Annotated in this window: 56 protein-coding genes, 3 tRNA genes, 1 rRNA gene, 1 CRISPR repeat array, 1 riboswitch and 1 other annotated feature (1 of these 63 running past the window's edge); of the genes, 24 read left to right on the top strand and 36 right to left on the bottom strand. The window is 35.2% G+C overall.

The annotated features are described in order from the left end of the window. Positions 1 to 300, bottom strand: partial view of a hypothetical protein gene (locus F5ESL0237_RS00590; RefSeq protein ID WP_090093957.1) — the 5' portion only. The gene continues 177 nt to the left of window position 1, outside the view; only the first 300 of its 477 coding nucleotides appear in the window; the start codon lies at positions 298 to 300; the stop codon falls past the left edge of the window. A gap of 128 nt (positions 301 to 428) precedes the next feature. Then, positions 429 to 667: a binding site (T-box leader), on the top strand. Between the two features lie 57 nt (positions 668 to 724). Between F5ESL0237_RS00590 and asnA the strand changes: the two genes are divergently transcribed. The 6 genes from asnA (at position 725) to F5ESL0237_RS00560 (ending at position 6967) form a co-directional block, all read left to right on the top strand. After that, a complete protein-coding gene (gene asnA / locus F5ESL0237_RS00585) occupies positions 725 to 1738 on the top strand; it encodes an aspartate--ammonia ligase (RefSeq protein ID WP_122024348.1) in 1014 nt (337 codons plus the stop codon). 114 nt (positions 1739 to 1852) lie between these two features. Next, complete coding sequence (locus tag F5ESL0237_RS00580) at positions 1853 to 2557, top strand: NAD-dependent protein deacylase (RefSeq protein WP_122021166.1); 705 nt, start codon at positions 1853 to 1855, stop codon at positions 2555 to 2557. A gap of 124 nt (positions 2558 to 2681) precedes the next feature. Then, the gene (locus F5ESL0237_RS00575) at positions 2682 to 3446 is read left to right on the top strand and encodes a TerC family protein (RefSeq protein ID WP_122024347.1); all 765 of its coding nucleotides are present in this window, start codon (positions 2682 to 2684) and stop codon (positions 3444 to 3446) included. A 133-nt stretch (positions 3447 to 3579) separates the two neighbouring features. Continuing rightward, positions 3580 to 4221: a DNA-3-methyladenine glycosylase gene (locus F5ESL0237_RS00570; RefSeq protein WP_122024346.1), complete on the top strand. Its 642-nt coding sequence runs from the start codon at positions 3580 to 3582 to the stop codon at positions 4219 to 4221. 377 nt (positions 4222 to 4598) lie between these two features. Then, positions 4599 to 6218 carry an ABC transporter substrate-binding protein/permease gene (locus F5ESL0237_RS00565; RefSeq protein ID WP_122024345.1) on the top strand — a complete coding sequence of 540 codons (1620 nt, stop codon included), beginning with the start codon at positions 4599 to 4601 and terminating at the stop codon, positions 6216 to 6218. After that, the gene (locus F5ESL0237_RS00560) at positions 6218 to 6967 is read left to right on the top strand and encodes an amino acid ABC transporter ATP-binding protein (RefSeq protein WP_090093966.1); all 750 of its coding nucleotides are present in this window, start codon (positions 6218 to 6220) and stop codon (positions 6965 to 6967) included. Before F5ESL0237_RS00565 ends, F5ESL0237_RS00560 begins: the two co-directional genes overlap by 1 nt. Before the next feature lie 105 nt (positions 6968 to 7072). On the opposite strand, the gene F5ESL0237_RS00555 is transcribed toward F5ESL0237_RS00560, so the two are convergent. Beyond that, positions 7073 to 7447 carry a hypothetical protein gene (locus F5ESL0237_RS00555; protein WP_122024344.1) on the bottom strand — a complete coding sequence of 125 codons (375 nt, stop codon included), beginning with the start codon at positions 7445 to 7447 and terminating at the stop codon, positions 7073 to 7075. A gap of 217 nt (positions 7448 to 7664) precedes the next feature. On the opposite strand from F5ESL0237_RS00555, the gene F5ESL0237_RS08375 reads away from it, so the two are divergent. Then, a complete protein-coding gene (locus F5ESL0237_RS08375) occupies positions 7665 to 7865 on the top strand; it encodes a hypothetical protein (protein WP_199688753.1) in 201 nt (66 codons plus the stop codon). Positions 7866 to 8143: 278 nt separating this feature from the next. On the opposite strand, the gene F5ESL0237_RS00545 is transcribed toward F5ESL0237_RS08375, so the two are convergent. The 5 genes from F5ESL0237_RS00545 to F5ESL0237_RS00525 all read right to left on the bottom strand — a co-directional run bounded on the left by F5ESL0237_RS00545 (position 8144) and on the right by F5ESL0237_RS00525 (position 11083). Then, on the bottom strand, positions 8144 to 8650 hold the full coding sequence (locus tag F5ESL0237_RS00545) for a hypothetical protein (RefSeq protein WP_122024343.1): 507 nt from the start codon (positions 8648 to 8650) through the stop codon (positions 8144 to 8146). A 258-nt stretch (positions 8651 to 8908) separates the two neighbouring features. Beyond that, positions 8909 to 9526 carry a hypothetical protein gene (locus tag F5ESL0237_RS00540; protein ID WP_255409374.1) on the bottom strand — a complete coding sequence of 206 codons (618 nt, stop codon included), beginning with the start codon at positions 9524 to 9526 and terminating at the stop codon, positions 8909 to 8911. Next, the gene (locus F5ESL0237_RS00535) at positions 9523 to 9771 is read right to left on the bottom strand and encodes a hypothetical protein (RefSeq protein WP_122024341.1); all 249 of its coding nucleotides are present in this window, start codon (positions 9769 to 9771) and stop codon (positions 9523 to 9525) included. Before F5ESL0237_RS00535 ends, F5ESL0237_RS00540 begins: the two co-directional genes overlap by 4 nt. 816 nt (positions 9772 to 10587) lie before the next feature. Further along, positions 10588 to 10839: a thioredoxin family protein gene (locus F5ESL0237_RS08595; protein WP_122024340.1), complete on the bottom strand. Its 252-nt coding sequence runs from the start codon at positions 10837 to 10839 to the stop codon at positions 10588 to 10590. Then, positions 10823 to 11083, bottom strand: coding sequence for a hypothetical protein (locus F5ESL0237_RS00525; protein ID WP_122024339.1), 261 nt, complete (start codon positions 11081 to 11083; stop codon positions 10823 to 10825). The genes F5ESL0237_RS08595 and F5ESL0237_RS00525 overlap by 17 nt, the downstream gene beginning before the upstream one ends. Positions 11084 to 11194: 111 nt before the next feature. Between F5ESL0237_RS00525 and F5ESL0237_RS00520 the strand changes: the two genes are divergently transcribed. From F5ESL0237_RS00520 to F5ESL0237_RS08350, 3 genes are all read left to right on the top strand, one after another. Then, on the top strand, positions 11195 to 11425 hold the full coding sequence (locus F5ESL0237_RS00520) for a hypothetical protein (RefSeq protein WP_122024338.1): 231 nt from the start codon (positions 11195 to 11197) through the stop codon (positions 11423 to 11425). Positions 11426 to 11556: 131 nt separating this feature from the next. After that, positions 11557 to 11703: a hypothetical protein gene (locus F5ESL0237_RS08370; protein WP_158592420.1), complete on the top strand. Its 147-nt coding sequence runs from the start codon at positions 11557 to 11559 to the stop codon at positions 11701 to 11703. Positions 11704 to 11718: 15 nt separating this feature from the next. After that, a complete protein-coding gene (locus F5ESL0237_RS08350; RefSeq protein ID WP_147440969.1) occupies positions 11719 to 12006 on the top strand; it encodes a hypothetical protein in 288 nt (95 codons plus the stop codon). A gap of 1057 nt (positions 12007 to 13063) precedes the next feature. Next, positions 13064 to 14006: a CRISPR direct-repeat array (repeat unit 28 nt; unit sequence GGATCACCCCCACATACGTGGGGAACAC). 29 nt (positions 14007 to 14035) lie between these two features. Here the strand turns inward: F5ESL0237_RS08350 and cas2e are convergent. Genes cas2e through cas3 form a run of 8 tightly spaced genes read right to left on the bottom strand, consistent with a single transcriptional unit; the run spans position 14036 to position 23387 of the window. Further along, a complete protein-coding gene (cas2e, locus tag F5ESL0237_RS00510) occupies positions 14036 to 14932 on the bottom strand; it encodes a type I-E CRISPR-associated endoribonuclease Cas2e (protein ID WP_122024337.1) in 897 nt (298 codons plus the stop codon). Then, a complete protein-coding gene (gene cas1e / locus F5ESL0237_RS00505; protein WP_122024336.1) occupies positions 14929 to 15882 on the bottom strand; it encodes a type I-E CRISPR-associated endonuclease Cas1e in 954 nt (317 codons plus the stop codon). The genes cas2e and cas1e overlap by 4 nt, the downstream gene beginning before the upstream one ends. Next, a complete protein-coding gene (gene cas6e / locus F5ESL0237_RS00500; RefSeq protein ID WP_122021153.1) occupies positions 15875 to 16531 on the bottom strand; it encodes a type I-E CRISPR-associated protein Cas6/Cse3/CasE in 657 nt (218 codons plus the stop codon). The genes cas1e and cas6e overlap by 8 nt, the downstream gene beginning before the upstream one ends. A 12-nt stretch (positions 16532 to 16543) precedes the next feature. Further along, the gene (cas5e, locus tag F5ESL0237_RS00495) at positions 16544 to 17242 is read right to left on the bottom strand and encodes a type I-E CRISPR-associated protein Cas5/CasD (RefSeq protein ID WP_122024335.1); all 699 of its coding nucleotides are present in this window, start codon (positions 17240 to 17242) and stop codon (positions 16544 to 16546) included. Continuing rightward, the gene (gene cas7e, locus F5ESL0237_RS00490) at positions 17223 to 18332 is read right to left on the bottom strand and encodes a type I-E CRISPR-associated protein Cas7/Cse4/CasC (RefSeq protein WP_122024334.1); all 1110 of its coding nucleotides are present in this window, start codon (positions 18330 to 18332) and stop codon (positions 17223 to 17225) included. The genes cas5e and cas7e overlap by 20 nt, the downstream gene beginning before the upstream one ends. Positions 18333 to 18337: 5 nt before the next feature. After that, a complete protein-coding gene (casB, locus tag F5ESL0237_RS00485; protein WP_122024333.1) occupies positions 18338 to 18934 on the bottom strand; it encodes a type I-E CRISPR-associated protein Cse2/CasB in 597 nt (198 codons plus the stop codon). Positions 18935 to 18943: 9 nt separating this feature from the next. Continuing rightward, positions 18944 to 20656, bottom strand: coding sequence for a type I-E CRISPR-associated protein Cse1/CasA (locus F5ESL0237_RS00480; protein ID WP_122024332.1), 1713 nt, complete (start codon positions 20654 to 20656; stop codon positions 18944 to 18946). Next, complete coding sequence (gene cas3, locus F5ESL0237_RS00475) at positions 20649 to 23387, bottom strand: CRISPR-associated helicase Cas3' (RefSeq protein WP_122024331.1); 2739 nt, start codon at positions 23385 to 23387, stop codon at positions 20649 to 20651. Before cas3 ends, F5ESL0237_RS00480 begins: the two co-directional genes overlap by 8 nt. 647 nt (positions 23388 to 24034) lie before the next feature. On the opposite strand from cas3, the gene F5ESL0237_RS00470 reads away from it, so the two are divergent. After that, on the top strand, positions 24035 to 25522 hold the full coding sequence (locus F5ESL0237_RS00470; RefSeq protein WP_122024330.1) for an SLAP domain-containing protein: 1488 nt from the start codon (positions 24035 to 24037) through the stop codon (positions 25520 to 25522). Between the two features lie 58 nt (positions 25523 to 25580). On the opposite strand, the gene F5ESL0237_RS00465 is transcribed toward F5ESL0237_RS00470, so the two are convergent. The 4 genes from F5ESL0237_RS00465 to F5ESL0237_RS00450 form a co-directional block, all read right to left on the bottom strand. Continuing rightward, entirely contained in the window at positions 25581 to 27332 is a 1752-nt protein-coding gene (locus F5ESL0237_RS00465; protein WP_122024329.1) for a BspA family leucine-rich repeat surface protein, read from the bottom strand. A gap of 44 nt (positions 27333 to 27376) precedes the next feature. Further along, positions 27377 to 28294 carry an HNH endonuclease gene (locus F5ESL0237_RS00460; protein WP_122021145.1) on the bottom strand — a complete coding sequence of 306 codons (918 nt, stop codon included), beginning with the start codon at positions 28292 to 28294 and terminating at the stop codon, positions 27377 to 27379. Between the two features lie 123 nt (positions 28295 to 28417). Continuing rightward, entirely contained in the window at positions 28418 to 28558 is a 141-nt protein-coding gene (locus F5ESL0237_RS00455; RefSeq protein ID WP_122021144.1) for a hypothetical protein, read from the bottom strand. Positions 28559 to 28714: 156 nt separating this feature from the next. After that, positions 28715 to 29077 carry an iron-sulfur cluster biosynthesis family protein gene (locus F5ESL0237_RS00450; RefSeq protein WP_118897559.1) on the bottom strand — a complete coding sequence of 121 codons (363 nt, stop codon included), beginning with the start codon at positions 29075 to 29077 and terminating at the stop codon, positions 28715 to 28717. Between the two features lie 184 nt (positions 29078 to 29261). On the opposite strand from F5ESL0237_RS00450, the gene F5ESL0237_RS00445 reads away from it, so the two are divergent. From F5ESL0237_RS00445 to htpX, 3 genes are all read left to right on the top strand, one after another. Beyond that, positions 29262 to 30362, top strand: a complete 1101-nt coding sequence (locus F5ESL0237_RS00445; RefSeq protein WP_122024328.1) for an SLC13 family permease — start codon at positions 29262 to 29264, stop codon at positions 30360 to 30362. A gap of 93 nt (positions 30363 to 30455) precedes the next feature. Next, a complete protein-coding gene (locus F5ESL0237_RS00440) occupies positions 30456 to 31016 on the top strand; it encodes a LemA family protein (RefSeq protein ID WP_122024327.1) in 561 nt (186 codons plus the stop codon). Between the two features lie 16 nt (positions 31017 to 31032). Further along, positions 31033 to 31929: a zinc metalloprotease HtpX gene (htpX, locus tag F5ESL0237_RS00435; RefSeq protein ID WP_090094097.1), complete on the top strand. Its 897-nt coding sequence runs from the start codon at positions 31033 to 31035 to the stop codon at positions 31927 to 31929. 49 nt (positions 31930 to 31978) lie between these two features. Here the strand turns inward: htpX and F5ESL0237_RS00430 are convergent, their stop codons facing one another. Both F5ESL0237_RS00430 and F5ESL0237_RS00425 read right to left on the bottom strand, forming a co-directional pair. Next, positions 31979 to 32905: a MucBP domain-containing protein gene (locus F5ESL0237_RS00430; protein ID WP_122024326.1), complete on the bottom strand. Its 927-nt coding sequence runs from the start codon at positions 32903 to 32905 to the stop codon at positions 31979 to 31981. Between the two features lie 166 nt (positions 32906 to 33071). Further along, a complete protein-coding gene (locus F5ESL0237_RS00425) occupies positions 33072 to 34001 on the bottom strand; it encodes a helix-turn-helix transcriptional regulator (RefSeq protein ID WP_122024325.1) in 930 nt (309 codons plus the stop codon). A 138-nt stretch (positions 34002 to 34139) separates the two neighbouring features. Then, positions 34140 to 34229, top strand: a riboswitch (TPP riboswitch). 51 nt (positions 34230 to 34280) lie between these two features. On the opposite strand from F5ESL0237_RS00425, the gene F5ESL0237_RS00420 reads away from it, so the two are divergent. Next, on the top strand, positions 34281 to 35636 hold the full coding sequence (locus F5ESL0237_RS00420; RefSeq protein ID WP_122024324.1) for an ATP-binding cassette domain-containing protein: 1356 nt from the start codon (positions 34281 to 34283) through the stop codon (positions 35634 to 35636). 10 nt (positions 35637 to 35646) lie between these two features. Then, the gene (locus tag F5ESL0237_RS00415) at positions 35647 to 36300 is read left to right on the top strand and encodes an energy-coupling factor transporter transmembrane protein EcfT (RefSeq protein WP_122024323.1); all 654 of its coding nucleotides are present in this window, start codon (positions 35647 to 35649) and stop codon (positions 36298 to 36300) included. A gap of 71 nt (positions 36301 to 36371) precedes the next feature. On the opposite strand, the gene F5ESL0237_RS00410 is transcribed toward F5ESL0237_RS00415, so the two are convergent. The 8 genes from F5ESL0237_RS00410 to yycF form a co-directional block, all read right to left on the bottom strand. Beyond that, a complete protein-coding gene (locus tag F5ESL0237_RS00410; protein ID WP_158593109.1) occupies positions 36372 to 36506 on the bottom strand; it encodes an IS3 family transposase in 135 nt (44 codons plus the stop codon). A gap of 258 nt (positions 36507 to 36764) precedes the next feature. Beyond that, on the bottom strand, positions 36765 to 37244 hold the full coding sequence (gene rlmH / locus F5ESL0237_RS00405) for a 23S rRNA (pseudouridine(1915)-N(3))-methyltransferase RlmH (RefSeq protein WP_122024322.1): 480 nt from the start codon (positions 37242 to 37244) through the stop codon (positions 36765 to 36767). Positions 37245 to 37730: 486 nt separating this feature from the next. After that, on the bottom strand, positions 37731 to 38915 hold the full coding sequence (locus F5ESL0237_RS00400) for a S1C family serine protease (protein ID WP_118897563.1): 1185 nt from the start codon (positions 38913 to 38915) through the stop codon (positions 37731 to 37733). Between the two features lie 68 nt (positions 38916 to 38983). Further along, positions 38984 to 39781, bottom strand: coding sequence for an MBL fold metallo-hydrolase (locus F5ESL0237_RS00395; RefSeq protein WP_122024321.1), 798 nt, complete (start codon positions 39779 to 39781; stop codon positions 38984 to 38986). Positions 39782 to 39794: 13 nt separating this feature from the next. Further along, positions 39795 to 40613: a two-component system regulatory protein YycI gene (locus tag F5ESL0237_RS00390; RefSeq protein WP_090094107.1), complete on the bottom strand. Its 819-nt coding sequence runs from the start codon at positions 40611 to 40613 to the stop codon at positions 39795 to 39797. A gap of 1 nt (position 40614) precedes the next feature. Further along, the gene (locus F5ESL0237_RS00385; protein ID WP_122024320.1) at positions 40615 to 41937 is read right to left on the bottom strand and encodes a hypothetical protein; all 1323 of its coding nucleotides are present in this window, start codon (positions 41935 to 41937) and stop codon (positions 40615 to 40617) included. Further along, positions 41927 to 43783 carry a cell wall metabolism sensor histidine kinase WalK gene (gene walK / locus F5ESL0237_RS00380; RefSeq protein ID WP_090094114.1) on the bottom strand — a complete coding sequence of 619 codons (1857 nt, stop codon included), beginning with the start codon at positions 43781 to 43783 and terminating at the stop codon, positions 41927 to 41929. The genes F5ESL0237_RS00385 and walK overlap by 11 nt, the downstream gene beginning before the upstream one ends. Positions 43784 to 43843: 60 nt before the next feature. Beyond that, complete coding sequence (yycF, locus tag F5ESL0237_RS00375; RefSeq protein WP_122024319.1) at positions 43844 to 44560, bottom strand: response regulator YycF; 717 nt, start codon at positions 44558 to 44560, stop codon at positions 43844 to 43846. A 141-nt stretch (positions 44561 to 44701) separates the two neighbouring features. Between yycF and F5ESL0237_RS00370 the strand changes: the two genes are divergently transcribed. The 5 genes from F5ESL0237_RS00370 to F5ESL0237_RS00350 all read left to right on the top strand — a co-directional run bounded on the left by F5ESL0237_RS00370 (position 44702) and on the right by F5ESL0237_RS00350 (position 47508). Next, positions 44702 to 44774 (top strand) — tRNA-Lys (locus F5ESL0237_RS00370). 147 nt (positions 44775 to 44921) lie between these two features. Next, positions 44922 to 44994 (top strand) — tRNA-Lys (locus F5ESL0237_RS00365). Positions 44995 to 45354: 360 nt separating this feature from the next. Beyond that, entirely contained in the window at positions 45355 to 46221 is an 867-nt protein-coding gene (locus tag F5ESL0237_RS00360; protein WP_122024318.1) for a DUF4097 family beta strand repeat-containing protein, read from the top strand. Positions 46222 to 46235: 14 nt separating this feature from the next. Continuing rightward, on the top strand, positions 46236 to 47105 hold the full coding sequence (locus F5ESL0237_RS00355; RefSeq protein WP_122024317.1) for a DUF4097 family beta strand repeat-containing protein: 870 nt from the start codon (positions 46236 to 46238) through the stop codon (positions 47103 to 47105). A 172-nt stretch (positions 47106 to 47277) separates the two neighbouring features. Then, positions 47278 to 47508: a cytochrome b5 domain-containing protein gene (locus tag F5ESL0237_RS00350; RefSeq protein WP_090094244.1), complete on the top strand. Its 231-nt coding sequence runs from the start codon at positions 47278 to 47280 to the stop codon at positions 47506 to 47508. A 57-nt stretch (positions 47509 to 47565) separates the two neighbouring features. Here the strand turns inward: F5ESL0237_RS00350 and aroD are convergent, their stop codons facing one another. From aroD to F5ESL0237_RS00330, 4 genes are read right to left on the bottom strand one after another with little or no spacing between them, the layout of a single operon-like run. After that, on the bottom strand, positions 47566 to 48327 hold the full coding sequence (gene aroD, locus F5ESL0237_RS00345; RefSeq protein WP_122024316.1) for a type I 3-dehydroquinate dehydratase: 762 nt from the start codon (positions 48325 to 48327) through the stop codon (positions 47566 to 47568). Positions 48328 to 48345: 18 nt separating this feature from the next. Further along, a complete protein-coding gene (locus tag F5ESL0237_RS00340; protein ID WP_122021130.1) occupies positions 48346 to 49254 on the bottom strand; it encodes a shikimate dehydrogenase in 909 nt (302 codons plus the stop codon). A gap of 39 nt (positions 49255 to 49293) precedes the next feature. Then, entirely contained in the window at positions 49294 to 51060 is a 1767-nt protein-coding gene (locus tag F5ESL0237_RS00335; RefSeq protein WP_122024315.1) for an FAD-dependent oxidoreductase, read from the bottom strand. A gap of 18 nt (positions 51061 to 51078) precedes the next feature. Next, positions 51079 to 52275 (bottom strand): MFS transporter, encoded by a 1197-nt coding sequence (locus F5ESL0237_RS00330; RefSeq protein WP_122024314.1) that lies wholly within the window; start codon positions 52273 to 52275, stop codon positions 51079 to 51081. A 415-nt stretch (positions 52276 to 52690) separates the two neighbouring features. Here F5ESL0237_RS00330 and F5ESL0237_RS00325 point away from each other — a divergent pair, with 415 nt between their 5' ends. Beyond that, positions 52691 to 53605, top strand: coding sequence for a LysR family transcriptional regulator (locus F5ESL0237_RS00325; protein WP_118907216.1), 915 nt, complete (start codon positions 52691 to 52693; stop codon positions 53603 to 53605). 20 nt (positions 53606 to 53625) lie between these two features. Further along, positions 53626 to 54456, top strand: a complete 831-nt coding sequence (locus F5ESL0237_RS00320; protein ID WP_122024313.1) for a triphosphoribosyl-dephospho-CoA synthase — start codon at positions 53626 to 53628, stop codon at positions 54454 to 54456. 30 nt (positions 54457 to 54486) lie between these two features. On the opposite strand, the gene F5ESL0237_RS00315 is transcribed toward F5ESL0237_RS00320, so the two are convergent. Next, on the bottom strand, positions 54487 to 56361 hold the full coding sequence (locus F5ESL0237_RS00315) for a flavocytochrome c (protein WP_122024383.1): 1875 nt from the start codon (positions 56359 to 56361) through the stop codon (positions 54487 to 54489). A gap of 119 nt (positions 56362 to 56480) precedes the next feature. Here F5ESL0237_RS00315 and F5ESL0237_RS00310 point away from each other — a divergent pair, with 119 nt between their 5' ends. Further along, positions 56481 to 57407, top strand: coding sequence for a LysR family transcriptional regulator (locus F5ESL0237_RS00310; protein WP_122024312.1), 927 nt, complete (start codon positions 56481 to 56483; stop codon positions 57405 to 57407). A gap of 55 nt (positions 57408 to 57462) precedes the next feature. Here F5ESL0237_RS00310 and F5ESL0237_RS00305 read toward each other — a convergent pair. Beyond that, a tRNA-Asn gene (locus F5ESL0237_RS00305) sits at positions 57463 to 57535 on the bottom strand. Between the two features lie 11 nt (positions 57536 to 57546). Then, positions 57547 to 57663: ribosomal RNA gene (gene rrf, locus F5ESL0237_RS00300) — 5S ribosomal RNA — on the bottom strand. Positions 57664 to 57671 lie beyond the last annotated feature (8 nt).

Genomic DNA, 57671 nt, shown 5'->3' with positions numbered 1-57671 from the left:
ATCAATATCAGCATATGAAATTGTTCGTTTAAAATAACCCGCTACTACAACTTTCTTTGCGCCAAAGCCAGTAAAGCCATCAATGATACCTATCAAGATAAAACTGGCCAAAAAAACAGTCAGACCCTGATCATTTTTTTCAATTAATTGCCAAGAAAAGCCAAGCCAAATAAAAATTAGTGACCAGATAATTGAAGAGAATCGATATTGTCCCTTTAAATCAATATTTGCTTGCCAATACCAGCTATAACAAGCATAGCCCAGCATAATCGCTTCTAAAATTAAGTAAAAACCAGCCATAAAAACTCTCCTCAAAATATTTACTCTTAGTCTATTATAACAGACTACGATTTTTTAGTAGTTTTAGCAGACAATTTTGAACTATTGGCTTGCATTTTATTTAAAAATATTATTAAATAGGCATTAAATTAAATGCGATGAAAAAGACGAGTAAATAATTTATTTCTCACAGTGAGTTGGTATTAGTGCAAAGCCAGCAGACCCTGAATTATTGAAAAACCCTTTTAGCAGCACACTGAACAACTCAAGTAGGTGGTGCCGTCTCCAGTACGTTATCAAGCTGGTGAAGCATGATTGTGCTTCATGAGTGGTTCGCAAATAGCGGACAATTTAGGTGGTACCGCGGAAAAAGCCTTTCGTCCTTGTTTTTATTAGCTGAGGCAGAGGGCTTTTTCTTTGACCTCAAATCAGGAGGTTAGCAATTATGACTTTAATTATGCCCCAAAATTATCAGCCTACTTTAACAATTCGTGATACTGAGGCGGCAATTGTTTTTATCCGTGAACGTTTTCAAGTTTTACTAGGGCAAAAACTTAATTTACAGAGAATGTCGGCACCTTTGTTTGTTGAAAAAAATACCGGACTCAATGATAACTTAAATGGAATCGAACGTCCGGTTAATTTTGACGTAAAAGCTTTTCCTAAAGACGATACCATTGAAATTGTCCATTCCTTAGCTAAATGGAAACGACTGGCCCTTAAAAAATATCATTTTGGTATGCATGAAGGGCTCTATACAAACATGAACGCCATTCGGCGCGACGAAGACCTTGATAACTTTCATTCGATCTACGTTGATCAATGGGATTGGGAAAAAATCATTGCCGAAGATGAACGAACAATTACAACTTTGACTGAAACAGTTGCACAAATTTTTAGGGTAATCAAACAAGTGGAAACTGAATGTGCTACACGCTATCCTGCTTCAACTTATCATTTGCCAGATGATATATTTTTTATTACCACTCAAGAACTAGAGGATAGATGGCCAGACTTGAGTCCAGAAGAACGAGAGAATAAAATTGCTGAGCAAAAGAAGGCTGTTTTTCTTATGAAAATTGGTGACAACCTGGCTCGTAGTGGTAAGCCTCATGATGGTCGCGCCCCTGATTATGACGACTGGCAATTAAATGGTGACTTGATTTTTTGGTATGAACCCCTCAAGCAAAAACTAGAAATTTCTTCAATGGGAATTAGGGTTAGCCCGCAAAGCTTACACAAACAGCTCATCCAAGCTCATTGCCTTGCACGTGAACAATTGAACTTTCATCAAATGTTGCTCAACGGCGAGCTACCATTTACCATTGGTGGCGGAATTGGCCAATCACGCCTTTGTATGCTTTTATTGGGTAAAGCTCACATTGGCGAAGTACAAGCCAGTATTTGGCCAAAGGAAATGTTGAAAATGTGTCAAGCCCATAACATTCAAATTCTTTAACTACCAACCGACCTCCAACTTAGCTAATGCTACAGGAGGTCTATTTTAGTAACACGATAATTAAACTATTAGCATAAATTATCTACTGCATAAATATTGCCCAGGGGAAAAATTATGATTGTAACTAAGCAAATAAAAACTTTAAAAGCCGAAATTGAACAAGCAAACTATGTTACCTTTTTGACTGGTGCCGGCGTATCTACACCCTCTGGCATTCCAGATTATCGCTCTAAAAACGGTATTTATAATGATAGCATTGAAAAGCCAGAAACCATTCTAAGTGCTGAAACACTGTATCACCGCCCAGAATTGTTCTATCATTTTGTCTTAAATAACATGTATTTTCCCGACGCCAAACCAAATATTATTCATCAAAAAATTGCCGAAATTTGTAATAATAAAGGTCATTTAATTACCCAAAATGTCGATAGTCTAGATTTAAAAGCTGGCAATCAACAGGTCACCCAGTTTCATGGTAATCTCTATCAGTTATATTGCACAAAATGCCAACAAACTGTTAAGTATTCTACCTATGCTCAATCATATCTGCACCATAACTGTGGTGGTATTATTCGCCCCCAAATTGTGTTATATGGTGAAAATATCAATTCTCAAAACTTAACTACTTCTATTCAAGCTATCCAAAAGGCTGATCTAGTAATTATTTGCGGTACTAGCTTTGTGGTCTATCCTTTCGCTCAATTATTAGCTTACTGTCAAACCAATGCTAAAATATGGGCAATTAATAAAACAGCAATTCCGTTAGCCGGGATTGCGGCTATTACTGGCGATGCACTAGATGTTTTCCAACAAATTTAAACAGACATATTTCTTATGGTAAAATATTAGGCAACAGCTTGATTAATGGATCATTATAAGTTATTGCTTAACTCAATTTATTATTCAAAAGCTGCTAGTACTTTCAGAAAAGAGATTTTTACAAATGTCAATTATTAAAATGTATGCGCCATTCTTTGATGCCAATAACTGGCTTCACGTTTTAACTAATGTCAATGACTGGCTAATCATCCTTACCCTAATTTTGATGGAATGTTTACTATCAGTTGATAATGCTGTTGTACTTGCAGCCCAAACCAAATCTTTACCAGACAAAAAGCAACAAGAAAAGTCTTTATTTTATGGTATGTGGGGCGCTTATATTTTTCGCTTTATTGTCATTGGAATTGGCACGTACCTAATTAATTTTTGGGAAATTAAATTAGCTGGTAGTATTTATCTTTTTTACCTTTGCTTCAAGTTCTTCTATGATCGACGCCACCATTCAGCAGATAAAGAAGGCGGTCAAGTGCCAAAAACTACCCAGCATCATCAAAGTAATAAGCGTTTCCTGTCACCTTTTTGGCGAGCAGTTATATCAATCGAAGCAATGGATATCGTCTTTTCAATAGATTCAGTTCTAGCAGCCCTTGCTGTTTCAAGTAATCCTGTAGTTGTTTTAATTGGTGGGATGATTGGTATTTTATGTATGCGAGGTGTAGCTGAAGTTATTATTAAGTTAATGGATATAATTCCTGAGTTGCAACCAATGGCATATATTTTAATTGGCATTATTGCTTTAAAATTACTTGTCTCACTTCCACCACTTCATTATGAGTTACCAAATTCTATTTTCGCCGCTTTAGTCTTTGGCATTTTGTTAATTACCATTGCTTTTCATTTTTTGCACTCCAATAACCATTCTCATTAAGCATAATTTATAAGTTACCATTCTTTTTTAGGCACAATTCAATAATTGTGTCTTTTATCTTCTATACAACAAGTAAGCTTTATAATTACTTACATAAATTATAATTTTACTTAATAACTATTTGCGATTAATCATGGACTATTCAACTTATTTTACTAAATCAACAACTGAAAAAATAAGTATCGATTTGCTTGGTCGACCCTTAATCTTTGATAATGGGCAACAAATTTTAGGTGGTTATATTGTGGAAACTGAAGCTTATTTAGGAAAAAGAGATCGTGCTGCTCATTCATACCAAGGTCGCAGAACTGCTGCTAATGAAGGATTATATCGCAGAGGAGGCACAATTTATATCTATGCCCAACGCCAATATTTCTTCTTCGACATTGCTACCCAAAAAGCTGGTGAACCTCAAGGCATCTTAATTAGAGCTATCGAACCTGCTTGGGGTATCAAGCAAATGATAACTAATCGCTCAAGTAAAAGCGGCCCCTTATTAACTAATGGGCCGGCTAAAATGATGCAAGCCTTCGGCATTCATAATAAAGACTGGAACTTACATTTTCTAAGCAAGTCTCCTTTTACTATTGATTTAAATGACAACCACAAAAATTACGCCCGTAAGATTATTGCCAGTCCGCGCATTGGTATTAACCAATCAAGCCCTACTTGGGCCAGCAAACCTTTGAGATACTACGTTAGCGGTAATCCTTATGTTTCTAGAATGAAAATAAAAGATTATCAGCCAAACAATGGCTGGGAATTATTATCTTAATATAAAAAAATTGTTATAGACATTTTAAACACAACTATTGACAAAGTCCTATTTTTAGACTATTATCGCATATAAAGTTAAATAATTTCCAATGCAATAGAGGTTGCGATAATTACAAACTTAGCTAGAGTGAACGAACACTAAGAAAGCTATCGTAAGAATTATCGCCGAAACAAAAATTTTGTTCGTTTCGATTTTTTTGTTGGGCTGCAAGATAATATCTTGCAGACTGTCCTAGTTAATTACTAGGGAGCGCTATATGATTTGTCTAAATAAAATTAGATTAGACCTCGTTGTTTTTGAAGTACAACGAGGTTTTTAATTACGCTTTTTATTGTATTGGCTTTATTTGAGAAAAGTTTTCGGAGGTTTTCAAAATGAAGTCAAGATATAAATGGATTACTGCTGTTATGATAGCAATAATCAGCATGACCTTTGGTTTGAATTGTAATTCAAATAGCGTCAGTGCTAAAAAAGATAGTAATGTACTTAAAGTAGCAATGGAAGCTAACTATCAACCTTATAATTGGACCCAAACTAATGCTGCAAATGGTGCTGTCCCAATTGATGGATCGCAACATACTTTTGCTAATGGTTATGACGTTAAAATTGCCAAAATCATTGGTAAAAAAATGCATCGAAAAGTGGTTGTGCTTAAAACTGAATGGGATGGACTACTACCAGCTTTAACCAGTGGTAAGGCTGATTTAATCATTGCTGGCATGAGTCCAACTGCTGAAAGGGCTAAAGCCATTAACTTTTCTCAACCATATCGCCGCGGAACATTTGTTGTTATTACCAAACCAAATAGTAAGTTTGCTCACGCTAAAAAGCTAACTGATTTTAAAGGCGCAAAGTTAACTGCTCAACAAGGAACATCCCATTACGGGTTAATTAAAGAATTACCTGGTGCCAAAAGACAAACTGCAATGCGCGACTTTGCCGCAATGCGCCAAAGCCTAATTTCAGGAACAATTGATGGGTACTTAGCAGAAGATACTGAAGCAATTTCTTTTAAATTAGTTGATCCAGATGTCACTGCTGTTGCAATTAGTAAGATGGCTGGTTTCCATGTCTCAAAAGAAGAGTCAGAAACAGCCATTGGTATTGCGAAACCTAACAAGTCTTTGCTTAAGCAAGTCAATCAAATATTAGCTACCATTCCAACCGCTACAAGAAACAAAATGATGACCGCTGCCATTAAAGAACAGCCTAAGGCTGGTGACAACAAAAAAGGTCAATCAGAAAACTGGTTTATTTCCATGTGGAAACAATATGGTAGTATGCTAGTAAGTGGTATTGGCATGACCTTGCTTCTTGCATCTGTTGGTACAATTGCAGGTTTCTTTATTGGTCTAGCTGTTGGTATTATTAGAACTATTCCTACCCCAACTACAACTGGAAAAAAATTATTACTTAAAGTTAGCAACTGGCTATTATCAGTTTATATTGAAGTGTTCCGCGGGACACCAATGATGGTGCAAGCTGCGGTAATCTACTACGGTATTGCTCAATTTTGGCATCTTAATATCAATCGGACCATTGCGGCTTTAATTATTGTTTCAATTAATACTGGCGCCTATTTAGCAGAAATTATTCGCGGAGGGATTATTTCCACACCAGCTGGACAGTTTGAAGCTGCCAGTGCTTTGGGCATGACTCATAACCAACGAATGTGGCATATTATTTTACCGCAAGCAATTAAAAATTGTTTACCATCAATTACTAATGAATTTATCGTCAACATTAAAGACACTTCAGTTTTGAGTATCATTTCGGTCTCAGAATTGTTCTTTGTGGGAACAACTGTTGCTAGCCAGACTTTCAAGTTTTTCCCAACTTATCTCACAATTTCTGCTATTTACCTAATTTTGACTTTCACTATTACCAGAATCTTCAATTTAATTGAGAAACATTTACAAGGTAATAAAAATTACAATTTAATGGCCAATCAAGTACAAGTTGATACAACCAATGACATGGAGGTTAAAAAATAATGACCGCAACAAGTGAAACAATTTTGAGTCTAAGACATTTGCAAAAATCTTTTGGTGAACACCAAGTTTTACGTGACATTTCTCTTGATATAAAAAAAGGTGAAATTGCTACTATCATTGGCCCTTCTGGCGGTGGTAAATCAACTACTTTACGTTGTATTAACCTCTTAGAAGAACCAACGTCTGGTGAAATTACTTTTCACGGTGAAAATGTTCTTGCTTCTTCTTATAACCGCAACATCTATCGTGCTAAGGTAGGGATGGTATTTCAACAATTTGACTTATTTGAAAATAAAAATGTCCTTGCTAACTGCATGGTTGGTCAAGAATTAGTTCTTAAACGCGCTAAAGAAGAAGCACGTCAAATTGCCCTGCAGAACTTGGAAAAAGTTGGTATGGCGCAATATATTAATGCTCGCCCGAGTCAACTTTCAGGGGGACAACAACAACGTGTAGCTATTGCCCGGGCAATATCGATGGATCCAGAAATCTTGTTATTTGATGAACCGACTAGTGCACTTGACCCAGAAATGGTCGGTGAAGTTCTAAGTGTAATGCAAAATTTAGCCAATACGGGATTAACAATGATTATTGTAACCCATGAGATGGCATTCGCGCGGGACATATCTGATCAGATTTTCTTTATTAGTGACGGTATTATTGCCGAGCAAGGCAAGCCAGATCAATTATTTAATCATCCACAAAATGAAAAAACCACGAAGTTTTTAAGTAACTTCCAGAATAATTAAATCAGTGACCAAAAAATCATGTTTTAGCAAAAAAATATGATTTTTTTATTCAGTTTACAACCTTGGGCCTTTGAATTCGACAACTAAATTTTCCTCTAAAATTAATTATTTTCTTTTACTTTTTAATAACTCTAAAACAATTATTATTACTTGTTGAATAAGCCAAAGTAATAACGAATAAATAGATATAACACCCAGTAAAATATTTTTCCCATCTAAGTAATATAAAACTATAAAGACGAAGAACATCGTTAAATAAATACGTTCCGAATAAATTACAACTTTGTGATCAACTAAGTAATCTGTTGCAGAAGAAGTTGATTTTTGGTTTTTACTTGTGGAACATAATGCTACTACTAATGTTAATAGTCCTATTATTATTTCCCTTGGACTGCGCCAAGGAGAAAAATCTTTTATCGCAATTATTAATAATATAATGCCTATTAAAAAAGGAAAAATTTTACTAAGTTTTATCTTCATAATCTACACCTATAGAATTAACGATAAGAATTGGTAATCGACCCAATATGTCTGCTATTTTTATTTGCATTTAATAAAACAATCATAGCATAAAGCGCTTTTAATGTTGAGAACACCATTATAGCGTTTTTAAATTTACAGCAGTCAATTAGTTTATCAACTTCTGGTAATCTATACCTAAATGATTGCCAGTGATTACAAAGATGAGGAATGTATAGTGGCGAAAACAATCAAGCAATTAGCAGATGAATTAGGTGTCTCTAAACAAACTAGCCATTATCAGATAAAGTCTTTACCAGTAAACAAAAAAGAGCAAGAAATAGTGTGCCTGCACGATACCCTTGCCCAGACCCAGAAATTGCTTGATCAATCGCAACAATTACAATTAATTGCCGAAAAAAAAGTTGATGAACTTTAAAAAATTTCAGCTCGTCCAGTAAAAAAAGAAAAAGACCACCAAAAATCATGGTGGTCAAAACTATTTAATTCTTTTAGGCCATAAATAAATCAAAATTGAAATTTGGATAACAATGAGTACCAAATTTAACCAAATTGGTAAATGGCGAAAGCAATATTGTTGTATATTGCAATTAATAATGTCGGTTGCAAAAAAGATATATCCTAATAATTCTATTAAAACATAGCCATAAAATAGACTCTTTTTATGTATATTTATCCAATTCAATATTTTTCACCTCAGAAGAAAATGAATACTACTGTTTTAGCAGCCCAATAAGCAACATTTTTATTTACATGAAGATATTTAATTAACCCCTTTTCTATCCCTTCTTGAATGTTACCTTCAAATCCAGTTAAATAGTCCACAAAATCTGCAAGGCTTTTTTCTCCCAATTTAGCTCCTACTAATTTTACGGCATATTTTACAGCCTCTTTGATAACTCCTACTTCCCATCTTAATGAAATTTGATTATCTTGATCGACTTTATCCTGTAAAAATTTATGCTGCTCACTGGATGTATATAAATTTGCTGACACCAATTCTTGAAATTCATATTTCTTTTCTGGTGTTAGATTATCATATAGACTATCATAATTATTATTATTTTTTTGCGTTACTTGATTTTCTGCAATAGTATCGGCATGTACGACTTGAGTTGTTAAAACTCCACTACCTAAGGCTGTTGCTACTGGACTTAATGCTAACGTGGTTAATCCTGCAATTACTGTCTTATTTAATTTCATGATTATTACTCTTTTTAAAATTTAATTTTTTTGCCTAAATTTTATAAGCAATCCATCTAAATAGCTTACATACTTATTAGTATCATTAATTCGCATAATATGATTTCTTTCACGGAAAAATAATAATGATTGGTAAGCGACGTAACAAATCATCCATGATTGGTAACCTCCTAATTCAATTGCACATTTCTATTCGTTTATGAATTTAGTATATGTTTAAAAAACAAGTAAAATAAAAAATGGCGTACTCGACAATTTTCAGTCAAATAGGTCATTTTTAGTTTTTTGTATAAATTCTTTTAATTGTTCACTATATTCTTCCATACCAATCAAATTAAAAAAATCAATTATAATCTGACAATCTTCCTTCCCATTTTTTTGTGGCTGATAATGACTAGTAATTAAGCTCTTAAAAAAAGCTATCGCACCTCGGTAAAATGTCAGATCGGGATTTATATCAATTTGCTGAGCAGCTTCAATAAAAAATATTGTTTCATCATATCTATCTGCTTTAATGCAAAACATTAGTAAATTACTGATAATACTCAAAATCGCCTTTTGAACGGCTATGTCACTATCATTTTTAAAATGATTAATTAATCTTTTTGAAAGCATTAAATTGCTATCGAGATCATAAAAACTCATGAAATTACAGTAAAGATATAAATTATCTCGATCAAAGTCTGAAATATTAAACAGGCGATTCTTAATTTGGGCTTTAGTTTGCTCATCTAAACCTGTAAAATCGTCATCTAGCAGTGCTATATAACCTGTAATAAAAGCAAGTTGCTCATCCTTATCAGGCAAGTCACTGCTGCTTATTGTTTGACGGACTTGTTTCAGTTCTACCTTTGAATGAAGATAGAATGCTTCTATATTTGACCAATTATTTCTTTTTTGAATTCATAATTAGTTTTATCTTTTTTATCCAGCTTATTAAAAAAATCTATTGCTAATATTTTATTGTAATGAAGTAACGCAAGTAAATCTTCTACAGTTATCCGATGGATATTTTTCTCAACTTTGGCATAAAAGGAAGGACTTATTATATTTCCTACCCACTGCTTCTGTGTTTTCATTTGTGCTACCCGATACTTTTTCAGCAGTTCACCAATACTCATTTTTATTACCTCTTTATGATTGCTATCTCAAATATATTTTACTCCGCTTTAATCCACCATACCAAAGCAACTTAACCTAATGTACATTAAGCGCAGTAGCGCCAAAAGGCGGTTGCAGAGGACTGAAAAATGCGCGTTAAAATACCTTGTGAATTTTAATAGCAAAAAGAAAGACTGAATTAATAGTCTTCCTTTTTTCCTGGCGAGCTAATTTCACAATTATACCAATTCAAAAACAGCTCAGAAATTCCGAGCTGCCTCTGCTATTCTACTTGAGTAATTTATCAAGTATGACAATAATGTTGCTTAATACTTGCTCTGTCTTAGTTAAGACTAAGTAAAATAATACTAAGGTAAATATGTCTAACACGCTTTTTCACCTCCTTTACGGAAAGCCAGTCAACTTTCCCAGATGGTGCACATAACGTGCTTATTCATTTTACCAGAATTGGCAATCATGTTATACTTAGGTCACTAAGGTAGTATGTTTAACATGCAACATGACGTGCAAAGCAAGTTCAGTCACTTGCAAGACGTCTGAGCGATCCCAAAAGGATTGCTTTTTTTGTTTCTTTTTTTAAAAGAAAATCGTGGCCAAAAAGGCCACGACCAGACGATAAAAAATAAGCATTAGTCCCTCCGACTTTTGCTTATTTTTTTCGTTGCTAATTTCAATTAAACATCCAACAATCTAAGCTTTAGCTTGTATCAAAAATGGTATTGCTTATACGGCCGTATAAGCAATCATGATTTTACCTAAGGCTAAAGTCAGAAGGCTGTATATCTAGTCAAAAATGGGGTAAAAAAGCACATGTATCAATAATACTTTGTCAAAAATTGGTTTAAAGTCCCTTTCATACGATTCAGCACTTTAAAGTGCTCTTTATCTTTAATTTTTATTAATGTCGGGACACTTTCAACCTTATATTTTTTTCGTTCCTCTTTCAAAAAGTTATCACTATCAGTATTAATGTAATAAATATTTATCTTCCTTTTTTTACTGAGCTCTGCTAATCCTGGGACGAAAGCTCTGCAATAAGGACAAGAAGCTTTACCCCCAAAATACATAAATGATTCTTTTGTTTTTTTTATCAAGTAATTTATTTATTTTTTTAGGAGAAATTTTTATAAAAGTTTTGGTCTTTCTTTGATACTCTGTCTTTTGATATTGCAAGACTGAATCACTATTATCTCTATACTCAATGTACTCAGTATCATTTAATCCTGCAGCTTTTACATTTTGAAAATTAGAACTAAACATAGATAGACCTAATTGTATCAAAACAACTGTATTGATAACTGCCTTTTTCATAATTATCCCCCCTTTATATAATTATTTTATGTGATTTGAGTTGACTTTATTATAAACTTGTAATATTATTTCAATAAATAAAAAGTTTAAAACTTTCATTTAGTAACTTTAATGTCATCAGCTGTTATGTCTATCTCAATGTTTGCAGCACCAGCTGCCCAAGTATCTGCAGCAACAACTACCCCTGCTCAATCAACAGCAACGAGCAATCAGCTATCTAAAGCAGAAACTGAAACTCTTAATGCTGCTATTAAAAGGTCTCTAATTACTTATCCAGATTCATCAGGTGTTGCTCAGGTTAAAATCGTAGATAAAAATTATTTAGCACAATCCTTAAAGTAAACAAATCTTAAAGTGACTGTAGAAGATGTACAATCTGCATTAGATAAGGTTAATTCATATGCTAAGAAGCACCCAAGCGATTTTACTTATGAAAATCCGCTGTTGAGAAAGAAAGTTAAGCATCATACAGCTTGTTCAAACACAATGTTTCTTGGGGAACAGGTACTAGTGCAGCGTGGGCGATTGGAGCTGCCGCTGCAGGAGCTACCGGTCTTGGAGCAGCATTAGTTGGTGTTGGGCTAAGTACCATTTGGACAATTGGAGGACTGTTCTGCTAAAGAGAGGAACACGTAATGAAAAAACTAGCTAATAAATATTATTTAACGATAATGTTTTTCCTGATAACATCAATCACTACTCTCAGTCCGATTTTCATTCGTTCAAGGTCTGGCAGAATTTGGAGGCTATGGTTTGTTATATTTTCTACATTTACAATGTTTGCTAATGAATATTTAGCTAATCATGCTAAAGTTAACATTAGTAAAAGAAAGTTGAAAGTTACAGCCGGTATTGTATCGTTAATTATTATTTTGGCAGTTTTTTTATTCTTTGGATTTTGGACTGATTGGAGTTACCTTTAAAGTTGTCTAAAAGCATACAAAAAAAGCACTGGGATTAATTCCTAGTGCTTTTTTATATAATACTTTAAGTTCTATTTTTCGAAAATTGCTACTAAAAACAGTATGGGGAAAGCTAATAAAATGAAAAAAACAAATAACTTCTATACCAAATACGAAGCTTATCACCATCTCTACACTACTCAACATTTTACCGGTTTCGCGTTTCGGTCTTATTTTAGTCATAATCTGGAGCTATAATTAATCACACTCTTTTGAATTAATAGAAAAAAGCATTGAACTTATGATTCAAGGCTTTTCGTGCATCTTACTTAAACAATTTTAATAACTTATCCAAAATATCACTTAACATATTCAGGACGTGTTCTGTCTTGTTTAAAATTAGATACAACATGATGAAGATTACAAGTTACGGCTTGTACGAAAAACAGAGTGTGCATGCAAGTTAGCTACTTGCAAGACGTCTGGGGCGATCCAAAAGGATCGCTTTTTTGTTTCTTTTTTAAAAGAAAATTGGGTCCCAAAGGACACGACCAGACTATAAAAAATAAGCATTAGTCCCGCCGACTCTTGCTTATCTTTTCGTCATGAAATTTTAGACATTACGCAGTTTTGCCAAAATTGAATTAAGCAGAAATTGCGCCAGCTTTTTCTGCTTCGCCCCCTGTGGCGGGCGCATTTAAGAGACGCACAGCGGGAAGTAACCGTAAGCCACGCCCTCTCTTGCCCTAACTGAACTAGCGCATAAATACGGCATTGAACGTGAACCAGGGCTTAACCAATCAATTAAAAAACGTCCACAAAGACCAGCAGGTTATGCGTGCCGTTGACCAAATTCAAACCTTAGCTCTGCAACAAAAAATAAAAGTGTTGCATTAGCAGTTGAATTAACTAATCAAAAAATCGTTAACCAAGAATTAGACCACCAAATCTAGCACATACCCAAAAAATACTTAATCTAAAGTTGTATAGCATATTAGGCAACATTTTTACCAACAAAAATCCGACTCAAGTCACCTTGAACACCACTAAGTTCATCAATACGTTTTGACCATTGTCGGGATTACCCCCACACGCGTGGGGAACACTTTCGATCAGCCGTTCTTGGGTAAGAAACAAGAGGATCACCCCCACATACGTGGGGAACACACTGATGATGCTTTAATGCAACCCCGAAACCCGGGATCACCCCCACATACGTGGGGAACACTAAACCTTTAATGAAAAGGACAGACTCAATTCAGGATCACCCCCACATACGTGGGGAACACGCCCCATATTTACTTTTAAATAACATGAACGTAGGATCACCCCCACATACGTGGGGAACACTAGGTAGCGGTTTTTGGAAAACTATTAGTAAAAGGATCACCCCCACATACGTGGGGAACACTACGTAAATCACTTAAAGCTGATGCTAAAGATAGGATCACCCCCACATACGTGGGGAACACTTTGACCCAGTTACGCACGCTGAATTACCAGGGGGATCACCCCCACATACGTGGGGAACACAGAAATGGGGACTTAATCCAATCCTATCAGTCAGGATCACCCCCACATACGTGGGGAACACCCTGGGGTCAGGGCGAAAATCGGGCGCATATTGGGATCACCCCCACATACGTGGGGAACACAATGTTGATGATTTGTCCAGTTCTCTAATGCAAGGATCACCCCCACATACGTGGGGAACACTTATAAGTAGGCTCAATCTTAGGCTTTTTGATAGGATCACCCCCACATACGTGGGGAACACAAAAATATATTAAACAAGAAGCTTTTTCTATGAGGATCACCCCCACATACGTGGGGAACACCCACTGTACCATTTCATGAAGATGAAAAAATGAGGATCACCCCCACATACGTGGGGAACACGTTACGTTATTTTTATCAAAAATTCCTATATTAGGATCACCCCCACATACGTGGGGAACACTTGCTTCATGTAAGATTGTGCAAGAGAAGTTAGGGATCACCCCCACATACGTGGGGAACACAGTAAAAGATCCTTGTTATACCCTTATTTTTAAACTTTAATATTCCCATTTTCCATTAGTTTGTATAACAACTGCAACGTAGCCTTAGCATCAGATAGTGCATTATGTGGATTTAAATTCTTAATATTATAAAAATCTAAAATAGTTGCTAAACGATAATTATCAATAAATTTTTCCGTTTTTTTAACTACAGGTAATAAATCTAAAGTTTCATTATCCGGTTCTTTTAAATTTACAGATCTATAGCCGGACATGAGAAAGGATAAATCAAACTGTAAATTATAGCCAATAATCGTGGCAGAATTTACAAACTCAGTTAGTTCTCTAAGAGCTTTATCTAAAGTAACCCCCTCTTTTTTTAATAATTCTAATGATATGCCGGTTAATTCAGTTATCGTCTTCGGCACTGCAGTATCAACTTTAATTAGTCTATAAAAACTATCATACTTTTTATCATTAATTTTTTTAACTGCTCCAATAGAAATAATTTGATTTTTATCTGGGTTTAGACCTGTTGTTTCGACATCAAGGGAGACAAAGTGTTTATTGGTTTTAGTTACTCTTGGCTTTTCAGACTTTTGTGCCACCATTCTAGCACGATGAAATTTAGCCGCATTGCTAAACCCATGTTTTTCAAAACCTGATACAGCAGTAGAATTAAGATGCATCATTAATGGAATGCCATCGAAATCAACAACTTTATACATTTTTCGTGTTGTCTTAATCTGATAACCTAATTCATTATTTGTATTATAAACCATTGTAGCTTCGCCATTGCCTATATTTTGAACTACTCTGTCCCATAGTAAATCACGAATTCTTGCACTCACATTGCCCACATAAACTCCAGTTTGAATTTCTTGATACCACTTAGTTAAATCTCCTCTCAAGGATGCTGGTACTTTGGTTAAAGTAATCACTATCATGTGTCATCTTCCTGATCTAGTTCATGATATTGAACCCCGAATTTTTGTAAGCCTAATTTGTCATCCCAAAGATTTATAACATCAATATTATTAATCTCATCAGTTACATTCAAAAGATTTTGTAAATCTTTTACCATTCTTACCAATAATTTACCATCTGTAAATGCATCCCGCATTGCCAATCTTGTTTTTGCAGCGATATCTTTATCATTGCCATATTTGGCCGTAATTTTAAACGCTACTGGAATTGAAAAATCTGCCTTGTACAGATCAGCAAAGTCATACACAAACGCTAAGTCGTGTCCCGTATGCACAAAACCTAAACCAGCAGAAGCACCCATTGCTACAATAACACTATAGCTTAAACCATACAAAGCCTGGTGCGCTTCTGTTAAAGCTTTATTAATTGGTGTCCCAGCTTCAAAATTATCAGGATTATATTCTCTTCTGGTCCATAACACTCCCGTTGCCTGGGATTGCTCACGATAAATTTTTCGCACTCTACTGCCCTCTTTACCTCGCAATTCCTGCATCGTTAATCCTGATACATCTTCATTAGGGAAACGCATTTGATACATTTTTCGAGCTACTGCAACTCTTGATCGTGTATTAGAAACTAATTTTGCTTGTGCTTCAAGAAGTCTTGATGAATGATTCAAAGAACGCCCGTGAGCATATTGTCTTACACCTCGTTCTCCTACCCAAACAACAGCCATACCAGCAGTACCAATTAATTCCATGGCTCGGTGTGTAATATCTACCCCAGGCCCGAGCATTAAGACACTCACGATTGCTGCGGGAACAAAAGCTGTTCCGCGACTATCAGTTATCATGAGTGCACTATCCTGCCGATTCAGCTTTGCATGTTCAAAATAAAGAAAAGTTAATCGATCCTTTACTCTCGCTAGCTCAGGTAAATCAGGTTTTCTGGCACCAAACTTTTCAGTCATTATTCTTCCCAGGTATCACTGTCATCAGACCCATACCAAATGCTTTTTCACGGCCAATGCCCTTTATTAATGCTTGTTTAAATTGATCTGCATCTTCTACACGTAACCGACCTTCAAAAGTTACTCTGCTAAGTCGCAGTCTACGTCCACTTCTATAAGATAATAATGGCCAATCGCGACTAACAATATCAAAAGTCGATTTATCAGTTGTAGTTCCCAATTGAAAACCTAATTTTTGAGAACGCTCAATTAACCATTTTCGTTGGTAATCTACCGTAATATGCGGAACAACTCGTCCCTGCTTTATACCTGGTTGAAGCACAGTATGAGTAGGATTAGCCGTTAATCTAAATTGCAGTAGTTGTCCCTGTTTTATGCTATTAAGCAGGCGATCATAGCTCTTAATCATGACTGTATCATGAACACCATAGCGTAAAAGTTGTCGTTTGTCAGGCATATTTTCACTTAATAATAATAGGTACTTTTTGCCTTGTAGCTGATCAATTCGCCATAAATGCCGTAATTTTTTGCCATTGTTAATTTCATCAGGAAAACTTTGCTCTACCCAATTGTGAAAAGCAGAAAGTTGCGTTAAATCTTTCGTTTTTTGCCGATTAGCGACATCAATTTGAACTCTCGATAAGTACATCTCTGCTCCTTTCTATAACGGCGACATCGCATCATGCTGCGTATTTTGCTTAAAAAGCGGATTACGTAATTCAACCTGTGTTGTGGTAATAGGGCGTGACTTATACTGGCGCGCTTTTGAATCAAGTGAAAGTACGTGATCCTTGACCAAACTTGTTCTGTTAGTAGACAGCAGATTAGCATCAGCAACGACTTGAATTTTTATCAATTCATCAGCACTATGTCTTCTTTGATACCAATTAGAAGCCTGCCAAGGTAAAGCTTTTAATGCCGTAACAGGATCTTTATCAGGAAATTCAGTTATCTGTAATACTCCTGCTGGTGAATTTGCACGACGTCCTAAAAATAAGGCATAACGAGGATGTTTTAGAGCATATTTAATGCGATCAATATCGTCTGGGTCTCCGCCAATGGCCACCACAAAAACAGCATCCTGAAGATATTCGCGATAGGTAATTTTTCGTGTACCAGTTTTCCATTCAACGGTTTGGAAATCCGTTAATATTTTACCTGGCTGGTCAATGCGTACGGCAAATTGTAATTTATTTAATTCTTGCACTCGTTCGTCATCACGGCTATATCCTAAAGCGGCAGCAATCATGCCGATTATTGCACTTTTTGAAGGATAATCACCTGATGTACGTCTTTCAAAGGCTGCTTCATTGCCATAAGACTGCAATGGTGCCGTTAGTCTAATTGTTAATGTTTTCATCTTCTATTGCCTTTGTTAAAGCGGTAGTAATCTGCTCAATTAACTCAGTCAACTTATCAACTTGGTTGAATTCTTTATCTTTTGCTAAGTCAACTTGCGATAACGTGATGTTAAATAAGGGTTCATCGACTAGTTGGTTAGCAGACTTATACGCATTTTGCAATTTTTCAATTGATTTTTTGACATAACCATTTTGCGCGGTAACTGGTTCTTCAAATGCTGATACTAAGTTTACAGGCGTGTCAGTACGTAAAGTCAGCATAATATAATTTGGCAAGGTCTTGTTAGCAAAGGTATTTTGCTTTCCCGTTGGCATTGCCAAAATAAAGGCTTTAATAAACGCTGCGATGCTTTCAAGAGCATCTTTTTGGTTAAGATTCTTAATTAAGTCTTTAACATTAATGTTGGCATAGCGATACAAAGTAGCCGAATCATATTCAATCGTCCCCAGCATTGCCGCACCACTGGTGTCATCTGCTTGTAAGTCATCAAGGGCGGTAAAGTAATCATATTCTGGCACGATTTCGTGGGTTGAGATTACATGCGCTACTTGAGCTGATGCATCAACATTTAGCTCCGGATTATCTGCCACCATACGACCAAACAAGGCTAAATCTAATGAATTATCTTCCTTGAAAATTTGCTTGATTGCTTGTTTATCATCTTTATTGTCAATTTTATCATGATTAAGAGCATATTCTGCTAATTTATTAATCTGTCCCGGACTAACAAATAACAAAGCACCAGTTGCCATTTTACCAGTATCTTTATCTTTTTTAACTTTAATACCAGCAGCAGTCAAAATAGCAACAGCTTTATCCATAGCCGTTTTTTCATCTAGACTAGTGTCTAATTTTTGGATTTGCTTTGCTAGATATACAGCAATTTCTTTGGTTCTAGTTCCAATAGTGACCTTTTCTTTTTTAAAGTAATTACGCATTGCTCTTTTCCAGCTTTGAGATGAAACACGAGCACGTGTAACTCCACCATAAAACGCTGTTTTAGGTGCGCCGGTATCATCACGGTTAATATTGGATGATGGTACTGTCTGGAGCACATTAAAATCTAAAAATAAATTCTTTTCATTCATTATAATTACTTCCCTTCACTTAAATCATTATTATGGCCAAAATATTCTTCACCCCATGCTAATCTGACCTCATTAGCACAATGATAATTCCATTGAAATTTATATAAATCTTGCGCGAGCATGGGAAAATCAATCTCTAATGTCTTATTATCATTACTCTTTAGTATTTCTACTAGATGAACTAAAGAATTCAATACGCTGTCAATATTTGTTGTTGCCAGCAACACCTGTACACGCCGATCTAATGCTTGTTTTACTTTCTCGTCTTGTCTTAGTTTGGCAAGCGCCGTAAAGAAGCTAACACCAGCCGATGAGTTTTCTTCTTTTACTGAAACAAACTTATCTTGGCCCTGTTGAAAAATCGCATAAAAACGTATATCAGCATAAACAGCAACTTCACCTGCTGTTGGTTTACCATTTTGACTCAAGTATTTGTGGGGTAAATAATCCATTATGATTGGCCAGGCCTTTTGTGCCTTAGGACTAGTAAGCTTAGAAGCCCCCCTTAATGCCGCCAGAGTTGCTTTATCAAGATCACCGTTATTATAAAGCCGCTCAATAATTTTATTAGTTACTGCTTTAATTTTATAATCATCTGCCATAAACTATTTCTACCTACCTTTCTTTAAATCTAAATTCACATTAAATTTAAATTGATCCATGAGGATGAAAATATTTTGTAACCCATGTTCGGTAATGATACCTTTGATATCTCGAGATGAACTAGTATCAACTACTTTTTGCCCTGCATTAAAAGCGTAATTGCGTAATTGGTTTTGCCAAGCAATTATTTTCGAGTCACGTTCATCTTCATCAGTTAAGCTGGCTAGCCAATTTTTAAATGGTTCATTCAAACCATAATAAAATTGTGCACTTAATTGATTAGCAAATCCTGTGAGACCATCTTTTTGAAATCCGCGCATTTTACCAAGATTACGGGCAAATATCCAAAAATCCTGCCCAATTTTCTGGGTAAGATCAATTACTTGTTCGATCCTTGCCGGCCAATAGTAAACATTATTTGTATCAAATAAAACACCGATATCAATACTCATATCATCATAAAGCTCTGCAGTTGGCGACTGCGATGTTGCATTGCCATCATCAATTAAGTCGATTGATACTAAAGTTAGCAATCTATTGCGGGTAATTAGCTGATTTTCTTTAAGTAGCCGCAGCCACTTAATAACGCCGGGTTCTTGGGTATCATTTACCAGCTGAACATTGACATAATTACTAAAATTACGCCACATCGCCTTATGCAAAGACTGTAAGTTTCTAACTGCAGGTCGGTACTCATCAGTTTTCTTGTCATAACGCCAGACAGTCATTGGTTCAGTAAAAGCATTAGTACTCTCAATCTTGGGTAATCCTGCACTAAAAATCGTTGCTTGCCCATCTTCATTCCATTCAAGATGTAAAACACGTGCCCAGCTCGTATAAAGTTCTGCAAGATTATCGGGCAGGTTCCCTGTTTGCCGCTCAGAAATATACGCTTTGGCACTGGCAAATTCCCAGACAGGTCTTTCTAAAGCAATTTTTTGTTCACCTTGATTATAGAGAACCAAGTTAAGCATTAATGTCTCAAAAATACTTTTCCCACTGATCAGAACTGGATTTAACTTATAAAGCCAACCGGGAGAAACGGAAAACTTCTCACTAGCAGTAATCTTAGTTTTATCAGTTACCCCAGTGTAGTTCTGATAGGTAATAACCCACCGAACTAATTCATCAATTGGCATTTCATTTTTATATTCACCAGCTTTGGGTGAGAACAAGGCAGGCGAATTATTACTTTCAGAAACTCGTCGATTAATTTGTTTAATTGCTACCGTGCCTTTACCCTTAGCTACTGACTTATTTGCTGGCACCAAACTGTCGTATTCTTCTTTGGTTGCTTGGTAAAAAGGATGTTTACCAAAAAAGTCAAACCAATCTGAATAATATTTTAAGTACTCAATTACCAAATCAGAAAATTGTCCCTTTTGGTATAATTCGTGCCAAGTTGTTAATGTATCTTCCTCGATGTCTTCTTCATCATAATCTTCATCAAATTTAGCGTCAGAGCCGAATTGATCAGTACCTTCTATTAGCCAATCATATAGCTGGCCAGCTGCATCAAAACGCGAATAAACGGTTGTTAAAATTGCTAATAATAAGCGCATAATTGCTAAATTTTGGACACGCATCTCTCCTGCTAATTGCCGATATTGATGTGCATTTTTAAATAAATCTATTAACGAAACTTTTAATTCTTGATTGGTGTCGCTGACAATTACCTTAATCCAAGGATCAGTAGTCAAATTAAATTTTCTTTCAATCATGGTCATCCCCCTTTGTATAACTTAAGCCCAACTTTTTAGAATACTGTATATTCCACTTACCAACCTTAGCCGACAACTTATCATCTAATGGGAGTACTAAGGTTCCATTTAGCCAAACACTGTTATTCCAATTATCATGATACGGCTTAGTTCTGTTCTCAAGTTCATTAATTATTTGCTCAGTTTCTTTTGGGTATTTAGTTAAGGCTGCTGGTAATCTGATTACTTGTTCAGCAATTTCATAATCTGGTACTGCATCTAACTTATGCCCATCTAATAGGAAATCGCCCTGAGAGGTATGTTTAATTAAGACTACCTCAATTGTTTCTTGAATATCACGCACAGTAGCACTTGCCTTTTGCTCATCCTTATCGACATTTCCTTGTTTGCGATCAAGCCAGGCATGAATTGATTTTTTCATGGGTCTACCAATTTGAAAATCCCCGGCACTATTTTTTTTAGTATCATTATAATTATCAAAATCTGCTTTATATGTTTGAATTCCGTTAATCTCAGCATCTGTTTCAGCGTCATAAACTTTTTGGACAAGATCAGATATATCATTAGGTAAAATAATCTGGTTCTTTAAAAAATAATCGGTCTTCAGCAATAAATACTGCTGATAGATACTTTGATTAGCCTTGCCATAATCACCCAAACAATTAATTCCCATCACAAATAACTGGGGCGTTGCTAGTAACTTGGGCCGTTTAATGTTGTGCCGGTGCAACCGTCCTGCACGTTGCAACAGCAAATCCATCGGGGCGATATCGGTATAAAGAACATCAAAGTCAATATCAAGTGATTGCTCTAACACCTGTGTTCCGATTACAACCAATTTTTTAGGACGCACAGCATTTTTTCCAATTATTTGTTGCAATCTTTCTTCCTGCTTGCCCCGCTCGGCCGCTAAAAATGCAGAATGAAGCACGAAGTATTTGGTTCCCTTTTGCTCCAATACTTTAGCAAGTGCTTGCGCCCGCTTAACCGTATTTACAATTATTCCGGCAACTCCGCCGCCGTTTATTTTGTCTAGAACATGATCGATCAGTTCTTCATCAGCTAAATTAAGTCTGGTCACCTGCAATTTTTGCTGCTTCTGATCACTTTGCCCGGGAAAATCAGAAAATTGCTTTAATTGCCCATTATCTAAAATGCTGAGCAGCGGATAAGCTTGCGTTTTTTCCCAATCGGCTGGCCCTTTAAAATTATGCTTATATTTTTTACCATACTTTCCGCCTAAATAGGCTTTAATTAATTTTTGTCTTTTTTCTTGCGGGAGCGTTGCCGACAAAATCACCAGTGGTACATGATAAGCCCCCAGCCAAGTAATCGCCTTAAGTAAATACTGGCTCATATAAGTATCATAAGCATGGACTTCATCAATAATCACCACTTTACCGCTAAAACCCAGATGCTTTAAGAAAAGGTGGCGCTGCTTTAGCGCCATTGACAGCAAGTTATCAATTGTTCCAACTGTAAACTTAGTTAAAATCGATTTTTTTCCTGAAAACCACGAATTAATTGTTACAGCCCCTGCTGTGTCAACATTTTCCGCATCAGGTAATTGTCTATAAACTTTATTGAATTGGGCCTTACTATGCATTAATTTAATCGGAAAATTTTCTTTTTGCTTTTCAGCTAATTTTTCTATCCATTGATCAACCCGGTTAAACATGGCATTACTTGTAGCTTGTGTTGGCAAGCCGATAAAGACGCCATCTTCTTTACAAAGATAGGCTAATTGTTCCGCCGCCACTAAGGCCAGTTCTGTTTTACCCAAACCCATTGGAGCTTCAACAATGATCATTTCTGGATCTATAGTTTCACCAATTGCTTTTGTTGCTACTTTTTGGACAGGACGTGCGTTAAACCCCCAGCGTTCTTGATATGGATCCGTCATTTTATTTATTTTTTGCGGTTGCCATGTACCATTTAATAACCAATTATGCATTGCCTTCGTAAACCGCTGCTCCATATCCAAATCAGCCCATGATTGTTCCAGACTGGTTAAGGGAAAGAGTTCCTTCCCATTTCTGGTATATTCACTTGAAGCTAACCAATCGGCTGTAATAAGCAAGCCCTCTAAAATAACTGCTTCTGGCTGAGTAATCGTAGGAATCTCGCTAACATCACTGTAACCGGAACTTACTAAAGCATAATCAAATAACTCTCTTTGTACCTGCTTCCACGGCTGTTTCAAAGTTTCATCTTGATCGCTTTGATAATAATTTGATGTATTGGCAGTCAAATCATTACTTGGCGAATCAGTTTCAGGCTTTCCATGATGACCACCAATTAAAGCTGCAACCGTGTCAGGAACTTGAAACTCCAATAAAAGGGCTTCTCCAGCCCTATTATGAGGTGATAGATTGCGTGAAGCCAATTCCAACTGATCCAATTTAGAAAAACCACTTCTAACTAAATTTTCGATTAAATCGTTATCTAAAGTCTGAGCTCGATCATATGATTCTTTAGTTTGAAAAGCCGGTGTAGCCTTGCCAATGTCGTGGGTAAATCCCAAAAACTTAATCAATTTATGAATTTCCTCATCAGTCAAGTTTTGGGTTAAAAATTCTTGTTGTCCTTGGCTAAGCCATTGATTATAGAGAAAATTAATAACCTTTTGGGTATCAGTTAAATGGGCAACTAAGGGCAACCACAATAGTTGTCCATCTTTAACTTTCTTCTTACCCCATAAAGACAAACACCTTTTAGATAACTTTTCCATTTTACTTAATCCATTTCTTATTTTAATCATTACACTTGTTTGTATAAAACATATAGTATGATATGCATATCAGCATAAAATAATTTTATTCTTAATTAGAAAACGTTGTCAATGTTATTTACGACATAATTATTAATTTACTTAACAGGCTTGTTTCATAAACAATACCATTAAAAGAATTTAGCCAGATTATGAAGAAGCAATCAGAAAATATAGTAACTTCTACAATAACAAAAGACTCAAATGAAACTTAAAAGGGCTGACCTCGATTGCATATCGAAAACCAGCCCTAAATTAAAATTTAATAATTGCTCCTAATTTTGGCCTCCATATCATTTGATAGTAATGACCTTCTGTCTTTTTAAATTTCATTAGCTCTGCAACAAAAAATAAAGGTATTGCATTAGCAGTTGAATTAACTGATCAAAAAATTATGCAGCAAAAACAGCAATTACATAATGGCCGAGATAAAAATTGATCGGCTTAAAAAGATTTCTGATACTTCTAACTAAAAAAATCACCATAAAACCTGGTGGTCAAAGTTATTCCTACAGATGATATAATATCTTCAAGCTTGTTTAGGCATTAAATATACTATAATGCAATTAAATACATCAATTTAATTATTAGTTGAAAAGGGGTTTCTAATGAAAATTACGAAAAAATTTAGTATTGGACTTGCTGTCGTTTCTTTGATTGCAAGTCACTTTTTAGTAAATATTAATCAACCACAATCCATACAAGCAGCAAAACAAGTATCTAAAGGGAAAATCACTTTTATCAAAAATGATTATCTTTATGACAAATTTGGCCATAAAATTAAAGTTAAAAGGAATACATCACCTGATCCTTTTATGACCGATCAGCAAGGTTACAAAATAATTTATACCTATGAAGATTCAGACTTTAATTACTATGCAATAAACAAAATTAACGGTCAAAAATATTATGATCTTGGCGGCGGTAATTACGTAAATGCCGCAGTTGTTAGGGACGTCAACAAAAAAGATACTAAAAAAGGTAAGCTTGTATTGGCAAACAAGTCATTAATTTATACTGCCAAGGGTAAACCTACCGGACAGAGTCTTGCACAAAATGCAATTGTTACTTATTATGGCAAAGTCAGACCAACCACAACGATGCCTAAATATTTCTTTTATGATGAAGATCTTAATAAGCAAAAACAAATATTTTATTTACCGACTAAAACGATTAGTAATAAGCAATATTATGCTTTAGGACACAATCGTTATCTTCGTGCAGATAATATTGCTAGTATTGATGGTCATATTGCTCGGTATAACGGGGTTAGCTCAGCAACTCTCCTTGCGACAGTCAAAACAAGTACGCTTTCTCAACATCAAATCCATCATCTGCTTAAAAAAGGACAAAAGATCAAAATTGATCTTGCGGTTATTCCTCTCTATCTAGACGGCTTTGAGGGATATAGCTATCGGCTACACGATTATCCCGACGAATACATTGATGAAACAGATATTACTTTTCGAAATGACTTACCAATTGTTGACTATACAGCGTTAGCTTTTAACCCCGTTACTCCAGTAACAGGAAATTCTATTAAGCTCTTTGATTTTACAGGTAATCCTAGTGGTATAAGTATTCAAACTACAAACAATAACTCAATTTTAATAGATGGTCTCTTTTATCTCTGGCTACCTAATGAACACAAAACAGAATTATTTTACCATTTCCTTAACTATGATAATCCCAAATTAATTAATGACCAAACACAACAACCACTGAAACAGAATGATTTACCAAATAATGTAGCGGCTAACTATAGTAACTATTTTATCAAAGCCAGTGATGTTCAGTTTAATAATCAAAATAAACTACAAATTCAAAACACAAAACAGCAAGCTCAAAATGATCAAGTTATTGCAACCAACGCTGATAAAAGTGAGCTACAAAAATTATTTATGAGTTTTGAAAATACTAATAAGGTAATTACCCGATATAGTAATTTAGAAGCTAATTATCGTAATGCTTTAACTAATGCTTCCCAAGTTTTACGTTCAAACAAGGCAACAATTGCCCAAGTTAATGAAGCAACTTGGCTGTTAGAAGAGACTAGTAAGCAATTAATTTCATTGGATTTCCCATTAGGTGATTAGAATTACTTAAATAACCAAAATAGGTTAACTTCTAATAAGTTAACCTATTTTTCTTTAATTATTTAATTCCTAGTTGTTTAGCAAAACTTGGTTTTTTACCGTTATACATCACATAGATTGCCACTGGACTTTTTTTAGCCGAATGATTATACAACCTAAAGAGTTGTTCTGCTGTATATTTTTTCCCCTGAGGATGACTAAGCTTTCCGTTACCTACCGCTTGAATATGCTTAAAACTTTGCCCCACACCTGAACTCTTACGCAAACGATAATGACCCAATTTAACTGCAAAGCCATTTGGATTCCCTGCATGATCTAAAATGCTACTATTATGGATGTTAAAGTGACTCAAATCAATACCAGCTAACTTATAGTCATACTGAAACATTAGTGTAGAGTCTTTTAATTTGGGAGTATGAAAACCACTGAGATCAACGTAAACTAACTGTGGACAATGCCTAAACATACTGCTCATCGTGGTTACCTTTTGGGTATTCCACCCCCTTAAATTTACACTTTCAAGCTTAGAATCATATTCAAATAAATCATCCATGATTTGGACTTGATTTGTCTTAAAGTTGTGCAAATCTAAGTCAACCAGATTTGTATCTTTTCTAAACATTGCCTGCATATTAATTAGTCTACTAGTATCAAAGTGGCTTAAATCTAAGCTAGTTAAAGCCGGATCAGCTTCAAACATATAATGCATATCAGTTACTTTAGACGTATCTAAGCCACTGAGATTTAAGTGATTCAAATTGGTATCATTGGTAAACATATAGGACATATCAGTAACATTAGATGTATCTAAATGGTTTAAGTCAAGGCTAGTTAAGTTTGTATTATATGAAAACATCCCTGACATGTTAGTAACGTGACTAGTATCAAAGTGGCTTAAATCAAAACTATTTACGTGAGAGCGTGCAAACATTTCGCGCATATTAGTCACATGACTAGTATCAAGATTGTTTAAAACAATCTGTGCATATTTAGTAGCAGCAAATAATTCCGACATATCAGTTACTTTACTAGTATTAAAGTGACTACTTAAAGTGAATTTTTCACCTGAAGTTCCAGTGCCTTGAAACATACCTCTCATACTTGTTAAGCTGTTAGTATCAAAATGGCTTAAATCAAGATTTGTAATTCTACTAGAGGCAAACATATTGCTCATATTGGTTACATTTCTGGTATCTAAATGACTTAGATCAAGATTATTCAGTTTTCTAGTTTGAAGAAACATACCAGACATATCTGTAACATTTTTGGTATCAAAATGACTTAGATCAAGATTAGTAATTCCACTATAGGCAAACATATTGCTCATATTGGTTACATTTTTGGTATCAAAATGACTCAAGTCAAGACTAGTTAAATTTAGATCATTATCGAAAAGACTTGCCATATTGTTTGTCGCATTTGTATCCATTTTATTTAATCCGCTAATGGCCTTTAGACTAGTTAAATTAGCAAATTTGTTTGCCACATTAGCAGGTAACTCTATCTGACCGTCAAAATTAAGATACTCAATTTCATTTGCCCACGACAACTCTTTTGTAAGAGGAATAGATGATAATTGACCATTTTCAATAGTCAATGTTTTAGTAACTACATCATAATTCCAGTTGCAGTCACCATCTTTTCCAGTCCAAATTCCCAATTCTAAGCTCGGATTACTTACTACTGTTTCTAGTGTTTTGGCTGATCCTTGAACAGTTGCAGCAGACTCCACGATACTAGCTAATAAAGCAAACATTATTCCTAACTTAACTAGTTTTGAAAAATGACCTCTTATCTTTTTAAATTTCATTATTAAACTCCCCTTCCTATATCTCAATTATAATATTTGATCACTTAAATGATATCCTCTTTAGCATTCTCCTTTAATAACTTCCAGCCAACATTAAAGTGTTGCTCACGCAATTGGCGCAATTCAGTATAATCACTACTTAAACTATCAATCGCATCTTGTAATTTTTTATTTTGCTTTCGCATTTGCGTTAATTCCGAATCGTTAACAACACCTTTAAGGTGCATTGTGGCAGCTATACTGCGCCTTCTTTGTTCAAATTCACCGCTAAAGGTTGCTAGAGCATTTTCATACTTAACTAATTTTTGATTAAGTTGGGCGATTTGTGCATTTAACTTGATAAAAAGTTCATAGGGCATATTAGATTTAATCCGATTGCATTCCTGACAAGACAAGATCAAATTGTCAAAATCATTATTATGTGATAAAGATACCGGATGCTTGTGGTCCACGCTATGCCCTCGCCGGCCGCAATATTGACAGCGATAATGGTATTTAGCCCGGATACGTTCACGATCAATAAAGTCGACTTCATTTAACTTAAAATCAACATTTAGCCCTAATTTATTTAAATTTTCAGCAAAAGTAAGATTTAATTGTGGAATAAATTCAATTTCCCCCACCTCACTCGCGATGAGCGCTTGATTAAACTCTTGCCGACTAAGTTGTTGCTGTGCTAATTCATTACTATCATAATCTTGAATAAAAGACTCGTAGCGCTTACGTTTATCTTTTGAATGCACTAAAAAATTTAGTTCTTGATCTTCATTATCTCGACCAACAAACCCATAGAGTAAAGCCTGAGCAAAAATAGCAATTGGTACATTACCAAAGTCCTCGGCTTTTGCTCCCCGTTGCAGACATTGATCACAAATACTAGTTAATTGCAGGTTCTTTGCTTCTTGATACTTGAAATGATTGGAATTAAGGCGCAGACCGCAGGCGCTACATTGAAATTTCACTTTAAGATATCTCCTTTAAGGCAAATAATGTCATTAATCTTAGCTCCATTTTAACCAACTTATGGCCATAAAAAAAGGATGGGTTACAAATGTAATCCACCCTTTTAGTTTATTTAATGCACACTACTTATTTTCGTCTGCTTTAGCCTTGTTCAAGAAAGCAACAACTGCTGCCACATGAGCAACGCGCTTTTTACCATTCTTCTTGTTTTTAGGTCTTTGGCTTGGTTCACAACCAGTGTTGTAATTTTCACCTTTACGCATAGTACTATACTTCCTTTCAGATTTCCGAAAATCTTTTACAGTTTACCACGAAAAGCCTAATCAAGCAAGGTTTGTCGCCAAGTACACTATGGATCAGTGCGTGACTAGTTAGTTATATATAAAAAAGCAGCCAGTGACTGCTCTTTATATTACTTATTAGTTATTTTTACTTACATTAATTGTAACAGCACCATCGATTACACCACTATCATCAGCCAAACTTAATGCTGCATCCTTTTGACTGACAATCAATCCTCCATCCAAATATTGCAATTCAGCTGAACTAGTATACATATCTAAGTCAGCATTATTGTCCACTTTAATTGGAAAATCCGAATCTGGTTGATTTAAAATTACAAATTGAAAATTGGCACCGATTGTACAACTACCGCCAATATCCGAATATTTATTGGAGCCGTCATTAAGTGCCAAAAGCACCACTTGCCCAGCAGCTTGTGCCTTTATTTTATCAGCTGCTTCAGGTTTAATATTGATTTTAATTGATTTAGAGTTATTCATGTTATCTTCCTCCTAATCCTTAATCATTTTTCTAAGTATAGGCTATCTTTTAACTGGAAGTCAAAGTTTATGTTTACGTGAATCCAATTGCTAATGAAAAGTTTTTATTGCGAACAAAGAAAAAAAGGCTCAAAATGTATATAGCAATATGATAGATGATTATAACTGTGAAAGGGGACATTTTATGTCCATCTTAAAAAAGATTTTTAGTGATAGAATCTTACAAATTACTATCGTGGTAACGATTATAAGTCTTTTCTTTGCTAGACCACGCTTAGAAGATATTAATTTACATACAATATTTTCTATCGCTACAATGCTAATCATCATTCAAATTTACGCTTACTTACATGTACTCGACGTCTTAGCGTATAAGTTGACTAGCATAACTGACAACATGAAAAAGTTAAACACATTGTTTACACTGCTTTCGATTATTTCTGGTATGTTTTTGGGTAACGATATTACTGCATTAACTCTAATTCCGTTATACTTAAATATTGCTAAAAGATGTGATTTACCGCAGATTTTACCAGTAACCCTAATCGGAATGGGCGCAAATATTGGAGCTGCTTTTACTCCTTGGGGTAACCCCCATAATATTTTTTTAGTTAGTAAATATTCGGTTAATGCAATTGAGTTCTTTTCTTGGTCATTACCTTATCTACTAGCTGCGTTAATAATTACCTTTGTTATTCTATATTTTATTCCCAAAACAAAAATACCAATGCAAAGTGCTAAACAAATTAATATTAGTATTCGGCCAACTGTAATTACTACAGCTGTATTCGCGCTATTCTTTTTAGGTGTTTTTAAAGTTATTAACATTATTATTCCGATGGTTGTCGCAATTATACTTGCTTTAATAATTAATCCAAAAATCTTACTAAAACTTGATTATGCACTACTTTTAACTTTTACGTGCTTTTTTATTTTTATCAGTGACATCCAACAAATTCCCTTAGTTGTTACCTTAATTCACACAATGATTAATTCAGAAAGTTCAACTTACTTTATATCAATTTTATCTAGTCAAATAATCAGTAACGTCCCAGCCACTATATTAGTTGGTAAATTCACACCATATGCTAAAGCACTATTTTTAGGATCAAATATTGGGGGCTTTGGGTCACCAATTGGCTCTATGGCAAATATGCTAGTTTTGAAAACATTTACACAAAATGCAACTGTTTCTCGCAGTGAATTTTTTAAAAAATGGTCTATTATGCAATTTATTAGTTTAATTATTCTTACAGTTGTTGGTTGGATACTACTAATAGTTTAAGAAAATTTTCTTAATCCTTGGATTTAACTTATTATTATTAAAATCAGGTATAGTAAGTTATAATTAATAATAACCTAATTAGGAGGAAAAATAATGTTCAATTTAACTTTAATTGCTATTATTGTCATCATATTATTAATTGCAATTTATATTACACTTTATAACGGCTTACAAAAAGCCAAAGTCTATACTGAAGAATCCTGGAGTCAAATTGATGTCCAATTAAAACGGCGTAATGACCTAATCCCTAACTTAGTCGAAACAACTAAGGGATACGCTAAACATGAACAAGAAACATTAGAACGCGTTATTCAGTTACGCAATCAATTAACTAATGTACCGAGCGATGATCACGCTCAAACAATGAAAGTTTCAAATCAAATTTCAGATTCGTTAAAAACAATTTTTGCATTATCCGAAAACTATCCCGACCTAAAGGCAAATCAAAATTTCTTGAAGTTACAGGAAGAATTAACTAATACTGAAAATAAAATTTCTTATTCCAGACAACTTTATAATTCATCTGCTGCATCATATGACCAAAAACTCTTGACTTTCCCATCAAATATTGTTGCAAAAATACATGGATTCCAAAAAGTTGCTTACTTGCAAACAAATGAAACTGAAAAAGAAGTACCTAAAGTAAAATTTTAAACAATAGGTTAGTGTTATGCTATTTGAACAAATCGCTCGCAACAAACGAAAAACAATAGTTATTATGACTTTGTTTATAATTATTTTAGCTTTAGTTGGCGCTGGTTTAGGCTATATTTTCGGTAATCGACCACTTTTAGGTTTGATTGTTGCCATTATCTTTAGCGTTATTTATATGCTAATTGTCTTACCTAATCCAGCCAATATGGTTATGAGCCTCAACCATGCGCAAGAAATAGATGAACAAAGTAATCCCCAATTATGGCATATTGTTCAAGATATGGCTTTAGTCGGTCGTGTACCAATGCCACGTGTTTTTATTATAAATGATCAAAGTCCTAATGCCTTTGCGACAGGTCGTGATCCTAATCATTCAGCAGTTGCAGTTACACAAGGGCTACTGGATATGATGAATCGTGAAGAACTAGAAGGCGTTTTAGGTCATGAAATTTCGCATATTCGAAATTACGATATCATGGTTTCTACTATTGCAGCTGTCTTAGTTGGTGTTATCTCTTTTCTATCAGGGATAGCCAGTAGATACATCTGGTGGATTGACGACGATGACCACGATAATAATGATAGCAACAATAGTTTGAACTTAATTTTTAAAGTTATTGCTATCTTGTTCGTCTTAATCCTCGGACCCATTTGTGCGAGTTTAGCCCAAATGGCATTGTCGCGAAACCGTGAATATTTAGCTGATGCTTCATCAGTAGAATTAACGCGTAATCCACAAGGTTTAATTTCTGCACTTAAAAAAATTGAAAATTCAGAGCCTATGAAAAAAGCAGACCCTAGTAGTGCCGGAATGTATATTGAAAATCCTCTACATCAACAGCATGGATTGACACATTTATTTGACACTCATCCCCCAACAGCAGATCGAATTGTTCGTTTAGAAAAAATGTAATTATAAAAAGGCACCTTTTTAAAAGGGTGCCTTTTAAATAACTATAAAATTAATTTTTCTTCTTAGACTTAAGACTAGTTAAACTAATCCCAGTTAATAATAAAACAATTCCCGCTACTAAAAGTGATAACTGGGATTGCTTATTTATACCAGTTTGCGGCAACTTGCCTGCAGAGTGATCGTTATTGGGATCATTAAGTCCCTTACCCCTAGTAGAATTGCTTGTAATCTTAGTCTTACTATCAGTCGATTTTTTACCAGTCGGTAAACAATTTTGAGAATGTCCCTGCTGTTTATTACTTGACTTATCGTCTTTTGGAGGAATTACAGATTCATTACCCGTAGAATTAGGTTGTCCGTTCTTAGTATAAATATAAGTTACAATCTGTTCTACACTATCAAAAAATCCAACGGCATTAGTCGGTCGTGTCTTAAGTGTATAACCTGGAATTTCTTTAGCAGTTGAAATATAGCCATCACCCAGATTTCCACTTAAAACTTCTTCAGCGGCAAGTGTGTTGCCATCTTCAGCTTGATATTTTACTATGACATTTGCACCTTTAATTGGTTCGCGTTTATCAACTACCGTATCTTTAGTATAAGTTAAAATTAAAATTCCATCTGCAACAGGAGTTGTAATTTCAATTAAATTATCTTTAGAATCGATTGGCTGATCAGCATATTGCGCTGACTTAAATGTATAACCTGGAATTTGGGGTACTTTAATTTTAGATGTTGAAATTACCTCATCCTTGAACGACGCAATTGGATTACCTTTATCGTCTTGATATTTTACCTTAACTGAATTAGTAGCAGTAGCACCTTCGTATACAGCTACAGCCGGTTTTGGGCTAGATGACAAGGAAGCTGCTGCAGCAACTTTAGTATTAGCAGTTAAGAAACTTAACGCTATAAAGGTAACAGCTCCCAATATTCTTTTTTTACCATCTTTAAAAATGCCTTTTCTTTTGCTCATATCTTGTGTCCTTTCGGCTACACCTATGTGATTTCAATTTAAAGTCATTAACAACCAATTATGCTATAAATATAACTTTGAAAGCGATTGTAGCATATGTATCCAGCAAGCAGAAGTTTATATATACATAATATAACAATAGTTATATAATAAAATTAATATCTCATTATTTTAAGTTGATATTTGCTTGTCTAAATAATTCTGTCCGCATTTGAACTGGCGTTTCATGATAATACTCGTTAAATTTTTTATAAAAAAAAGATTTACCACTATATCCTACTTGAGAAATAATATCTCTAACCGAAATATCGGGGCGTGCTAGTAAGGTACGTGCTTCCTGCATGCGTCTTTCATCAACATGCTCAACAAAACTTTTTCCAGTTTTTTGCTTAACTAAAGTTGAAAAATAATTAGGATTTAAACCAAAATGCTTTGCAGTTTGTTCCAAAGTAATATGAGCAAAGTTTTCATCAATATATTGATCTAGAGTTGTCTCAGCAAATTCATAGTTAACCAGTGGTAGAGCTGATAGCTTTTGATTTCTAATCGTTGTTAAAAATGCCATCATTAATTCTGCACTAATCATTTCACTAGTAAACAAATTTTGGTTTAAATATTCATCAACGATTCTTCTCATCAGTTGGGTGGGTTTGGCTAATTTTGAATTTTTTAAATATAACAACCGCTCCGTCTTAAGAGATAACTTTATTTGGCTAACTATTTTCTGCTCGTCATCATTAAATTTAGCTATAGCATTGAGAAAATTTAAATGATTAGTAAATTCAAATTTAACGATTATATCTTCTTTAGTTTGCCTAGGAACATCATATTCACATTTTGGTTCTAAAAAAACGCTATTTCCTGTTGCTAAACGAATATTTTTTCCATTGATTTTTATGTTTATTGTTCCTGCCACCATAAAAATAATAGTTTGACGAGCAGTTTGATAGCGATGTAGACCAGTATTATGATTTTCAAGATAAATCGTAAATAGATCAAAAGTGCTATTAACTGGTTTGAGACATACCTCATTTGTATCAGTACTTATTACTTGTAAAACACTCGCTAAATATTGTTCCAGCCTAGCTGCTGTCATACCTTCACCTTCTCAATGATTTTATATTATACTTTAATTATATATCAAAAGATTTGTTACTTATAAATTTTTAAAGCAAAAAAGTTTACTTTAATATCATGATCAAGATAGACAGCAAACCATCTTTTAGGTATAATGACACTAATCTTGGGGTGCCGATAAGGCTGAGAACATACCCACTGAACCTGCATGGATAATGCCAACGAAGGGAAAATCACTTGAATTTTACGTCATCTGGTATGAAGCCATGATGACTTTTTTTATACTTAGGAAATAAAATTGATTACTATTAAAAATTTAACTTTTACATATGACCTGCAGAATAAAATTTTAGATAACCTTAGTTTAACCATACCTACAAAAGAATTTTCATTATTAGTAGGACCTTCAGGCTGCGGCAAATCTACCCTACTAAAAATACTTGCAGCACTTTATCCCAAATATGCTGGTCAACTCACTGGGGAAGTTGATTTAAATGGCTTACGAGCTGCGATGCTGTTCCAAAATGCTAGTGAACAATTTACAATGTCTACTCCGCGAGAAGAAATTATCTTCGCTTTAGAAAACCTCCAAGTTGACCGTGAACAATATGCCCAGCGTCTTAAATTGGCCGTTAAATTTACCCAGATTGACCATCTACTTGATCAAAAAATTAATACAATGTCTGGTGGTGAACAGCAACGAGTCGCACTAGCTGTTCTAGTAGCAATGGATGTAGATCTTTATTTACTTGATGAGCCATTTGCCAGTTGTGACCCAGATACTCGGCACTTTTTAATTAACAAATTAGCAGCTTTAAAAAAACAAGGGAAAACTATTCTCATTAGTGATCATCTTTTAAGCAATTATCAAAATATTTGTGACAATATATTTCAATTTCAAAAAAAAGTAATCACTAAGCTAAGTGCAGCAGCCAAAGATAACTTATTGCAAAAAAATAAAGATAAAAAAAATTATCATTTTGCTCTCCCTCAAAGTGAGCAACCCTGTTTTACTTTAACTAATACAAAAATTAGTGAAAATCGATTACTTTTAAACCAAAAGCACTTACAAATTATGGCTGGTAAAACCACCCTCATTACGGGAGCTAATGGCATTGGTAAAACTTCACTTTTTAATGCCCTTAGTAAAATGTTATCCTACGATGGTAGCTTGACTTATTATGACCATGAAATTAGCCAACTATCCGCGCGTAAATATTTGTGGCAAGTTGGGCAAGTTTTCCAAAAAGCTAGTGACCAATTTATTAATATTTCAGTTGCAGATGAGCTTAACTTGAGTAAAAAAAGTCCTAACAACCATTTCTTTACTGACCCAGAAATTAATAAAGCTTTAATTGCCTTGGAATTAGATCAAACATTAGATCAAGCTGTCTATTCCCTTTCTGGTGGTCAACAAAAGAAATTGCAAATTTTATTGATGATCATTGCTAGTCAAGCTGTGCTCTTACTTGATGAACCGCTAAGTGGCTTAGATGATCATTCTGCTAAACAAATCATAAATTTATTAAAGGAGAACCAAGCTCGACAAGGGCAAACATTAGTAATTATTACCCACGACCTTACTAACATTGCGGAGTGGTGTGATTATCATCTTGTTTTTAAAAACCAACAATTAACCTATGTAACGAAATGAGGTGCTCGCATTGAATCCTGGTTTTAAGTTCTTTTTAGCAGTAATAGTTTCTTTAGAGATATCATTGACAACCAGCTTACCTACAAATTTAATCATTATTGGAATAGCAGTAGTTTATTTACTTTTTAATCATGTCAAAATCAAAAATTTACTTTTAACATTACTTTTACCATTAGTAGCAGCAGCGACCATCTTTGCTACTCTGTACTGGTTTACACCTGAACCCAATTTACAGAACGCTCTTTGTTTAGCTAGTAGAATTTATGTCTACACTCTGACCATCTACTGCGTTTTTATTGGAACTACGACCACAGAATTTGCTCGTTGCTTTGAACAAAATTTTCATCTACCAAGTAAATTCGCATACGGCATTTTAGCAGCACTTAATCTTGTTCCCCAAATGAAACAAGCAATTAAAAAAGTCCAAACCGCTGCAATGATGCGGGGAGTTTATTTAAGTTTTTGGTCACCTACACTCTACTTCAAAGCAATCTTAATTGCCCTCAATTCAGCCGAAAATTTAGCCCAAGCAATGGAGTCACATGGCTATGTTGAAGATGCGCCACGGACAACGATCGTGGCAATTCCAATAAAAATAAGTGATTGGATATATAGCGGTATTACTCTATTATTTGTTAACCTTGCACTACTTACTTTCAATTAAATAAAAAATAGCCATATAGATGATGCGAACCCAAAATTAGGTCGCTTTATTAATTATTAACTGAGGACTAATTACCGGTATTTAATCGGAGTTGGTCCTTTTAGTTTGCTTTTAATTCTTTTCTGGTTGTAATACTCAATGTAGTCTCTGATTGCATCTTCTAGTTCATTAAGATTTTTAACTTGCTTTTCAAAGCCGTAAAACATTACCCACTTGAGGGTTAAAGTCATTACTATAAATAGTGTAAAGTTAAGCCAAAATAGTTAGGCCGTGACGTGCAAGAAACGCCAGCAAGTAATCAATATTAGATCTAACCTGATAACGCCAACTTAATTCAGGAGGAACAATTTAATATTCATGGCAAAGCCGATAGCTTGTAATTTTATCTTACTTAGATAATTTAGCCATAAAAATAACCCCCAAATTTGGGGGCACTTCATAGTTGATTGTTTTTTATTATCTTCTTATTTATGGTAAGGACTACCATTATTAATCATAAAACCGCGATAAATTTGTTCGATTAGCACCACCCGCATCAATTGATGCGGTAAAGTTAATTTGCCGAAGCTAAGTAAATCATCTGCCCGCTGATTTACAGCAGAACTAGTGCCCAGACTACCACCAATTACGAAAGTAAGATCTGAATGACCATAAGTCCCCAGTTTTTCTAATTCTAAAGCAAATTCTTCACTACTACGTTCCTTACCCTTAATCGCTGTAACATACACATATTCTTTATTTTTAATTTTAGCTAAAATCCTTTGTCCTTCAATTTCCTTAACTTGATTTTGTTCAGCTAAACTTAATTTTTCAGGCGCTTGCTCATCAGCTACTTGGATTAATTCTATTTTAGCAAATCGATTAAGTCGTTTTTGATACTCCGCAATTGCGTCCTTAAAATATTTTTCTTTTAACTTACCCACACAAATAATTTTTATCTTCATAATTTTTACTTTATCCCCAAATACCCATTCTTTCCACTGACTTTGTCCACAGCTGTGTACAAGCAAAATCTACATTTTGTGGTTATCAGACTAACTTTTATCATAACTTGTGTTAGCTGCTTTTTTTTTATTTTTTATTTTTAAATTACGCACATCTATTCATGGATAGTTGAAATTTACAAACTTTCTAGATAAGAATGGCGCTATCACCGTTTTTTTAGCTTTATTAGCCAAAAAATAAACTATAATATTTACACACAATTCACAAGTTTTCCACAAAGCTTATACGAAATTTTTGCTAATTTATGCACAATCCACAAAGTTTTCCACAGTTATCAACAAGATTTTAGCTCCCATTTAAAACTTGACAAAGATAAAAGACGAATATTACGATGTTCCGCATATTGATTATTAACAAAAAAGCTGTATTACCATCCAAATCAGTGTAGTACAGCTTTTAATAACTAATACATTTATTTTTCGAACTTAATCAGCCTGCAACTTTATATTTAACTTCATTTCATTACCATTACGATTAATCGTTACACTAACACGATCACCAACTTTATGATTATACAAAATACTGTGTAACGAAGCGACATCTGAAATAGATTGGTTGTCAACCTTAATAATAACATCACCAACTTTGATACCAGCTACACTAGCTGCACCTCTTTTAGTAACTTCTGCAATGTAAATTCCATCTTTTAAGTTAGACTTAATATTAAGCTGTTTACGATAGCTAGCTGGCATCCCTTGTAACGCAATAACTTTGACTCCTAATTGTGGTCGTACAATTTTACCCTTCTTAACTAGCTGATTAACAATTGTAACTACCTCATTTGAAGGAATGGCAAAACCCATTCCTTCAACAGATGTCCCATCACCAGATTGTGATAACTTCATTGAATTAATCCCAATAACCTGACCCGCAGAATTAACCAAGGCTCCACCAGAGTTACCTGGATTGATGGCTGCATCAGTTTGAATGACTGTCTGTTGATTAGCTGAAGAGGTGGTAATGCTTCGCGCTGGTGCGGAAATTATTCCTTGGGTGACGGTTGAAGCATATTCACTACCAAGAGGTGAGCCAACGGCTATTACCGTTTGCCCCGCCTGCAAACTCTTAGAATCGCCAAATTCAGCAATTTGTGTAGCGTAGCTAGCATCAATTGACAAAACTGCTAAATCAGTTGTTGCATCAGTACCAACAATGCGGGCATTAACTGTTTTTCCATTTGAGAGCATTACTTGAACTTTATCACTCCCAGAAACAACATGGTTGTTAGTTACAATATAACCTTTATTTCCTGACTTGGTGTAAATAACCCCAGATCCCTCACTATAAGTCTGCAACTTACCTTTATCCTTATTAGGATTATCGTCACCAAAAATATCAAACAAAGAATTACTACGTGTATTTTGTCGTTTCATATTAATTACCGAAACAACCGCTCCTCTAACACTGTTGTAGGCGGGAGTCATTGCCCCACTATTTCGGGCACTATTTTTTGAAGTTTTAGCACTACTGGAACTAATACTAGTTTGCGCATTATTGTTATAATTAGCATTATTAATTTGGTCAAGTGCCACATATGAAGCACCTCCCCCAATTAAACCCGCTACTATCCCAACAATAGCAGTTTTAAAAATACTATTTTGTTTTTCCATTATTTAGTTCTCCTTTAGTTATGTTTTAAATAATACTAATAAAGCTTGAACAAATATAAATAATTTAATTAAATTTGTATTAAGCTTGTTGGTGCACTCGCATTGGTCATGACAATTTTAACATCACTTGGTAAATTGGCATCACCGTTAACCATTATCTCTTTTGCTGCATCATAAGCTAATTTAGCTGTATTATTGTGCTGACTTAGGTGGGCCAAAAAGATATGCTTAGTTCTACTAGTAACCACGTCTAATAGCGCTTGACCCGCATCAAGATTAGATAGGTGTCCAACGTCTGACAAAATTCTTTGCTTTAATGACCAAGAATAAGGACCGTTACGCAGCATCAGATCATCATAATTAAATTCCATTAAGTAAGCATCACAATCAGCAATTACCGCTTTTACTCGCTGCGAAACATATCCTGTATCGGTTAAAAAGGCAATCCTTTTGCCGCCACTAGTAAAAACGTAATATTGTGGCTTAGCTGCATCATGACTAGTAGCAAAAGCTGTGATATCAAGATCACCAAACGTTTTAGTTTGACCAGATTCAATTACATTAATCTGGTCAACTGGTAGCTTACCGATTTTTTGACTTTCATTTAAATATTTCCATGTCCCATCATTTGCAAAAGCAGCTAATTTAGGATAGCGGCGCATCAATATGCCTAATCCTTTACTATGATCTGAATGATCATGGCTTAAAAAGACCATATCAATGTCATGGATATCAACTCCTATATCTTTTAATAGTTGCTTTGTTTTTTTCCCTGACAAGCCTGCATCCATTAATATTTTATGCTGCTTGGTCTCAATTAGACTAGTATTTCCCGTAGATCCGCTAGCTAAAACAGAAACACGCACATTAATTTCCTTCCTAATTTTTCTGAACATTGTACGAGCTACTTTGCAAAATTTGGGCAGTAAATGCATTAACTCGTTTTACAGTTATATTTTTGGTTGTTTTATTTTCTACTAAAATAAGCCATGTGGGTAACATAATCGTGTTGCCCCGAACTTCAGTCAATTTCGAGTATCCTAAATTAACCTTTAACACGCGTGAATTATTAGCAATTTCACGATCAGTATACATTGCTTTAACCGCATGCCAGGCACTAATAATTAACTGCGGTTCTCTTACTGCACTAATTGGTCCCATATAAGAAATTGTATAATCGATAATTTGATTATTCCGTACATTAATTGTTAATTGAGCATCATTATCATAGACTTGACCGTAATCCGTTTTTTGTACATAACAATAAGCATTTTCGCCAGACATACTTGGCTCATATTTAAAATTTTTACCATATGGTACACAAGTAGGATCGTTCTTAAAATCATCTAGTTGCTCAAGCATTTTTTTCCGATTACCTGAAAGTAAAATTGCCGATTGCGGTGTTGCAGATAGGCTGTTATCACTTTTTGAATAGTGAGTTGTCACTTGCGTTAAAGTACTTTCTTTATGCGAAAGATAATCGCGATTTTTAGCCGCCAAATAATAACCAGATTGTTGCTTACGCGAAATATGTAATGGAATATCAATCCCATCTGCCCGCATTTCAGACCGAATACTAGTTGTCGTTCCGGCCGTATTGCTTAGACTAATTGGTGAGCGCCACATTTCAATTCCAAGATACAAATCAATTAACAAAAATATAATTAAGATTAACCATTCGATTCTTTTTCGATCCATCCTAATTCCCCTTCACTAACTGGTTTTGGTTAACTCCACTTGAGCCATATTTTTCCCACTCTGCGGCACTTCTCCACTGATTATATGCTTTAACATAATATACTGGGATCAAATTAATTAAATTGTCATGGCTATGATCTTTTTCTACACGATACGCCACAATTACCCGTTGGATTGCCGTTTTCTTTAGTCCCGCATTAACTAAATTATGCACTACGGTCTCACTTGGAGGCAAAGTTCGCGTTTGTCCATCAAACGGAATTGGAATTTGTAAATCAGTATTATTAAACGCAACCTCTATTGCATCTTGCGCAAAACGCGTCGTTATTTGCGGGTTTTTACTACTCAAAAAAACTGGTAAGCCTTCAACATAATTAGCGTAACTAATTGATCCATTACTATAATCAAAATAACGCAAATCTTGTTCACTTAGACCTAACTTATGAACATATTCAACACTATCGAGTAAGCGCTCATTAGTAGACATAACTTTACTCTTTTCATAGCGAGAATATAAAAAATCTGCTTCTTTTAGTTCAGTATTTGGTGCTCGCAATTTTGTGTAGTAATTCAGCGAATAAGTGGTCCAGCCCTTTTTACTTGAACGAGCAGTTACATTGGCTGTACCGAGCAGCCGGGTAACGAAGTAAGAATCTGGCTGACTATTAGTTAAATAACTATAAACCCGCCAATGTTCTGTTTGGGTATAAAATACTTCATAACTATCATTTAATCGGACAAATTTAACCGGCTGACGTCCATGGGCATTTCGAGCATAACTGCGTAAACGCGAAAAGTCAGCCTTAATTAATCCCACACGATAAATTGTTGTACTCTTATCACTACCTAAATAAAAATAAAAATTGCTCGGTGATATAAAAATACGGCGAAATTTCTGGTCATTTTTAGTGACATCCTTTTTAGTAAGCAAATTTACACTTACTTCATTAGGAAAAGTTAATTGCACATATGCAGAATTATTAAGCATTTGCTCATACTTGTGCCGACTTGAGCTGATTTTTTCGATGTTACCATATTTGACATCCTTAAGTTCATTACTAAATTCTAACGGCAAATTCTTTTTAGCATCATATAAGTTATATAATTGACCATTCTGAAAGCCATAAGAACTCGTTGGTACAAATAGATTTGAAATAATTCGGTTGCGACTATGTGACTGCTCAGTTACATTACTAGTTTGATTAATGTGGCTAAAGTATTGATTATTCGTCATGATAAAAATCCACAGAATAATCGACAAAATAACTGCTGCTAATGTTCCAATTAGTAACAATATATCGCCTAATTTAAATTTAAGCTTCATCCCACTCATCTCCCTCGCTCATTGGTTCATAAGGTAAGGCAATATAAAAAGTTGAGCCTCTATTTTCACTACTAGTAGCCCAAATTTGACCGCGATGTTGCTCTACAATTTCTTTAGCAATTGCTAGCCCTAGGCCAGTCCCGCCTTGAGCACGCGAGCGTGCCTTATCAACCCGGTAAAAGCGATCAAAAATTTTACTTAAATCTTCTCGAGGAATTCCTAAACCTTGGTCAGCAATACTTAAAATAATGCGATGATCATCATGAGTTAAACTTGCAGTAATCACTCCACCATTAGGTGAATATTTAATGGCATTATTCATAATATTATCAATTACTTGCGCTATTTTATCAGTATCAATTTCAACCCATAAGGCCTGTGTACCTAATTGGCGCTTAATTGTATATTTCTTTTTACCCTCTTTTTGATTATTTTTTACAATCATATCGAAGCGGTCTAAGATATGGGCAACAAAATCATTAAAATTAACCCACTCAAAATTGATTTTGACTGCACCCCGATCCATCCTGGACAAACTTAATAATTCACTGATCATACGGATCATTCGTTCAGTTTCTTCTTGGGTAACTTGTAAAAATTTAGGAGCTACATTGGGATCTTTCCAAGCCCCTTCATTTAAGGTTTCAATATAGGCGTGCATACTTGTAAGCGGGGTACGCAATTCATGGGAAACATTTGAAACAAACTGTTTTTGAGAGTTTTCATTTTTTTGTTGCTCAGTAATATCGTGTAACACACACACACTACCTGAAACAAAACCGGTCACTCTTTTAATTAGTGAAAAACTAGCATGTAAAATAACTTCATCACGACTACCTTCGTTAACTGTAAGCACAATTCCTTTCTGATTAGCAATCAAGTCTTGGGAAGATTCTTTTAAACCTAAAATTGTCGCAATTGGCTTATTGGTGATTTTTTCTTCAGTTGTATTCAAAAAGTTAAGTGCCATTTGATTAACCACATTAACATTACCATGCCGGTCCGTTGCCAGAACCCCATCACTCATATGTGACAAAATGCTATCCAATCTTCGCTGCTCACTTTCAGATTCTTCTTGTGAACGTTCAATTCTAACTGACAAAGTATTAAATGCTTGGCCTAGCTGACCTAATTCATCATTAGAATAAATTTTTACTTGACTAGAATAATCTCCGTCAGCAATATTTAGAGCTTGACTTTGCATTTCCTCAATAGGTTTAGTAATTGCATGTGAAACTACTAATGATAAAATAGCACCCATTACTGCTGCCACTAATGAGGTCACTAAAAACATTAAAGAAATATTTCGTAAATCATTAAAAACACCCTGCATTGATGCTTTAACGTAAATTGCGCCCACAATATTGGTAGAACCATTGCCTGCATTCAGAGGTGTCACCTGAATCATATAGTCACCATGATCATTAACTACCTTTGTAGCTTGTCTACCCGTTGAAGTTACTTGCTTAACAATAGTGTTATTGACTCTTTGTCCAATACGATTTTTATCATTTAACCTAGAAACAGCCCGAATGATATCCTTATTATCAACAACAATAATTTCACTAATCGTACCAATTCCGTTGCTATAATCATTGACTATACGATTCAAGTTACTGTTAGTGTGCTTATTATCTCTGACTAACTGCAGTGATAACTGATTGGTTACAATTGGTAGTACTTGAATTGACGATTGAAAATTATCAATGCTATTTTGTTCTAATTGTCTAGTGAAATATACCCCAATGACCTCAATTGTCGCAATAATCATTGCCATAAAAACAGTTGCTAATGTAGTGTTAATTGAAATAGTTAAATGCTTAAATTTATTTTTTATTCTATTCATAATTATCCAAATATGTAAAAAGAAAGCCACGCAAAAAATCATTCTGCAGGCTTTCTTTAATTAGTCTTCTGTTGGCTGTTTCACATAATAGCCAACACCGCGACGAGTTACTAAAATCTGCGGCTGAATCGGATTATCCTCGATTTTTTCCCGCAAACGATGGACTGTTACATCAACGGTACGAACATCGCCAAAATAATCATAGCCCCAAACTGTTTGCAATAAATGTTCCCTAGTCATTACTTGTTCCATATGTTGCGCTAAATAATAAAGCAACTCAAACTCACGATGTGTGAGTTCAATTTTTTTGCCTTCTTTTTCAACAATATAGGCATCAGGCATAATCACCAGATTACCAATAGTTATATTCTTGGTTGAAGTATCATCACTATCATTTTCCACTTTTTTAGCAATACTACGGCGCCGTAAATTAGCTTTAACTCGCGCTACAAGTTCACGATTAGAAAATGGCTTAGTAACATAATCATCCGCTCCCATTTCCAGCCCGAGTACTTTATCAATTTCCGTATCTTTAGCTGTTACCATAATAATCGGTAAATCATGAGTTTGTCTAACTTCACGTGCCACTTCTAAACCATCTTTTTTGGGTAACATCAAGTCCAAAATCATCAAATCTGGATTATATTCATCAACTTTTTTAATAGCTTCTTCCCCATCATAGGCAGTGTCGACGTCGAAGCCTTCCTTCGTCAAATTAAATTTGATAATATCAGAAATTGGTTTTTCGTCATCGACAACGAGAATCTTCTTTGGCATCGAAAGCCCCCCTTTGCTTAACATTATACTGTTTTTTAACTATTTAGCCAAAAAAAGCACAAAAATTTAACAAAAAAGCTTGCATTTCATTTAAAATAATAGCATAATAATTTTTGTTGGTTATTTAAGATAACATTTTTTGGGTGGCTAGCTCAGCTGGCAGAGCAACGGACTCTTAATCCGTGGGTCCAGGGTTCGAACCCCTGGCCACCCATTAAAAAGAAGCACTGCGAGAAGGCGGTGCTTTTTTGCTAGTTAATGGTTAAAGACGCCATAACTAACTATCCTAATTTTTTTGCAAAAATGACTTGCCAAAACTAGAAATACTTGCTAATATATTTAACTGTCAACAGAAATAAATGGGTGGCTAGCTCAGCTGGCAGAGCAACGGACTCTTAATCCGTGGGTCCAGGGTTCGAACCCCTGGCCACCCATCATAAATAAAAAGCACTGTAAGTAACAGTGCTTTTTTGTTATCTCAAAAATTCATCTTTCCTAGCTATGTTTTTATCTGAATAATAATTTGCTAATTCCCCCATATTATTTTTTTAATAAAAAGGCATTAATTTAATCTTGTTAATTATAAACATCTAAATTAAAATGTTATATATTAGGAACAAAAAACACGACAACATCTCCCCACTATTGCCAGGGAAAATTTCCATTTGTCTTGGTAGTGTTTTATTTTTATTGTCCAACTTTTTAATCGCTACATATGCCAACTTTACTTTTGGCATATACTACAAGAAAAACTACTCGCAAATCAATTTAAGCAAGCTGAAGGATTAGTATAAATGAAAAAGTTTTATAAAATATGTGCTCTAGTACTTGTCGTCTTCTTTTTGGCTATCGGTCTAAATATCTACCATGACATACATACAACATCTCAAACAATGAGTCATTTTAACAAACCAAACCAGTTCAGCAACCAAACTAAAAGAAAGACAATTGTTTTTAAAAAATTTACCAAAATCAAACTTGACACCTACCTCCCAGACATCCAAGTTATTCCTGGTAAGAAATATCAAGTAACTATTATAGGCAATTATGGCGCCGATATTAGTAAAATTAAAACTTCCATTAAAGATAACCAGTTAACCATTTTTGACAAGCCCGAACCCCATTATAATAATGGAAACTATCACGTTGAAATTAGGGTCCCAAAGAACCACTCCCTATTAGAAATATCTGGTTCATGTTATGCGTGCACCCTACTTTTAAAAAACTTAATTATTCCAAGAATAAACATTAAAGTCGATGATAGTGATGCTATTTTAAAAAATACCATCGTTAAAAAATTGAATTTAATCTTAAGTGATGGCGAGTTTAAAGTCAGCAATTCGACTTTATCAAGTGCAAAATTAGCTTTAAGTGATAGCGACTGTAAAATTACAGACAGTCAGTGCAAAATTACCGCAACCTTAAATGATGGTGATGCGTTAATCAAAAATTCTAAAATTACTGGCAATAGTTCGTTCAACCTAAATGACGGTGATTTTATAATGAACAAGGCACCTAAAATTAGTTACGACCTTACAGCTGATTCAGAGGATACCATTAAATTTGACAATACTTATCACACTAGCCACCTAGTTAAAAGGCTTAATGGCACACCTCTTCTTAAAGTAGTCAGTGCCGATGGCGATATTGCAATCAATTAAAGGAACATTTAACAATGAAAAAGTTCTATCAAATCATTGGTATCATTGCAGTTATTGGTCTTGTTTTATTACTAATTATTAAATTTAATAATAGCAAACAAAATATGCAAGAAGTACATCATGAAATAACTAATAGTAGCTTTTTTAGTGACCATGAGCACAAGCATTCTGTAAGTAGTAAAACAAACAACCTGAAGAAATTTTCCAAAATTAAAATCAGGGTTAACGAAGCCGACATTAACATTGCTAAGGGTGACCAATTTCAAGTAAAAGTTACAGGTCGCAACATTAAAGCAGTCAAGATTGGAGTAACAAATCAGGAACTGACACTTGCTAATGACCACCAAGCATCTAACGATGATTGCAAACTTTTAATTACTGTTCCTGATAAAAACGCTGTAAGCAACATTTCAGGATCGGTCAATGAAGGAGACGTTAGTTTAAATGACTTAACTATCGCTGAAATTGACCTGCAAATGGATGATGGTGACCTTAGTATCAACAATATCAAGGCCTTGAAGACGTCTTTCACCTTAGATGAAGGTGACATTAAGGTAGCAAATTCCACCCTAAAAGCAGACACTTCTAACTGCAATGATGGAGATTTAACAATTTTTGCTAGCCAATTTAAAACCTCTGTTTCTCTTACTGATGGCGATATTTCAATCAGCAATTCCAAAATTCTTGGTAGCAGTTCATTCAATTTACATGATGGTAGTTTTCAAATGAGCGAGGCACCGATGATTAGTTACTTACTTTCAACTCATTCTGGTAATGAAATCAACTTCCGCCATAACAATTATTCTGGTCATTTTTCTAAAGTCAGGCAACATACACCTCTTCTAAGAGTTACTTGTGGCAATGGCGATATTAATATTAACTAGATAAATTGGCTTAAAGTTGCAGGCATAAATATAAAAGTTAGTCATTCAATAAAAAAGTTTAGTTTTACCACCATAAAATTTTTTAAAGCGTATAATTAGACATCTAACCTTTTTAGGATTATGTTATATTTTAGATAGGTTTTATTCTATTTATTGAAAGGAGTGTGCTTCAATGGAAAAGTTCACAAAAGAATCTTTAGCAAAATATGATGGTAAAAATGGAAATCCAGCTTATGTAGCAATTGATGGCGATGTTTACGATGTTACTGGCAATGCTCACTGGACTGATGGCGAACACCATGGTAATTTAGCTGGACAAGACTTGACAGTTGCAATTGGTCAATCACCTCACGGTAAGAGTGTTTTAGGCAACTTGAAAAAAGTTGGTACTTACGAAGCTTAGTTACTATTTGACAACAAAAAAAGGTACACAATTGTGTACCTTTTTTTGTTTGCTAAATTAGTCATGTAAAGCCAAATAATTTTCTGCATTGCGTAAATCTTTAAGTGAAAGCTGTCCTGGTGCCGAAGTTTGACTTACCGCCCCAAAAGATAAGCTTGAACCAAAAACCTGACCAGCAATTCGCGTAACTTTACCCAAATCACCCATTGCCATTGTAATTAAAGGATTAGGAATTGCTTTATGCACTACCTGAGTAGCTTCTAATAAGGTTAAAACATCCTGCGGAGTATGCGGCATGCAGGCTAATTTAGGAATATCTGCCCCCAATTGTGCCATCTTTTTAAGGCGAAATTCAATGACATCTTGGGCGGGTACCTTATCAAAATCATGGTTACTCATAATTACTACGATATTGTAATCATGGGCTAAGGAAACGAGCTGCTTAATCCGCTCTTCATCATGAAACAGTTCTATATCAACTGCATCGCCTAAGCGCTTGGTAATAATTAATTCCACTAAGTCCAAATAAGCATCATCTGCTAATGCAGCAACGCCACCTTCATTTTGCGTTCTAAAGGTTACTAAAAGCGGCAAGTCGCCCACCGTTTGTCGTAATTTTTGGGCAGTTGCAATTAAGGCGGCCTGGTCAGCAATTCCAGCTGCATAGTAATCGAGCCGCCATTCCATTAAATCTGGCTGGGCAGCAACAATTGTTTCCGCTGCAGTTAAAATTTCTGTTTCCGTTCGTCCAACATTTGGAACAGCAATTTTAGGTAGCCCTGTTCCCAAAACAATATTTCTAATCTTAATAGTTGCCATTGTCTACCTCAACTTTTCTTACTTATCGGTAAACATAATTTCCCGAATATAGTCAGTTGGCATATCTTGACCCGTCCAGAGTTTAAATGAGGCGGCCCCTTGTTCAATCATCATGCCAATTCCGTTAAAAACATGTTCAACCCCTGCTGCTTGAGCTACTTCCATTAGTTTAGTAGTTCTAGGAGCATAAACTGTATCAAAAACGACCATCTCTTTATGGAACCAGGATGGATCTGAAACCAAAGTTTTATCTTCTAACGGTTTCATGCCGACACTCGTAGCATCACAGTAAATATCACTCTCAGCAATTGCCTGTTTAAATGCAGCTTGATCGCTTAAATCGGTTAATGAAACTTTGCAAGTCGTCTTTTCTTGAATTGTTTGCACATTTTTTTCAGCTTGGGCCCATTTATCATCTTGAATGTTGAACATTTTTATTTCCTTAGCACCATCCAAAGCGGACTGAACTGCAATCGGAGTCGCAGCACCACCAGCTCCAGTTAGAGTAATTATCTTGTCTTTGATTTCAATACCTTCAGCTTTAAGTGCCTGGACAAAGCCAATACCATCTGTCGTGTAACCAGTCAAAACACCCTGATCATTAACAATGGTATTAACAGCATCACACATTTCTGAAGCTGGTGATAGTTTATCAAGATATTTAATCACTTCTTTTTTATTTGGCATCGATACATTTGAACCGCGCATATCTAAAGTCCGAATAGCATCAACTGCGCTAGCAAGTTTATCGTTACCAATTTCAAAGCAGAGATAAGTATAATTTAGACCTAATTTGGCAAAAGCGTTATTGTGCATTGTAGGTGACATTGAATGCCGAATCGGATAAGCCATTAAACCAATTAAATAAGTGTGGCCATCCAGCCAACCAGTAATTGGACCATTCACGCCTGTAATTTGATTTGTCATTATTTTAGCTCCTTACTTTTAAAAAAATAATATCTATACTTATTTAGTAGATGCACCCGATACCACATTTACTGTTTCACGTGAAACCAAATGTGATTGGCTAAAATTAGCATTATCAGCAGCCTCAGTTCCTGCTATAAAGCCGGAAGCATAACTCCATGAATTCATCATACTTGGCATTGAATCATGACCATTGGCACCACCAATTATTTCACCTGCAGCATAAAAATTAGGAACGGGATTAAAATCAGTGGTCAAAAGCTGTAAATGCTTGTTAGTCTCATATCCACCCAAAGTAGTGCAAAAACGTAATTTTTGTTCAATTACGTAGTAAGTATCGCCTTCATATTTATGCATAAATTGTGCTGGACGTTCAAATTCAGAGTCTTTGCCAACTTTAACTGCTTCTTCATACTCTGCTAACGTCTTTTGTAAATTAGCATAATTAATACCCGCTTTTTGAGCAACTACTTTGAGATTACCAGAAACCAAAATTGGACTCTTCTTACCATCTAAATCAAAGAAGCCTTGCACTTCATCTTGAGTGAAACCATACTTGAGTAACAATTCATAGAATCTATCCCACATTCTTTGATCCATTATTACAAAAGCAAGCTTATCCTTTTGGGCCGCAATTGCATCACGAAAATGGGTATATGGCGCCGATTCATTCACAATTCGCTGACCATCAGTATTAACAAAAATTGCCCCCATATCGCTGGCTTCCTTAGTGGAATAAGTTGTCAATTTGGCAATACCTGGTTCAACTTCAAGTCCATGTGGATAAACTTTATACCAATCAAGATTGCGTGCAACTAAATTCATATTTTTGGCAAAATCAAAATAGTCACCAGTTGAGGTCATTGGACCATAATATGGTATCGTAGTTTTATGTTCCTGATAATCACGTGCACCCCAACCTCCAGCTGCTAGCACTAATGACTTGAAGTTAACTTTAGTAGTCTGATACTTACTTTCCGCAATTAATGAAACTAGCTCACCTTTTTCATTCTTATTTAGCTTTTCTACCCGAGTTTCCTGTAAAATTTGCCCTCCTTTTTGGGTAAAGGCCTCACCAACCTTGGTAATCAATTCATATGAACTGGCGGTTGGCATTTCAATTTGGCGGTCAACTGAATGCTCAATCGTTTGCGTTTCTGCTTTTTGATAGGTCAAAGTAGCAAACTCGGTAATAAAATCAACTGCCTTACCAATATTTTCAGCTAATAGATTAGATAACCCAGCATCATTAGTGCCTCGACATTCACGCCTAATATCTTGCACCAGTAATTCAGGTGTGTCCCTTTTAGCTTCTTCACCAAATATACTAACTGATAATTTTGATCCTGTGCCCACTACATTGGACCCATTCAAAATCGTTGCACCACCAAGATACCCATTTTTTTCAAGTACAAGTACCTTTTTACCTAAAGAAAGGGCCCGACAAGCAGCCATTAATCCGGCCATGCCAGAACCAATAACAGCTACATCAACATCAAGGGTAACGTTTTGATGCTCTTTGGCTTTGCTAGTGGTTGTAGTATCTACTCCATTTTCTGTGAGTGCCTTTTTACCAGCATCCAGCATGGCTTGCGTCATAATTGAAGCACCCGAAATTGCATCAACATCAAAGCTTTGCTTATTAATAACTTGAGTTTTTAATTTATCAACAACTTGGTTAAAAATTCCAGGTGTTTCCACATTTTTAGTTACCTCTAAGTCATCAATATGGTTACCCGTTAACTTAATTTCAAAATCAATCTGTCCATTACGCCCAGTAGCTTGGGTCTTTATTATTTTAGTCATAAATTTGCCTTTCTCTAACTAATCTGCAATATCAAAATTCTTACTGCGCACAATCAAAATTGCGGCAAGAATAGTTGAAGTTATTGCAAAAATTGCCGTAATCCAGAAAACCATCAAGGTACTTGTACCATTAGCTTTTAAGACAAAAGCTGCTACTAATGGTGCAACAAAGTAAACCATGGCAGGGGCAAAGCTATAATATGATGTGATCTTGCCATGACTTTGTGGAAAATAAGAAGTCAAAACAGATAAGCCAACTTGCCATACGCCACCAGCGGTGAAGAACCCGACTGCTAACGCGCCAGTTTCACCCGCTAATGGTGAAGGAGACAAAACTATGAATAAAAGTCCCACTGCAGTAATAGCTGAATAAACCATAATCAAGGTCAAACGCTTTACTTTTGTTACTAAAACTGAAGTCACAAAGACCGAGATCAATGACGCAATTGAATACCACGAAACTAGTTGATTAGCATTAGCAGCAGGTTCGTTGAGTACATATTGACCATAATAGGGCGCATATAAGGAAAAAATATAAAAAGTAAAACAAAGTGTAAATCCTAAAGCAATAATCATTAATCCATCAACTGCTAGTTTTGGCTGATTGCTACTAGTTTGCATTGTAGCCGTTGCCTGCTCAATTTTAGTCTCTTGGGCTTGCGCTTGCGGTGCATAAGCTGTTTTTATAGTTAAAAAAACATCAATTAAAATCAACGCAACTAAAATACAAGCAGTAATTCGCGGATTACTGATCAATTTGACACAAAATGGAAACAGCATCTGCATTACCTGCATGGCTGCTTTCACAAAAGAATTCATCGTGGCCGTTTTAGTCGGAAAGGCATCGGCTAGAGCCGGATAACCAGCTGTATCACCAAAAGAGTTAGTAGCGCCAAAAAACATCGCCGCTATTCCAGCCACCCAAATATTATTAGCAAAAGCTGCTCCCAACAAAAAAATAGCATCACTAGTAAGTGCAATCAACAAGGCCTTCTTGCGACCAATCTTATCTGAAATCGCACCTGCAAACAAAATAGTAATAATCCGCCCGAGGCCAACCATCGCCATCACCAACGAGATTTGAGTTTCAGTTGCATGCCATGACTGTGCTAAAACTTGGCGATACTGACTAATAAACAGTGTCGCCGCCCCCACAACCGCAAAGTGCATATAAACGGAGGTGGCAACACCTGCATAATTATTCTTTCTTTCCATCTCTTCACCTTTCAAAATTATTGGTAATTAATTACCCAATAATATAACCCATTTAATTAAATAAAAATAATGATTTATTATGGTACAAGTATGAGTATTAGCTATAATAAGGCAAACTATTGTGTCTATAGGAAATAAAGATAGCAAAACAATTTAATCAACTTTAAAAATTAAAATTGAAATTTTTTAGTTAATCGATAACTTCTAAAATTAGTTAAGATTATAGTTTTTATTTTTATTTTTATAAAAAAATGCAATAATTAAATATTTCGCTATAATATAAAGATGAAAAAATGAATACAAATATTACTATCACTTTAATTAGCTGCTAGACAAAATATAGTTATTTATTTAATATTTTAAGCGGTTGCAATATTCAAACTTTAAATAAAAATAGTTTTCTGAGGTATTCAACATGAATTTAAATCAACTTTACTATTTTCAAGAGTTGGCAGACCAAAAACAATATACAAAAGCTGCCGAAAATCTTTTTATCAGTCAGCCCACCTTATCAGTTTCCATTAAGCAACTAGAGACCGAATTGCATTGCAAACTGTTCAAACATAATGGGCGCTATGTCCAGTTAACCGAATATGGCCGTATTTTTTATGACACGGTCACCAAAACGTTAGCTTCATTGGAATATGGTAAAAAAAAGATTGCTCAAAAAATTAGTCAAGATCAAGGCAATATTCATATTGCTGGCATCCCTACTGCAATTGGTATCTTTTTGCCTTATTTAACCAAAAAATACCAACAAGAAAGTGCGATTTCCCCGCATTTTATTTATCATGATAATCCCTCTTATCAAATATGCGAGGGCATTAAAAATGGATGGTATGATATCGGTATCTGCTCTTACGTACCCGAATTTAATTACCTAACTTATATTCCGCTTTATACCGAAGAAATTATTGCAATTGTTGCACCCGATAATAATTTAGCTCAAATTAACCGCATGTCGCCCAGTGAATTACAAGGCGAATCCATCATGACCTACTCCACTAAAATTCAAATTGGTCGCGATATCACCAACGCTTTGCTTGCAGTTGCTTCTGATTTGCATATCATCAATCGTTTACATGATGAATTGGCAATTGCTGGTCAAGTACTGACCAACGATATTGTGGGCGTTGTTGCCAAAACCATTTATCTCAGTGGCTTTGATATTCATCAAATTCAACTTGATTTACCTAAAAATATCCGGCAAGTTTATCTTGTTTATGATCCTAACCAGCATTTTTCAGCTGGAATTATTGACTTTATTGACTTTATTAAAAGTAACAAACAAGAAATTCAAACTTTAGTCGACAATTTAGCAATTAAGTAGTAATCACAATTAAGGAACTTATGACTAATTCAATCACTCAAAATGCGCTACGCGCTCTTTTATATGAAGTCACTACCTTGCCTAAACCTGGCTTAGTTGATCCCGCTAATCCTGGACCACATCCTGATATGAATATTTATACCTTTATTGACAGTAGCTTAAGCCTAGAGCATTACTTCAATAAAGCTACACAAATTGGGCAAACCTTCACTGGAACAGACCTCTCCACCATGTTCACTCAATTAAGACAAGAAGGTCTATTAGCTGAAGAAGAAATGCTAGCAGCTACAAACGGAGTCAATACCCATAAAGGGGCAATTTTTGCTCTAGGTATTTTTGTTTGCGCTCAAAGTTATTGTAAGAAAAATCAGACTGAATTGTTTACAACTATCGCTAGAATGTGCCATGGTTTAGTTGAACATGACCTAGAAAAAAATAACCAATTACAAACAGCTGGTGAACGTGAATTTCAACAATACAGCATTGGTGGCGCACGTGCACAAGCTGAACAAGGTTATCCCATTGTAAAAAAATATGCCCTGCCTTTCTTAAAGCAGAGCACCGGTACGCTCCAGTGCCGATTACTAGATACCTTAATGAAAATTGCTACAGTAACGGTTGACAGTAATCTTATTAAGCGCGCAGGTAATTATGATGTGATTAATTGGCTACACAGCTGTGCTAACCATTATCTTGCTCTAGGAGGTTATGCTACAGTCTCAGGAAAAAAATATCTCCTCAAGCTTAGCCAAATATGTTTAGACCATAATTATAGTTTGGGGGGCTGTGCCGATTTATTAATCGTCACCATTTTTGTAGCTTTAGAACAAGGACAATTAATCAAAAAATAGCCTGAAGACTGGCTATTTTTTGATTAATTTTTAATTTTGTGGTGAGCTATTGGTAGTATCTGATATAAGTTGACTACAAGCAGTATCTGCAGCAATTCTGCCAAAAGTAAAAATATCAGCTAATGAATTGCCGCCAAGGCGGTTCCCAGCATGAAGACCACCCGCAACTTCACCAGCAGCAAATAGACCAGTAATAACTTGATCATCTTGATTAAGCACTTGCCCCTTAGAATTAATTTTCAACCCACCCATAGTATGGTGAATTGCTGGCTTACGTGGTGTTGCATAAAATGGGGCAACTTCACATTTTAAATTAAAGGCACTCTTATTAAATTCAGGATCATAACCGGCATCTACATACGAATTGTATTTATTAATTGTATTAACTAAAGTAGCAGGCTCTGCCCCTATTTTTTCAGCTAGTTCTGCTAAAGTATCGGCCTTAAACAGTGTCCCAGCCTTAACTTGTGCTGCCAAAGACTCCTCAGTTGTGTTATAGGCTGTTGCTTTGATTTTATTATCAGCAATTAAATAAAATAAAGTACCATTAGCAATTGCTGCTTTAGCCAAAGTATCCCGTTCTGCAAATTCATTGACAAAACGTTCTCCTTTTTGATTAACCATGATGAAGTTTTCAGGTGGTGTCTGAATGCCTGTAAATAATTCACCCGTTTCTGGATCAGATACTGGCATTAGTTGAATAAAACCCATACCCACTAAAGCAGCACCTGCTTCTTGTCCCAAAGCAATTCCATCACCGGTTATTGCTGGTGAATTAGTAGTTGCAATATTATCAGCAATCTGTGCCCAATAAGTGTTATACTTTTGGACCATCTTTGTGTTCGCACCAAACCCACCTGAAGTTAAAATGACTTTTGGTGCGTGAACAGTCACTTGTTTGCCATTATTTTCGGCAAGCACACCTTTAACTTGCCCATTTTCAATAATTAAATGTTTTGCTCGGGTTTCAGTTAAAATAGTCGCGCCATGATCTCTGAGCCATTCACCCAAAACTTTGATAAAAGCATAGCCCATTGGCTCAACTGGTTTATGGCCTCTACGCCACAAAGCACCAACAGGCATTGCTACATCATCACGATTAAACTCTACACCTAAATTAGTCAACCATTGCACTGAAGCGAATGCGTTATTAACAAGCTTATTGACTAACTCGTAGTTACCATGAATTTCATTTCCATTTAAATCAATTCTCTTACCACCCAAGTAAGTTTGAATTTCATGTAGTAAGGTGGAGTCAAATAAATAATTTGCCCCCGATTCAAGGTATGCATTAATCTGTTTTTGTAATTTTTGAAAATCAAGCCGATATTCTAAATCAATTTGATCAATTGGTAGCGCAGCTAATTTTGCCAAACTTTCTTTTTCACCTGCTAAGGCCTTAAATTTGTCCTGCCATTCTGGTTCAGCCGCATTTAAAGGTCCACCAGCCCGCGCAGTGTTGCCACCAATTTGTGGATATTTTTCTAAAATTATCACTTTTTGGTCATTTTGGATTGTTCTAGTTGCTGCAGCAAGCCCAGCACCCCCAGCACCAATTACAACCACATCTACATTATATTCTTCATCTTTATCGCTTTTAGCAATGGGTTTAGCCCGCTGTTTCCATTTATTTGCCTCACCGCCAGCCTCATCGATGGCTTGAGCAACTCCATCGATAACACCGCGGCTAGAGATTGTAGCACCACTAATCACATCAACATTTAGTGTTTGATTAGCAATAATCTGCTGGGGTAGCCGCCTAAAAACTTCATCAGCAATCCCTTTAGTTTCAGCACTAGAATCAATGCTTATATTTTCAATAGCGGTCGCAGAAAGAGTAACCTTCATTGGCATAAAACTTGAGCCATGCCCTTTTGCTTTTACATTATATGTACCTGGCTTCATCATTGAAATAATTCCTCTCTGTAAAATCTTTAATAACTAAATTTTACTAACTTTATTTAACAAAATGAAATAGTTTTCTAGCAAATAGACTATAATAAAAGTGTTATTGGAGGAAACAGATGAAAGATCCAGAAATACTCTTACACTACATTGACGTTTTACTAAAAGAAAGCAATTTTACCCGAGCCGCCCAAGAACTATATATCTCACAGCCTTATTTAACTCAACTACTTAAACGCATCGAACATAAATTAGGGACCAAAATAATTAATCGAAAAACTACTCCGTTTACATTAACTAAAGCCGGCGTAATCTATTACAAATACCTTGAAACAACCACTGCCAATAACCAAAATTTAGCCAAAAAGTTGATTCGATACGCCTCACCCAAAAAAGAAATAATTAGAATTGGGGTCTTAGAAAGCCTCGGAACTTTTTTATTACCAGAATTACTACCCGATTTTCTGGCTGAAAACCCAAATATTGAGATTCAATTATCTGAAACCTTTCCTAGAAATAGCGAAACGCAGCTTTTGAATGAGCAAATTGATTGTTACATTGGACAAACACCTGAATCACTCAACACTGAGCTCGATTTTTTCGTTAATGGGGAAGAAAACTACTATGTGATTATTTCACCTCAATCATCATATTTTAAAAAAGACCGGTTTATTCTTAATCAAGATGAATACAATCTTAAGGAAATATTGCAACAACCATTTGTAGTTAGTTTTAGCAATTCCGCTATTCGTCATCAAGTGAATGGTATATTTCATAAATTCAACGTCAAGCCAAACATTGTTCTTGAAAGTAAAAGTATATTAACTGCAACAAATTTAGCAATTAAGGGAGTGGGATTAACCATTTCAGCTGCTAGTATTATCAAAAGAATGAATCGAACTCCAATTAATCCTCTTCCACTTGATCACACTTTAATTCAAATTAAGTATTTTATTGCAGTTAAACACAAGAAAAGGCTTGATCCTGGTCTTAAAAAACTAATTACAAAATTCACACAACTAAGAATACAGCCCAGCATTAAATAAAATAAATTTTCATAAACAAAAAAAGAAGGTCTAATGACCTTCTTTTTTAACCTTGCTCCGGCTGTCAGACTCGAACTGACGACATCTTGATTAACAGTCAAGCGCTCTACCAACTGAGCTAAGCCGGAATATTAAAAAAGCACGGCAACGTCCTACCCTCGCAGGCAGTCTCCCACCAACTACTCTCGGCGTTAAGAAGCTTAACTTCTGTGTTCGGCATGGTTACAGGTGTTTCCTTCTTGCTCTTGCCACCGTACTTCTTTT

It is taken from the genome of Lactobacillus sp. ESL0237, assembly GCF_003692985.1.
In the GTDB taxonomy this organism is placed as follows: domain Bacteria; phylum Bacillota; class Bacilli; order Lactobacillales; family Lactobacillaceae; genus Lactobacillus; species Lactobacillus bombicola.
This window is presented reverse-complemented; position numbering and strand designations above follow the sequence as displayed.

Bases quoted from the DNA above. Each gene is read 5' to 3' on its own strand.
- cas5e (WP_122024335.1), bottom strand. From the start codon at position 17,242: ATGAAAACATTAACAATTAGACTAACGGCACCATTGCAGTCTTATGGC.
- cas6e (WP_122021153.1), bottom strand. From the start codon at position 16,531: ATGTACTTATCGAGAGTTCAAATTGATGTCGCTAATCGGCAAAAAACG.
- F5ESL0237_RS00565 (WP_122024345.1), top strand. From the start codon at position 4,599: ATGAAGTCAAGATATAAATGGATTACTGCTGTTATGATAGCAATAATC.
- F5ESL0237_RS00400 (WP_118897563.1), bottom strand. From the start codon at position 38,915: ATGGAAAAACAAAATAGTATTTTTAAAACTGCTATTGTTGGGATAGTA.
- F5ESL0237_RS00330 (WP_122024314.1), bottom strand. From the start codon at position 52,275: ATGGAAAGAAAGAATAATTATGCAGGTGTTGCCACCTCCGTTTATATG.
- F5ESL0237_RS00310 (WP_122024312.1), top strand. From the start codon at position 56,481: ATGAAAGATCCAGAAATACTCTTACACTACATTGACGTTTTACTAAAA.
- F5ESL0237_RS00525 (WP_122024339.1), bottom strand. From the start codon at position 11,083: ATGAAAAAGGCAGTTATCAATACAGTTGTTTTGATACAATTAGGTCTA.
- F5ESL0237_RS00560 (WP_090093966.1), top strand. From the start codon at position 6,218: ATGACCGCAACAAGTGAAACAATTTTGAGTCTAAGACATTTGCAAAAA.
- cas2e (WP_122024337.1), bottom strand. From the start codon at position 14,932: ATGATAGTGATTACTTTAACCAAAGTACCAGCATCCTTGAGAGGAGAT.
- casB (WP_122024333.1), bottom strand. From the start codon at position 18,934: ATGGCAGATGATTATAAAATTAAAGCAGTAACTAATAAAATTATTGAG.
- F5ESL0237_RS00470 (WP_122024330.1), top strand. From the start codon at position 24,035: ATGAAAATTACGAAAAAATTTAGTATTGGACTTGCTGTCGTTTCTTTG.
- cas1e (WP_122024336.1), bottom strand. From the start codon at position 15,882: ATGACTGAAAAGTTTGGTGCCAGAAAACCTGATTTACCTGAGCTAGCG.
- F5ESL0237_RS00430 (WP_122024326.1), bottom strand. From the start codon at position 32,905: ATGAGCAAAAGAAAAGGCATTTTTAAAGATGGTAAAAAAAGAATATTG.
- F5ESL0237_RS00455 (WP_122021144.1), bottom strand. From the start codon at position 28,558: ATGCGTAAAGGTGAAAATTACAACACTGGTTGTGAACCAAGCCAAAGA.
- cas7e (WP_122024334.1), bottom strand. From the start codon at position 18,332: ATGAATGAAAAGAATTTATTTTTAGATTTTAATGTGCTCCAGACAGTA.
- F5ESL0237_RS08595 (WP_122024340.1), bottom strand. From the start codon at position 10,839: ATGTATTTTGGGGGTAAAGCTTCTTGTCCTTATTGCAGAGCTTTCGTC.
- F5ESL0237_RS00320 (WP_122024313.1), top strand. From the start codon at position 53,626: ATGACTAATTCAATCACTCAAAATGCGCTACGCGCTCTTTTATATGAA.
- F5ESL0237_RS00575 (WP_122024347.1), top strand. From the start codon at position 2,682: ATGTCAATTATTAAAATGTATGCGCCATTCTTTGATGCCAATAACTGG.
- F5ESL0237_RS00355 (WP_122024317.1), top strand. From the start codon at position 46,236: ATGAAAAAGTTCTATCAAATCATTGGTATCATTGCAGTTATTGGTCTT.
- F5ESL0237_RS00325 (WP_118907216.1), top strand. From the start codon at position 52,691: ATGAATTTAAATCAACTTTACTATTTTCAAGAGTTGGCAGACCAAAAA.
- F5ESL0237_RS00520 (WP_122024338.1), top strand. From the start codon at position 11,195: ATGTCATCAGCTGTTATGTCTATCTCAATGTTTGCAGCACCAGCTGCC.
- F5ESL0237_RS00440 (WP_122024327.1), top strand. From the start codon at position 30,456: ATGTTCAATTTAACTTTAATTGCTATTATTGTCATCATATTATTAATT.
- F5ESL0237_RS00335 (WP_122024315.1), bottom strand. From the start codon at position 51,060: ATGACTAAAATAATAAAGACCCAAGCTACTGGGCGTAATGGACAGATT.
- F5ESL0237_RS00570 (WP_122024346.1), top strand. From the start codon at position 3,580: ATGGACTATTCAACTTATTTTACTAAATCAACAACTGAAAAAATAAGT.
- aroD (WP_122024316.1), bottom strand. From the start codon at position 48,327: ATGGCAACTATTAAGATTAGAAATATTGTTTTGGGAACAGGGCTACCT.
- F5ESL0237_RS00535 (WP_122024341.1), bottom strand. From the start codon at position 9,771: ATGAGTATTGGTGAACTGCTGAAAAAGTATCGGGTAGCACAAATGAAA.
- F5ESL0237_RS00425 (WP_122024325.1), bottom strand. From the start codon at position 34,001: ATGACAGCAGCTAGGCTGGAACAATATTTAGCGAGTGTTTTACAAGTA.
- F5ESL0237_RS00545 (WP_122024343.1), bottom strand. From the start codon at position 8,650: ATGAAATTAAATAAGACAGTAATTGCAGGATTAACCACGTTAGCATTA.
- F5ESL0237_RS00480 (WP_122024332.1), bottom strand. From the start codon at position 20,656: ATGATTGAAAGAAAATTTAATTTGACTACTGATCCTTGGATTAAGGTA.
- F5ESL0237_RS00340 (WP_122021130.1), bottom strand. From the start codon at position 49,254: ATGACAAATCAAATTACAGGCGTGAATGGTCCAATTACTGGTTGGCTG.
- F5ESL0237_RS00385 (WP_122024320.1), bottom strand. From the start codon at position 41,937: ATGAAGCTTAAATTTAAATTAGGCGATATATTGTTACTAATTGGAACA.
- F5ESL0237_RS00360 (WP_122024318.1), top strand. From the start codon at position 45,355: ATGAAAAAGTTTTATAAAATATGTGCTCTAGTACTTGTCGTCTTCTTT.
- F5ESL0237_RS00465 (WP_122024329.1), bottom strand. From the start codon at position 27,332: ATGAAATTTAAAAAGATAAGAGGTCATTTTTCAAAACTAGTTAAGTTA.
- F5ESL0237_RS00350 (WP_090094244.1), top strand. From the start codon at position 47,278: ATGGAAAAGTTCACAAAAGAATCTTTAGCAAAATATGATGGTAAAAAT.
- F5ESL0237_RS00445 (WP_122024328.1), top strand. From the start codon at position 29,262: ATGTCCATCTTAAAAAAGATTTTTAGTGATAGAATCTTACAAATTACT.
- yycF (WP_122024319.1), bottom strand. From the start codon at position 44,560: ATGCCAAAGAAGATTCTCGTTGTCGATGACGAAAAACCAATTTCTGAT.
- F5ESL0237_RS00410 (WP_158593109.1), bottom strand. From the start codon at position 36,506: ATGTTTTACGGCTTTGAAAAGCAAGTTAAAAATCTTAATGAACTAGAA.
- F5ESL0237_RS00580 (WP_122021166.1), top strand. From the start codon at position 1,853: ATGATTGTAACTAAGCAAATAAAAACTTTAAAAGCCGAAATTGAACAA.
- htpX (WP_090094097.1), top strand. From the start codon at position 31,033: ATGCTATTTGAACAAATCGCTCGCAACAAACGAAAAACAATAGTTATT.
- F5ESL0237_RS00555 (WP_122024344.1), bottom strand. From the start codon at position 7,447: ATGAAGATAAAACTTAGTAAAATTTTTCCTTTTTTAATAGGCATTATA.
- asnA (WP_122024348.1), top strand. From the start codon at position 725: ATGACTTTAATTATGCCCCAAAATTATCAGCCTACTTTAACAATTCGT.
- walK (WP_090094114.1), bottom strand. From the start codon at position 43,783: ATGAATAGAATAAAAAATAAATTTAAGCATTTAACTATTTCAATTAAC.
- cas3 (WP_122024331.1), bottom strand. From the start codon at position 23,387: ATGGAAAAGTTATCTAAAAGGTGTTTGTCTTTATGGGGTAAGAAGAAA.
- F5ESL0237_RS00450 (WP_118897559.1), bottom strand. From the start codon at position 29,077: ATGAATAACTCTAAATCAATTAAAATCAATATTAAACCTGAAGCAGCT.
- F5ESL0237_RS08350 (WP_147440969.1), top strand. From the start codon at position 11,719: ATGAAAAAACTAGCTAATAAATATTATTTAACGATAATGTTTTTCCTG.
- rlmH (WP_122024322.1), bottom strand. From the start codon at position 37,244: ATGAAGATAAAAATTATTTGTGTGGGTAAGTTAAAAGAAAAATATTTT.
- F5ESL0237_RS00315 (WP_122024383.1), bottom strand. From the start codon at position 56,361: ATGAAGCCAGGTACATATAATGTAAAAGCAAAAGGGCATGGCTCAAGT.
- F5ESL0237_RS00390 (WP_090094107.1), bottom strand. From the start codon at position 40,613: ATGGATCGAAAAAGAATCGAATGGTTAATCTTAATTATATTTTTGTTA.